Annotated in this window: 54 protein-coding genes (1 of these 54 running past the window's edge); 33 read left to right on the plus strand and 21 right to left on the minus strand. The window is 59.6% G+C overall.

Going from position 1 to position 56,452, the window contains the following annotated elements; all coding sequences use genetic code 11:
* From mazG to eno, 3 genes are all read left to right on the plus strand, one after another.
* Positions 1-324, plus strand: partial view of a nucleoside triphosphate pyrophosphohydrolase gene (gene mazG, locus BSP75_RS05420; RefSeq protein ID WP_075112484.1) — the 3' end only. It extends 474 nt beyond the left edge of the window; only the last 324 of its 798 coding nucleotides appear in the window; its start codon lies off the left edge, out of view; the stop codon is at positions 322-324.
* Positions 325-465: 141 nt separating this feature from the next.
* Entirely contained in the window at positions 466-2,103 is a 1,638-nt protein-coding gene (pyrG, locus tag BSP75_RS05425) for a glutamine hydrolyzing CTP synthase (protein ID WP_042656787.1), read from the plus strand.
* 88 nt (positions 2,104-2,191) lie between these two features.
* A complete protein-coding gene (gene eno / locus BSP75_RS05430) occupies positions 2,192-3,493 on the plus strand; it encodes a phosphopyruvate hydratase (RefSeq protein ID WP_042063085.1) in 1,302 nt (433 codons plus the stop codon).
* Positions 3,494-3,616: 123 nt separating this feature from the next.
* On the opposite strand, the gene BSP75_RS05435 is transcribed toward eno, so the two are convergent.
* From BSP75_RS05435 to BSP75_RS05455, 5 genes are all read right to left on the minus strand, one after another.
* A complete protein-coding gene (locus tag BSP75_RS05435; RefSeq protein WP_075112485.1) occupies positions 3,617-4,102 on the minus strand; it encodes a GNAT family N-acetyltransferase in 486 nt (161 codons plus the stop codon).
* Positions 4,103-4,504: 402 nt separating this feature from the next.
* On the minus strand, positions 4,505-4,987 hold the full coding sequence (locus BSP75_RS05440) for a lecithin retinol acyltransferase family protein (protein WP_075112486.1): 483 nt from the start codon (positions 4,985-4,987) through the stop codon (positions 4,505-4,507).
* Between the two features lie 147 nt (positions 4,988-5,134).
* Positions 5,135-6,121, minus strand: a complete 987-nt coding sequence (locus BSP75_RS05445; protein WP_075112487.1) for an ATP-binding protein — start codon at positions 6,119-6,121, stop codon at positions 5,135-5,137.
* 686 nt (positions 6,122-6,807) lie between these two features.
* Complete coding sequence (locus BSP75_RS05450; protein WP_075112488.1) at positions 6,808-7,404, minus strand: MliC family protein; 597 nt, start codon at positions 7,402-7,404, stop codon at positions 6,808-6,810.
* 187 nt (positions 7,405-7,591) lie between these two features.
* Positions 7,592-7,957, minus strand: a complete 366-nt coding sequence (locus BSP75_RS05455) for a DUF2061 domain-containing protein (RefSeq protein WP_042059134.1) — start codon at positions 7,955-7,957, stop codon at positions 7,592-7,594.
* 191 nt (positions 7,958-8,148) lie between these two features.
* Here BSP75_RS05455 and BSP75_RS05460 point away from each other — a divergent pair, with 191 nt between their 5' ends.
* A complete protein-coding gene (locus BSP75_RS05460; RefSeq protein WP_042059132.1) occupies positions 8,149-8,355 on the plus strand; it encodes a hypothetical protein in 207 nt (68 codons plus the stop codon).
* 112 nt (positions 8,356-8,467) lie between these two features.
* Here the strand turns inward: BSP75_RS05460 and rlmJ are convergent, their stop codons facing one another.
* Genes rlmJ through BSP75_RS05475 form a run of 3 tightly spaced genes read right to left on the minus strand, consistent with a single transcriptional unit; the run spans position 8,468 to position 11,680 of the window.
* Entirely contained in the window at positions 8,468-9,322 is an 855-nt protein-coding gene (gene rlmJ, locus BSP75_RS05465; protein ID WP_058052496.1) for a 23S rRNA (adenine(2030)-N(6))-methyltransferase RlmJ, read from the minus strand.
* The gene (locus BSP75_RS05470; protein WP_075112489.1) at positions 9,316-9,777 is read right to left on the minus strand and encodes a DUF2390 domain-containing protein; all 462 of its coding nucleotides are present in this window, start codon (positions 9,775-9,777) and stop codon (positions 9,316-9,318) included. Before BSP75_RS05470 ends, rlmJ begins: the two co-directional genes overlap by 7 nt.
* The gene (locus tag BSP75_RS05475) at positions 9,770-11,680 is read right to left on the minus strand and encodes an ABC transporter ATP-binding protein (RefSeq protein ID WP_075112490.1); all 1,911 of its coding nucleotides are present in this window, start codon (positions 11,678-11,680) and stop codon (positions 9,770-9,772) included. The genes BSP75_RS05470 and BSP75_RS05475 overlap by 8 nt, the downstream gene beginning before the upstream one ends.
* Before the next feature lie 154 nt (positions 11,681-11,834).
* On the opposite strand from BSP75_RS05475, the gene BSP75_RS05480 reads away from it, so the two are divergent.
* On the plus strand, positions 11,835-12,248 hold the full coding sequence (locus BSP75_RS05480) for a CBS domain-containing protein (RefSeq protein ID WP_005362804.1): 414 nt from the start codon (positions 11,835-11,837) through the stop codon (positions 12,246-12,248).
* Positions 12,249-12,390: 142 nt separating this feature from the next.
* Here BSP75_RS05480 and BSP75_RS05485 read toward each other — a convergent pair whose 3' ends face one another.
* The 3 genes from BSP75_RS05485 to BSP75_RS05495 form a co-directional block, all read right to left on the minus strand.
* Positions 12,391-14,055, minus strand: coding sequence for a hypothetical protein (locus BSP75_RS05485; protein WP_075112491.1), 1,665 nt, complete (start codon positions 14,053-14,055; stop codon positions 12,391-12,393).
* A gap of 127 nt (positions 14,056-14,182) precedes the next feature.
* The gene (locus BSP75_RS05490) at positions 14,183-14,650 is read right to left on the minus strand and encodes a hypothetical protein (protein ID WP_075112492.1); all 468 of its coding nucleotides are present in this window, start codon (positions 14,648-14,650) and stop codon (positions 14,183-14,185) included.
* A gap of 54 nt (positions 14,651-14,704) precedes the next feature.
* Positions 14,705-16,096 carry a PLP-dependent aminotransferase family protein gene (locus BSP75_RS05495; protein ID WP_075112493.1) on the minus strand — a complete coding sequence of 464 codons (1,392 nt, stop codon included), beginning with the start codon at positions 16,094-16,096 and terminating at the stop codon, positions 14,705-14,707.
* Positions 16,097-16,209: 113 nt separating this feature from the next.
* Here BSP75_RS05495 and BSP75_RS05500 point away from each other — a divergent pair, with 113 nt between their 5' ends.
* The 8 genes from BSP75_RS05500 (at position 16,210) to BSP75_RS05535 (ending at position 24,383) form a co-directional block, all read left to right on the plus strand.
* Positions 16,210-16,806 carry a LysE family translocator gene (locus BSP75_RS05500; protein ID WP_058052491.1) on the plus strand — a complete coding sequence of 199 codons (597 nt, stop codon included), beginning with the start codon at positions 16,210-16,212 and terminating at the stop codon, positions 16,804-16,806.
* Positions 16,807-16,930: 124 nt separating this feature from the next.
* On the plus strand, positions 16,931-17,521 hold the full coding sequence (locus BSP75_RS05505) for a LysE family translocator (protein ID WP_075112494.1): 591 nt from the start codon (positions 16,931-16,933) through the stop codon (positions 17,519-17,521).
* A gap of 130 nt (positions 17,522-17,651) precedes the next feature.
* On the plus strand, positions 17,652-18,344 hold the full coding sequence (locus BSP75_RS05510) for an aspartate/glutamate racemase family protein (protein WP_075112495.1): 693 nt from the start codon (positions 17,652-17,654) through the stop codon (positions 18,342-18,344).
* Positions 18,345-18,474: 130 nt separating this feature from the next.
* Positions 18,475-19,581, plus strand: coding sequence for a 1-acyl-sn-glycerol-3-phosphate acyltransferase (locus BSP75_RS05515; protein WP_042059115.1), 1,107 nt, complete (start codon positions 18,475-18,477; stop codon positions 19,579-19,581).
* Positions 19,582-19,895: 314 nt separating this feature from the next.
* Positions 19,896-20,366, plus strand: a complete 471-nt coding sequence (locus BSP75_RS05520) for a YhcH/YjgK/YiaL family protein (protein ID WP_075112496.1) — start codon at positions 19,896-19,898, stop codon at positions 20,364-20,366.
* Positions 20,367-20,684: 318 nt separating this feature from the next.
* Positions 20,685-21,884: an acetate kinase gene (locus tag BSP75_RS05525; protein ID WP_042059110.1), complete on the plus strand. Its 1,200-nt coding sequence runs from the start codon at positions 20,685-20,687 to the stop codon at positions 21,882-21,884.
* A 144-nt stretch (positions 21,885-22,028) separates the two neighbouring features.
* Complete coding sequence (locus tag BSP75_RS05530) at positions 22,029-23,270, plus strand: mechanosensitive ion channel domain-containing protein (RefSeq protein ID WP_042656462.1); 1,242 nt, start codon at positions 22,029-22,031, stop codon at positions 23,268-23,270.
* A gap of 186 nt (positions 23,271-23,456) precedes the next feature.
* Entirely contained in the window at positions 23,457-24,383 is a 927-nt protein-coding gene (locus BSP75_RS05535) for a L,D-transpeptidase family protein (protein WP_075112497.1), read from the plus strand.
* Between the two features lie 69 nt (positions 24,384-24,452).
* Here the strand turns inward: BSP75_RS05535 and BSP75_RS05540 are convergent, their stop codons facing one another.
* Positions 24,453-25,346 carry a DUF535 family protein gene (locus BSP75_RS05540; RefSeq protein ID WP_075112498.1) on the minus strand — a complete coding sequence of 298 codons (894 nt, stop codon included), beginning with the start codon at positions 25,344-25,346 and terminating at the stop codon, positions 24,453-24,455.
* Between the two features lie 325 nt (positions 25,347-25,671).
* Between BSP75_RS05540 and putP the strand changes: the two genes are divergently transcribed.
* From putP to rpoS, 10 genes are all read left to right on the plus strand, one after another.
* The gene (gene putP, locus BSP75_RS05545; RefSeq protein WP_075112499.1) at positions 25,672-27,189 is read left to right on the plus strand and encodes a sodium/proline symporter PutP; all 1,518 of its coding nucleotides are present in this window, start codon (positions 25,672-25,674) and stop codon (positions 27,187-27,189) included.
* A 208-nt stretch (positions 27,190-27,397) separates the two neighbouring features.
* Positions 27,398-27,715 (plus strand): cell division protein FtsB, encoded by a 318-nt coding sequence (gene ftsB / locus BSP75_RS05550; protein WP_058053304.1) that lies wholly within the window; start codon positions 27,398-27,400, stop codon positions 27,713-27,715.
* Complete coding sequence (ispD, locus tag BSP75_RS05555) at positions 27,708-28,400, plus strand: 2-C-methyl-D-erythritol 4-phosphate cytidylyltransferase (protein WP_075112500.1); 693 nt, start codon at positions 27,708-27,710, stop codon at positions 28,398-28,400. Before ftsB ends, ispD begins: the two co-directional genes overlap by 8 nt.
* A 160-nt stretch (positions 28,401-28,560) precedes the next feature.
* Positions 28,561-29,037 carry a 2-C-methyl-D-erythritol 2,4-cyclodiphosphate synthase gene (gene ispF / locus BSP75_RS05560; RefSeq protein ID WP_075112501.1) on the plus strand — a complete coding sequence of 159 codons (477 nt, stop codon included), beginning with the start codon at positions 28,561-28,563 and terminating at the stop codon, positions 29,035-29,037.
* On the plus strand, positions 29,037-30,095 hold the full coding sequence (gene truD, locus BSP75_RS05565; RefSeq protein WP_075112502.1) for a tRNA pseudouridine(13) synthase TruD: 1,059 nt from the start codon (positions 29,037-29,039) through the stop codon (positions 30,093-30,095). The genes ispF and truD overlap by 1 nt, the downstream gene beginning before the upstream one ends.
* Positions 30,076-30,822, plus strand: coding sequence for a 5'/3'-nucleotidase SurE (surE, locus tag BSP75_RS05570; protein ID WP_042656468.1), 747 nt, complete (start codon positions 30,076-30,078; stop codon positions 30,820-30,822). The genes truD and surE overlap by 20 nt, the downstream gene beginning before the upstream one ends.
* Positions 30,823-30,829: 7 nt before the next feature.
* Positions 30,830-31,447, plus strand: coding sequence for a protein-L-isoaspartate(D-aspartate) O-methyltransferase (locus BSP75_RS05575; RefSeq protein ID WP_033138377.1), 618 nt, complete (start codon positions 30,830-30,832; stop codon positions 31,445-31,447).
* Positions 31,444-32,025 (plus strand): YqaA family protein, encoded by a 582-nt coding sequence (locus BSP75_RS05580; protein ID WP_042656469.1) that lies wholly within the window; start codon positions 31,444-31,446, stop codon positions 32,023-32,025. The genes BSP75_RS05575 and BSP75_RS05580 overlap by 4 nt, the downstream gene beginning before the upstream one ends.
* 9 nt (positions 32,026-32,034) lie before the next feature.
* Positions 32,035-33,105 (plus strand): peptidoglycan DD-metalloendopeptidase family protein, encoded by a 1,071-nt coding sequence (locus tag BSP75_RS05585; RefSeq protein WP_075112503.1) that lies wholly within the window; start codon positions 32,035-32,037, stop codon positions 33,103-33,105.
* 45 nt (positions 33,106-33,150) lie between these two features.
* On the plus strand, positions 33,151-34,137 hold the full coding sequence (rpoS, locus tag BSP75_RS05590; RefSeq protein WP_042656471.1) for an RNA polymerase sigma factor RpoS: 987 nt from the start codon (positions 33,151-33,153) through the stop codon (positions 34,135-34,137).
* A 108-nt stretch (positions 34,138-34,245) separates the two neighbouring features.
* Here rpoS and BSP75_RS05595 read toward each other — a convergent pair whose 3' ends face one another.
* Complete coding sequence (locus BSP75_RS05595; RefSeq protein WP_075112504.1) at positions 34,246-35,283, minus strand: alkene reductase; 1,038 nt, start codon at positions 35,281-35,283, stop codon at positions 34,246-34,248.
* Between the two features lie 200 nt (positions 35,284-35,483).
* On the opposite strand from BSP75_RS05595, the gene BSP75_RS05600 reads away from it, so the two are divergent.
* Positions 35,484-36,050 carry a TetR/AcrR family transcriptional regulator gene (locus tag BSP75_RS05600; protein WP_075112505.1) on the plus strand — a complete coding sequence of 189 codons (567 nt, stop codon included), beginning with the start codon at positions 35,484-35,486 and terminating at the stop codon, positions 36,048-36,050.
* A 95-nt stretch (positions 36,051-36,145) separates the two neighbouring features.
* Here BSP75_RS05600 and BSP75_RS05605 read toward each other — a convergent pair whose 3' ends face one another.
* Positions 36,146-37,099 carry a LysR family transcriptional regulator gene (locus tag BSP75_RS05605; RefSeq protein WP_075112506.1) on the minus strand — a complete coding sequence of 318 codons (954 nt, stop codon included), beginning with the start codon at positions 37,097-37,099 and terminating at the stop codon, positions 36,146-36,148.
* 155 nt (positions 37,100-37,254) lie between these two features.
* On the opposite strand from BSP75_RS05605, the gene aguA reads away from it, so the two are divergent.
* The gene (gene aguA, locus BSP75_RS05610) at positions 37,255-38,352 is read left to right on the plus strand and encodes an agmatine deiminase (RefSeq protein ID WP_075112507.1); all 1,098 of its coding nucleotides are present in this window, start codon (positions 37,255-37,257) and stop codon (positions 38,350-38,352) included.
* A gap of 270 nt (positions 38,353-38,622) precedes the next feature.
* A complete protein-coding gene (locus BSP75_RS05615) occupies positions 38,623-40,326 on the plus strand; it encodes an amidase (protein WP_075112508.1) in 1,704 nt (567 codons plus the stop codon).
* Between the two features lie 296 nt (positions 40,327-40,622).
* Here BSP75_RS05615 and BSP75_RS05620 read toward each other — a convergent pair whose 3' ends face one another.
* Genes BSP75_RS05620 through BSP75_RS05625 form a run of 3 tightly spaced genes read right to left on the minus strand, consistent with a single transcriptional unit; the run spans position 40,623 to position 42,092 of the window.
* Positions 40,623-41,501 carry a serine/threonine-protein kinase gene (locus tag BSP75_RS05620; protein WP_083617064.1) on the minus strand — a complete coding sequence of 293 codons (879 nt, stop codon included), beginning with the start codon at positions 41,499-41,501 and terminating at the stop codon, positions 40,623-40,625.
* Positions 41,435-41,644, minus strand: coding sequence for a hypothetical protein (locus BSP75_RS21255; RefSeq protein WP_083617067.1), 210 nt, complete (start codon positions 41,642-41,644; stop codon positions 41,435-41,437). Before BSP75_RS21255 ends, BSP75_RS05620 begins: the two co-directional genes overlap by 67 nt.
* Position 41,645: 1 nt before the next feature.
* Positions 41,646-42,092 (minus strand): hypothetical protein, encoded by a 447-nt coding sequence (locus BSP75_RS05625; protein WP_075112509.1) that lies wholly within the window; start codon positions 42,090-42,092, stop codon positions 41,646-41,648.
* Positions 42,093-42,834: 742 nt separating this feature from the next.
* Here BSP75_RS05625 and BSP75_RS05630 point away from each other — a divergent pair.
* Both BSP75_RS05630 and BSP75_RS05635 read left to right on the plus strand, forming a co-directional pair.
* A complete protein-coding gene (locus BSP75_RS05630; RefSeq protein ID WP_253186612.1) occupies positions 42,835-43,584 on the plus strand; it encodes a CphA family subclass B2 metallo-beta-lactamase in 750 nt (249 codons plus the stop codon).
* A gap of 215 nt (positions 43,585-43,799) precedes the next feature.
* Positions 43,800-45,074 carry a hypothetical protein gene (locus tag BSP75_RS05635; RefSeq protein ID WP_075112511.1) on the plus strand — a complete coding sequence of 425 codons (1,275 nt, stop codon included), beginning with the start codon at positions 43,800-43,802 and terminating at the stop codon, positions 45,072-45,074.
* A 333-nt stretch (positions 45,075-45,407) separates the two neighbouring features.
* Here the strand turns inward: BSP75_RS05635 and BSP75_RS05640 are convergent, their stop codons facing one another.
* From BSP75_RS05640 to BSP75_RS05650, 3 genes are all read right to left on the minus strand, one after another.
* Entirely contained in the window at positions 45,408-46,655 is a 1,248-nt protein-coding gene (locus tag BSP75_RS05640; RefSeq protein WP_075112512.1) for a DEAD/DEAH box helicase, read from the minus strand.
* Between the two features lie 97 nt (positions 46,656-46,752).
* Positions 46,753-48,228: a GGDEF domain-containing protein gene (locus BSP75_RS05645; protein ID WP_075112513.1), complete on the minus strand. Its 1,476-nt coding sequence runs from the start codon at positions 48,226-48,228 to the stop codon at positions 46,753-46,755.
* A gap of 189 nt (positions 48,229-48,417) precedes the next feature.
* Positions 48,418-48,882 (minus strand): hypothetical protein, encoded by a 465-nt coding sequence (locus tag BSP75_RS05650; RefSeq protein WP_075112514.1) that lies wholly within the window; start codon positions 48,880-48,882, stop codon positions 48,418-48,420.
* Between the two features lie 198 nt (positions 48,883-49,080).
* On the opposite strand from BSP75_RS05650, the gene BSP75_RS05655 reads away from it, so the two are divergent.
* Both BSP75_RS05655 and BSP75_RS05660 read left to right on the plus strand, forming a co-directional pair.
* Positions 49,081-49,989: an S-adenosyl-l-methionine hydroxide adenosyltransferase family protein gene (locus tag BSP75_RS05655; RefSeq protein ID WP_075112515.1), complete on the plus strand. Its 909-nt coding sequence runs from the start codon at positions 49,081-49,083 to the stop codon at positions 49,987-49,989.
* Positions 49,990-50,179: 190 nt separating this feature from the next.
* Entirely contained in the window at positions 50,180-53,230 is a 3,051-nt protein-coding gene (locus BSP75_RS05660; protein WP_075112516.1) for a cytochrome c peroxidase, read from the plus strand.
* A gap of 71 nt (positions 53,231-53,301) precedes the next feature.
* Here BSP75_RS05660 and BSP75_RS05665 read toward each other — a convergent pair whose 3' ends face one another.
* Complete coding sequence (locus tag BSP75_RS05665) at positions 53,302-53,862, minus strand: carbonate dehydratase (RefSeq protein WP_005343397.1); 561 nt, start codon at positions 53,860-53,862, stop codon at positions 53,302-53,304.
* Positions 53,863-54,064: 202 nt separating this feature from the next.
* Between BSP75_RS05665 and BSP75_RS05670 the strand changes: the two genes are divergently transcribed.
* From BSP75_RS05670 to BSP75_RS05680, 3 genes are all read left to right on the plus strand, one after another.
* Positions 54,065-54,706 carry a ribonuclease gene (locus BSP75_RS05670; RefSeq protein ID WP_075112517.1) on the plus strand — a complete coding sequence of 214 codons (642 nt, stop codon included), beginning with the start codon at positions 54,065-54,067 and terminating at the stop codon, positions 54,704-54,706.
* A gap of 70 nt (positions 54,707-54,776) precedes the next feature.
* Entirely contained in the window at positions 54,777-55,055 is a 279-nt protein-coding gene (locus BSP75_RS05675) for a Pathogenicity locus (protein WP_075112518.1), read from the plus strand.
* On the plus strand, positions 55,052-56,098 hold the full coding sequence (locus BSP75_RS05680) for a nitronate monooxygenase (protein WP_075112519.1): 1,047 nt from the start codon (positions 55,052-55,054) through the stop codon (positions 56,096-56,098). Before BSP75_RS05675 ends, BSP75_RS05680 begins: the two co-directional genes overlap by 4 nt.
* Positions 56,099-56,452 lie beyond the last annotated feature (354 nt).

Here is a 56,452-nt window from a genome sequence, read left to right on the forward strand (position 1 = left end):
GGCTTTGACTGGAAGACGCTGGGGCCGGTGGTGGACAAGATCCACGAAGAGATCGACGAGGTGATGGAAGAGGCGCTAATGGCCGATGTGGACGAGGCGCGGGTGAGCGATGAGCTCGGCGATCTGCTGTTTGCCACCGTCAATCTGGTGCGTCATCTGGGCAAGGATCCGGAGCAGGTACTGCGGGGCGCCAATACCAAGTTCGAACGTCGTTTTCGTCAGGTTGAGCAGTTTATCGCCGCAGAAGGCTTGAAAATGACCGATTGCACCCTCGAAAAGCTCGATGCTGCCTGGGATCGGGCCAAGGAAACCGAGCAAAGTTGATTTGGCGCAAGATGGGGGGGCGGTGAGCCTGATAGATTTTTGCTCATTGTTTGGGAGAGGGGTTTTTGGTATACTGTTTCCCCGTCCTGCTTCATCCCCGAAGCACCCCTTAAAATTCCCTAAACTTCTTTCAGGTTCAGCATGACGACCAAATATATTTTTGTTACTGGTGGCGTTGTTTCATCCCTCGGCAAAGGCATTGCCGCAGCTTCTCTGGCAGCCATTCTGGAAGCCCGTGGTCTGGATGTGACCATCATGAAACTGGACCCGTACATCAACGTGGATCCGGGCACCATGAGCCCGACCCAGCATGGTGAAGTGTTCGTAACCGAGGACGGGGCCGAAACCGATCTGGATTTGGGCCACTACGAGCGTTTCATCCGCACCAAGATGACCCGTCGCAACAACTTTACCACCGGCCGTATCTACGCCGACGTACTGCGTAAAGAGCGTCGTGGTGACTATCTGGGCGCCACCATTCAGGTTATCCCGCACATCACCAACGCCATCAAAGAGCGGGTGATTGCCGGTGCCGAAGGCCATCAGGTTGCCATCGTCGAAGTGGGCGGTACCGTGGGTGACATCGAGTCCCTGCCGTTCCTCGAAGCCATTCGTCAGCTGGCTGCCGAAGTGGGCCGCAACAACGCCATGTTCATGCACCTGACGCTGGTTCCTTACCTGGCCGCCGCCGGTGAAGTGAAGACCAAGCCGACCCAGCACTCCGTCAAAGAGCTGCTCTCCATCGGTATCCAGCCGGATGTGCTGATCTGCCGCTCCGACCGTGCCATTCCGGCCAACGAGCGCGCCAAGATCGCCCTGTTCTGCAACGTGCCCGAGCGCGCCGTCATCTCCATGAAAGACGTCGACTCCATCTACAAGATCCCGGCACTGCTGAAATCCCAAAATCTGGACTCCTACTTCACCGAGCGTTTCGGTCTGGAGTGCAAAGAAGCCGATCTGTCCGAGTGGGAACAGGTTGTCTTCGAAGAGGCCAACCCGACTGCAGAAGTGACCATCGGTATGGTCGGTAAGTACGTATCCCTGCCGGATGCCTACAAGTCCGTCAACGAAGCACTCAAGCACGGCGGTCTGAAAACTCGTCTCTCCGTCAACATCAAGTACATCGACTCCCAGGACATCGAGACCCGTGGCTCCGAGCTGCTGGAAGGTCTGGATGCGATCCTGGTACCGGGTGGCTTCGGTGAGCGTGGCGTGGAAGGCAAAATCCTGGCTGCCCAGTATGCGCGCGAGAACAAGATCCCTTACCTGGGTATCTGCCTCGGCATGCAGGTTGCTATGATCGAATTCGCTCGCAACGTCGCGGGTATGGCAGGGGCTCACTCCTCCGAATTCAAGAAAGATTGCGCGTATCCGGTCGTCGGCCTCATCACCGAGTGGGTGGATGAAGAAGGCAACGTCGAGACCCGTACCGAGAAGTCTGATCTGGGCGGTACCATGCGTCTGGGTTCCCAGCTCTGCCACCTGGTCGAAGATTCCAAGGTGCGTCAGATGTACGGCAGCCCGACCATTTACGAGCGTCACCGTCACCGTTACGAAGTAAACAACAAGCTGTTGCCGCAGATTGAAGCGGCAGGTCTGAAAGTGACCGGTCTCTCCGCCGACAAGAAGTTGGTGGAAATCATCGAGATCCCGGATCACCCCTGGTTCGTGGCCGCGCAGTTCCACCCGGAGTTCACCTCAACTCCCCGTGATGGCCACGCTCTGTTCGCCGGTTTTGTGAAGGCGGCAGGCGAGTATCAGAAGCGTAATTTGAAGTAATTTAAAATAAATGCGGTTGGGGCCTGTGCCACAGCCGCTTTTTTTGGCATATTTTTGTTGTTTTTTTACGAAACCTGAGGAAATACACATGTCCAAGATCGTTAAAGTGATCGGTCGTGAAATCATCGACTCCCGTGGTAACCCGACCGTTGAGGCCGAAGTTCACCTGGAAGGTGGTTTTGTTGGTATGGCAGCCGCTCCGTCTGGCGCGTCTACCGGTTCCCGCGAAGCGCTGGAACTGCGTGACGGCGACAAGAGCCGTTTCCTGGGTAAAGGCGTGCTGAAAGCCCTCGAAGCCGTAAACGGCCCGATCGCTCAAGCTCTGCTGGGTAAAGATGCCAAGGACCAGGCCACTGTTGACCAGATCATGATCGACCTCGACGGTACCGAGAACAAATCCAAGTTCGGCGCCAACGCCATCCTGGCTGTTTCCCTGGCTAACGCCAAAGCTGCTGCTGCTGCCAAAGGCATGCCGCTGTACGCCCACATCGCCGAGCTGAATGGCACTGCTGGTGTTTACTCCATGCCGCTGCCGATGATGAACATCATCAACGGTGGTGAGCACGCCGACAACAACGTCGACATCCAGGAGTTCATGATCCAGCCGGTTGGCGCCAAGACCCTGAAAGAAGCTGTCCGCATGGGCGCTGAAGTGTTCCACAACCTGGCCAAAGTGCTGAAGTCCAAGGGCTACAACACTGCAGTCGGTGACGAAGGTGGTTTCGCTCCTAACCTGAAATCCAACGCCGAAGCGCTGGAAGTTATCGCTGAAGCCGTTGCTGCTGCCGGTTACAAGCTGGGCACCGACATCACTCTGGCGATGGACTGTGCTGCTTCCGAGTTCTACGACGCAGAGAAGAAAGAGTACAACCTGAAAGGCGAAGGTCGTATCTTCACCTCCAACGAGTTCTCTGACTACCTGGCTGACCTGACCACCAAGTTCCCGATCGTCTCCATCGAAGATGGCCTGGACGAATCTGACTGGGACGGTTTTGCTTACCAGACTGCTGAACTGGGCAAGAAAATCCAGATCGTGGGTGACGACCTGTTCGTAACCAACACCAAGATCCTGAAGCGTGGTATCGACAACGGCGTTGCCAACTCCATCCTGATCAAGTTCAACCAGATCGGTTCCCTGACCGAAACTCTGGCTGCCATCAAGATGGCCAAAGACGCTGGCTACACTGCTGTCATCTCCCACCGCTCCGGTGAGACTGAAGACGCGACCATCGCCGACCTGGCTGTTGGTACCGCTGCTGGCCAGATCAAGACCGGTTCCATGAGCCGTTCTGACCGTGTTGCCAAGTACAACCAGCTGATCCGTATCGAAGAAGCTCTGGGTGCCAAAGCTCCTTTCCGCGGTCTGAAAGAAGTTAAAAACCAGGCTTAATTTGCTGGTTTGCCAGCCTCGGCTGGAATGAAAAAAACCGGAACCCTTGGGTTCCGGTTTTTTTATGCCTGATCCTTGCCATAACGGCCTGAGATGCGAGGGGGTTGTGGCTCTGGTCTCGGGTCAGACAAAGGGCAGCATGCGCTGATAGCGCCCTGCATGCGCCTGGAAGCCCAGCTTTTCAAACAGGGCGATAGAGCGGACGTTATCGGCATCGATATCTGCGGTAAGGCGGGTGACTCCTAGTGTGCTGGCGTGGGCGAACAGCAATCCCAGCGCTTCCGACATAAACCCTCTGCGCCAATAGGCCGCATTGAGCAGGCAACCTACCTCGCAGCAGCGGCCCGCCTCGCTGAAACTGTGCAGGCCGCAGGTGCCGATCACCTTGTTGCCCTCCCGCTCGACAATCGCCCACTCCAGCGACTCACCCGTTTGCTCCAGCCGCACCACGCTCGCCATCATCTGCGCCACCATGGCGGGAGAGGTAAAGCAGGGATCAGAGGCAAACTCCATGGTCAGTGGATTGCCATAAATCTCGAACAGATCGGCCGCATCCTGCGGGCCAATGGTGCGCAGCACAATCCGAGTGCCGGTTAAGTCAGGCTTCATTTATCTCCTTTGGATGTGTTACGCCAGCAAAGCCACAGGTGAATAAAGAGGCCATCTGAAAGTCGGTATCTAAAGGCAACTGGCACTATCACAAAATATTTGTATCGCGAGCGTCCGAATACGCTTCGCTATTCGAACCTACGAGCTTTGATTTCTTTGCATCGCCTGATGCCATGGCAGGAGCTGGCTGAAAAACCGCTTTTTAAGCCAAAATCGCAAGCGTTCCTCCTCTCTGAACCGAAGCCCTCAATGATGGTGCTATCACGGCAGCCACAGCCAGCCACACCAAGAATTGCTCAAAATGGTGGGTGTCCCAATAGTTACAGCAGCAAAAAGCAGAGCGACGAAGGCGCGGCGCTTTTTGCTGTCCGAGTAAATTGGCCTTGTTAGGTTTAAAGAGGGCTAATCAAATAGCTCTATATCCCAAAATCGCCAATTATCCGATCCGATTCTCTTTGCAGATTCATCTTTCAACATCCAGAGGAAATTGCAGGAATTATCAAAATCACCAGTAAGGCAACCTGCACTAAACTGATGACAATTGTCGAATAGAAAATTATAGCCTCTTGTTCTTCCAATCATTGATTTAGCTCGTTCAGCCACTTCCTCAGAACCAACAGACCAAGTTTCTTGGCAAGACACGTAAATACTGCAAGCACTTCCACCATCTATAAATTGCTTAGGGCTAACAACTTCAATATTGCCTTTGCCCGATAAGTGAACAATTTCATTATTCCCGATATAGACCCCCGAGTGGTCCATGTAGCCAAATGCTAAATCACAATATAAGATGCTACCAATTTCGGGCTCAACTTGGTCACGACAGGCATCCATTATACCTTCGACCATGTTGTAAGCAGGCATTATTAATAATCGCCACCACATCGCGCTCTCCTGAAACCTAACGCCCGCCTAAGGGGCTGGCAACGCATTACCACTAAACTCAAACACAACACCTGCAACCACCGCGGCTCATTGAGACTGGAAACGCCACGCGTTGACAGTCCCTCTTGAGGCGTTTGTTAACCAGATTTATGTCAGCTTTGACATTCCTGATGCTTTAGCTCTAATACCATATATTTCTGCCTCTTGTTCTCCTGTATAAATAATATCGTCAAGGAGTCCAGAGAATTGATTAGGCGCTCTATTTAGTCTTAAACCAATATAGGTTCCATCAAAGTTTAACTTTTGTTCATTTATTATGTTGCTTTGAGAAACTAATTTTGCAGTTCCGCTACCAATCATAAACCAACCAAATGATGATGCTAATTGTTCCAACACGTAAAGCCCAAAACCAGAGTTGCCATAAGTATTATCTGTTTCGACGATGTGTGTTGTGCTTGAAATACCCGGTTTAATAGCCATTCGAAGAGCAGCAATTTCAGATTCTATATGAAATGAACGTTTTAATGACGTGGAAATACCAACACCTTCATCAACTACTGCAACTTCAACTCTTCCATCAGCCCATCGTTGTCCGCATAAATAACACTCATCAACCGTTGAATGCTCAAACACATTTCGAATAATTTCTCGTAAAGCATAATGGTAGAGCTTATTTTCCTCATTGTAATCCAATGTGCCTGAGAGCAGGTTTGCGAAGCGTCTGGTTTGTGAAATTATTTCATCATACCAGTCTTGTATATCTTGGGTTGCCGCATCAAAAGCTGGCTTTTCAATTCTTGTGATAGGTAAATAAGTCATAGATCCAGATGCTTGCCCAACATCATTACCTTCACCCATCCCAATAAATTGAAAGAAACCTAAGTGACGCAAATAACCATGTACATTTTTTGTCGAATCATGCCCTTTCTTTTTAGTCACAAGTCCTTCGTCTCGACGATGTTTTATCCAAGCTCGCATCTTCGAGCCAGCAACCAACATTCCACTAGGATAAGAAAAATTCAGTGTAGAACAATCAACACAAATCTCAGGCTCATTTTTAGATAGTTCTAAATCTAGGAAAAAATCGTGCAATGTGTCGCGTCCAAGCTGAGTGGGGAAAAATATCGTCTTCATTAGTTTTTCTCAAATCTCACTTAATCTGGCTAACAGTGATTCGATGGAAGGCGGCATTAATCCGTTAGCAGAGAATTCCATATAACCCCGTAACATTTTCACCGCCGAAAAGTAAAAATCATCATTAAATCATAATGTTATCATCTTTCTTCTCGTGTTGGGCGTATTCGCTTGACTTCCTCTTTTTGCGCCACCGTTACTACTGTGTGAAAAATCAGTGCTCAGCGCAGTCTTGGAAAGCGCCGCCAAAGCACGCTTGCGTGAACAGCTCAGAAATGAACATAAGGTTGCCACCATGTTGAGTCGGTCGTGGTGGGCAACGTTCGCTTATCCATTCCATCCGGCATGGCTACCGCCCCTGAATTTCAGCCTCCAGTCCGCTGCGTTTCACCAACGGGATGCGGTTGGCATGGCTCATGGGGAGACTCCGACGAGGCGAGTGTTGCCAATTGGCTATATTAGCGGCGGGTGTGCTGAGGGAAAGGGGCAGATGGCCGATTCCTGAGCAAGCTCAACAAATTGATTGATAAAGCGGTCGAGTCGGCAGCTGGCGGGATGGTGCAAGCCTTGAGTGGGAGGGCTAAGGTGGGCGGGGAGTGGCGTAGAAGGAGCGGCTTGTGTTGCTCACCGCTGGTTGGTTTTCCGATTTCAAAGAAGCGGAGCGGCCGTGCCGCTCCGTATCAGGCTCAACCCTTGGTCGGGGTCTCTGTGCAGGTGAGGGTTGGCTGGCCGTAACGTTCCAGCGTGGCTTCGTCCCCCTTGGTGAAGAAGGTGAGGTTTTGCCCTTCATAACGGGCGCCGCTGGCGCTGGGGGCTTCATAGGCGAGCACTTGTTGCTGCTTGTCGCCCTCGCTCAGGTTGATCACCGCGGCGGGCAGCTTGGCATCGTTATAGAAGTAGGTAGAGAGAGTAATGCTCTTGCCACACAGGTAGTTGACCGGGGCCGGTACCAGCAGCTGGCCGCCGCTTATCTGCAACTCGGTGATCCGCAGCAGGTAGTTATCCTCCACACACTGGCGCAGATCCTGCCCCTTCCAGCAGTCGTTACGCCCCTTGATCCAGCCGCGCTGCATGGCTCGCTCGGTCTTGAGCTGCTCGGGAGAGAGCGCAGCAATCGCCTTGGGGTAGAGGGCCGCCAGTTCGTTATCAAGGGCGGCCAGTCCGGCATCCTTGCAGATCAGGGTTTCGACCGACCCGGAGGCTTTGGTGCAGTCAAAGGAGGGGGTCGCGGCGCTGGCCAGCAGAGGGGCAAACAGCAGGGGGGCAAGCAAGGTCTTGTTCATCAATAGATTCCAGCAATGAGGAGAGCATTTCTGCCTACTACAGCACACTCTACAGGGCAATGCAGCAGGGGCTCCGAGCGCATTTTGCGCTGCTGAATGGCTGCCAGGCAGAAAAACCCGACACTCCTGGCCGGAATGTCGGGTTTTTTGTGGCCGCGATAAAGGGAGAGGCGGGTTGTCCGGTTGCTCAGGCCAGCGCCAGTTGCTGACTGCGGGCGCGCCACAGCCGCTCGTGGAAGAAGAACACCACGGTATTGATGGCCGGTTCGATCATCGCCATCACACCGCCGGTGAGCAGCTCGCCGCTCAGCAGGAAGGCAACCCCGAAGGCGACGCTGAAATGCACCAGCGCGAAGCTGCTGGTCTTGGCCTGCAGGCTGTGATTTGGCTTGAGCTTGTGCCAGCCAAGGTCATGAAAGTAGAAGGCGACCGTGTTGACGGCGGGCTCGATCAGGGCGATCAGGCTGGCGGTCAGCAGCTCACCGGTCAGCAGGTAGGCCACGGTAAAGGCGACACCGAAGTGCAGGATGGCAAAGCTGATGGTCTTTTTCATGATGGCGGCTCCCTCTGTTGATGATGAGAGTATCCGCCGAAATGAGATTAAATGAAAACCATTCTCATCTATTGCCGGAATAGAGAGAACCTATCAACGGGCGAGTTGCTGGTGCGCTTCAGCGGTTGCCAATCGCAACCAAGGCGATAAAGTACAGGTTCTTCACACTTGCCCATGAAAAAGGATCTTTCATGAATATCAATGCCACCCTGCTTGGCCAGTTCATTGCGTTGCTGATGATCATCGTCGGCGTCATCGCCTGGCGGCTGGCGCGCCGCAAGAGCGAGCATCCGGCGCTGGTCACCCTTATCTGCTCCCTGCTCTGCCTGTTTCCGCCCTTTGGCCTGCTGGCCCTGTTGCTGGTTGCGCTGAAACAGGATCTGCCTGCCCGCTCATAGGGCGCGCTGCGGGTTTCGGGCTGACACACAAGCAGAGGTGCCGCACCAATAGAAAAAGCCCCGTGATGGGGCTTTTGCGTTTCAACTTTATGGTCGCCGTAGGGGCGGGGGATTAATCCTCGGCCTTGTTGAGCCATTCCACCTTGTACTGGGCACCGGCACCTTGTGCCAGCTTGGCACAAAGCGGTTTCAAGAACGCTTCGATCTGCTCGTCCAGCATCCAGGGGGGGCTGATGATCAGCATGCCTGAGCCATTCATGCCCCAATCGGCAGTCTGACCAGCCACTTCCAGCTCGGCCACCAAGACGTTGCCGAAGTTCTCGCGCTTGATGGCGCGCAGCATGTCGCGGGATTTGTCCGCCTCTTGCCCGAGGATCGGATACCAGAGGGCGTAGATGCCGGTCGCCCAGCGTTTCTGCGCCTTTTTCAGGGTATCGACCACGGCGAAGTAATCTTCCTTCAGCTCATAGGGCGGATCGATCAGCACCAGTCCGCGGCGCGGGGTCGGCGGCAGCAGGGCGATCAGCCCTTCGAAGCCGTCACGGTGGTGTACGGCGACGCGGGGGTCATAGCCCATGTTGGCACGCAGATCGTCCACTTCGTTGTTGTGCAGCTCCATCAGCGCCAGCTTGTCCTGTTCGCGGGAGAGGCGGCGGGAGAGCTCCGGCGAGCCGGGGTAGTAGTGCAGCTCGCCGTTCTGGTTCATCTCCTCGATGACGCCCAGATAGGGGGCCATGGCAGACCACTGGGCCCGCTCGTCCCACAGGCGGCCGATGCCGTCGGCATACTCGGCCTTCTTCTGGGACCAGTCGCCGCGCAGGTCGTAGAGACCGCCACCGGCATGGGTGTCCAGCACGATGAAGGGTTTCTCCTTCTTCTTGAGGGACTCGATGATCAGGGCCTGAACGGCGTGTTTCAGCACGTCGGCATGGTTGCCGGCGTGAAAGGCGTGGCGGTAGCTCAGCATATTAGATCTCTGAGGGGGCCCTGCTGGGCACCCAGTAACGATAGATAGTTCAACAAATTGCGGCTGTTGCCGCGAAACAGGGAGAGACTGCGCAGGGTCTGCAACAGGACACCCTGTTGCAGCCGTTCCAGCTCCAGCTCGTGGGCCAGCATCGACTGATACTCCTGCTCGTCGAGCCGCGCCTTGGCGCTCTGGCGCAGGGCGCGCCACGGGGTCAGCACCGTTTCGGTCTGCACCAGCGCCGGTTGCAGGTCGGTGAGATCGACCACGATGCCGAGTTGATCGAGCCGGTGCAGCAGCAGCGCCAGATTGACGTTGCCCCCCAGCTCCTGCACGGTGAGCCAATCCTGGCTGCGCTCACCATAGACCTTGCCGCTCCAGTGCCAGAAGCCGATCGGCGTCGGCAATTCGTGGACAGCGACCCGCTCGCTGGCCATCAGCTGTTCGTCACGCAAAGAAGGCTTGCTCCATGGTTTCCAGCTCTTCGGAGAGGCTCATCCACTCCAGCTCCACCTCTTCCAGCTGCTCCTTGAGAGGGCCCTGGGATTTGAGCAGTTCGGAGAGCTTGTTCTTGGCGCTCTCTTCGTAGATGGCGGGGTCGGCCAGCTGGCTCTCGATGTCGCCAAGCTTGCCCTGCAGCTTATCCATGCTCGCTTCGAGCTTTTCCAGCTTCTGGCGCAGCGGACGGGTTTGCTGGCGGAACTCCGCCTCGCGCCGTTTCTGATCCTTGCGCGCCACCGCCGAGTTGGCAGAGATCGGGCCATCCGCCGGTTTGGCATTGGCCTCTTTCTCCTGCTCGCCGAGCCACTTGTGGTAGTCGTCCAGATCGCCATCGAACGGCTCGACCCGGCCACCGTGGACCAGATAGAAGTCATCTGTGGTGGTGCGCAGCAGGTGACGGTCGTGCGATACCACCACCATGGCCCCTTCGAAGCCTTGCAGCGCCATGGTCAGAGCGTGGCGCATCTCCAGATCCAGGTGGTTGGTCGGTTCATCCAGCAGCAGGAGGTTCGGTTTTTGCCAGGTGATCAGCGCCAGCACCAGCCGCGCTTTTTCGCCGCCGGAGAAGGGGGCGACCTTGTCGAGCGCCTTGTCACCGTGAAAGCCGAAGCTGCCCAGATAGTTGCGCAGCTCCTGCTCCGATTTATCCGGCGCGAGGCGGGCCAGATGATCGAGCGGGGTATCGTCGAGACGCAGGGTCTCCAGCTGATGCTGGGCGAAGTAGCCGATGCTGACCCCGGCGCTCACCTCCAGCTTGCCCGACAGCGGCGGGTTGGAGCCCGACAGCATCTTGATGAAGGTGGACTTGCCGGCGCCGTTGCGACCGAGCAGACCGATGCGCGAACCCGGTACCAGATTGAGTTTGATCTTCTCCAGGATCACCTTGTCGCCGTAACCGGCAGAGAGGTTCTCCATGGCGATCAGCGGGGTCGGCAGGGCCGACGGCTCGCGAAACTCGAAGCTGAATTCGGAGTCGGCGTGGGCGGGCAGGATCTTCTCCATCCGCTCCATCGCCTTGAGGCGGCTCTGGGCCTGACGGGCCTTGGAGGCCTTGTAGCGGAAGCGGTCCACATACGCCTGCATGTGGGACATCTCGCGCTGCTGCTTCTCGTACATCGACTGCTGCTGGGCCAGCTGCTCGGCGCGCTGCAGCTCGAAGTCGGAGTAGCCGCCGGTGTATTCGTTGAGCTTGCCGTTCTCGATATGGATGATGCGGCTGATGACCGAATCGAGGAAATCGCGGTCGTGAGAGATGAGCACCAGCGTGCCCTGATAGCCCTTGAGCCACTTCTCCAGCCAGATGACGGCATCGAGATCCAGGTGGTTGGTCGGTTCATCGAGCAGCAGCAGATCGGAGCGGCAGAGCAGCGCCTGGGCGAGGTTCAGACGCATGCGCCAGCCACCGGAGAAGCTGCGCACCGGCGAGCTCAGTTGCTCGTCGCTGAAACCGAGGCCGTGCAACAGCTCGGCGGCGCGGGCGCGAATGCTGTAGGCGCCGATGGTATCGAGGCGACCATGCAGCTCGGCCACCAGCAGGCCATTGTCATCCTGCTCGGCTTGCACCAGCTGGGCTTCCAGCGAGCGGAACTCCTTGTCGCCGTCGATCACGTACTCGAGCGCCGAGCAGTCGAGCGCCGGGGTCTCCTGCGCGACACCTGCGATCTGCCAGCCAGCGGGCAGGCTGAAGGTGCCGCTGTCGATGGCCAGCTCGCCCCGTACCAGTGCAAAAAAGGTGGACTTGCCACAGCCGTTCTTGCCCACCAGACCCACTTTGTGGCTGGGGTGAATGGTGGCGGAGGCGTTGTCCAGCAGCTTGCGGCCGCCGCGGATCAGTTCGATTTGACTGGCAACTATCATGGGTGGGATCTGCTTGCTCAAAATGGAGGAGAAAAACTGGCGCGGATCTTACGTGAAATGACGCAGATTTGCACTGTAGCGAAGGGCTGGCCACTGGCTGGCGCTGCAAAAACATGCCATAACAGTGAAACCAGTTCGGATACCGGAGGTTAGCATGCATATCAGGGATATTATGACGACCCGAGTCGCCACCGTTTCAATGGATGATCGACTCAGTGTCATCAAGGATATCTTCGAGCAGGCTCACTTTCGCCACCTGCTGGTGCTGGAGGAGGGCGAGTTGGTGGGGGTGATCTCGGATCGGGATCTGTTTCGCGCCATCAGCCCTTACCTCGACTCCGAGGCCGAGATGAGCCGTGACACCGAAACCCTCAACAAGCGGGCCCACCAGATCATGAGTCGTCAGCTCATCACCATCGCGTCTCATCTCACGGTGCGCGACGGCGTCAAACTGATGCTGGAGAAGGGGGTCTCCTGCCTGCCGGTACTGGAGAATGGCGCCCTGGTCGGCATCATCAGCTGGAAAGATTTTCTCAAGGTGGCGCTGGAGAGTGACGCGCTGGATTGATCCCGCCGTTCATCGCCACCAGCTGACACAGAGCAAACATAGAGAGAGGGGAGCCAAGGCTCCCCTCTCTCTATTTGAACGCAACGGATTGAACACAACTGATAGCGCGTCGCTGAGGGCACCGCTCTGTGTGCTGCCCGGATCACGACGACTCGGGTCGCCCCTCGATAAGGCAGGAGGGGCCACTGGCGGAGAGGTGCGGTTGCAGGTGGCTGCGGATCTCGTGCAGGGTGCGGTGGTACTGCTGGGCATGTTGATCGAGAAACGCGGGGCTGTGTTTGAGGCGCCGCTCCAGCGTGTCGACCAGTAGTGCCACTTTGGGGGCGGCCATGCCCGCTGGCCAGCAGTGTTGCAGCAGCTCCAGCAGTTGCCAGGCATCGCCGGGCAGGGCGGGAAACTCCTCCAACAGCTGCAAGCTAGCTTGCAGGGCGGTCTGATACTGGCTGGCCTGCATCGCCTTGTGGCGCAGCTGGCGCAGTTCGCTCAGGCGCTGCTCTCTCATCGTCAGGCGTTGGCCCAGCTCGGTGACCAGATGGTGGAACAACTGATGGGTGAGCGGGTGGGGCGCCACTCTGGCTCGGTAGTGGGTCAGTTGGGTCAGGTAGCGCCGGGCGTGGTGCGGCAACCCGCAGAATTGGCTGACCGCAAAGCCGAGCAGCAGGGCGAGGTGGTTGTCGTTTCCCTCGTCCGGTTGGTGGTGGGCAATCAGGATCAGCGCCTCGTCGAAGCGGTAATCCAGCCCCAGCATCAACGCCTGCAGCAGCTCATATTCGTGGGGTGCCAGCGTGGCGGTGCGTTTGAGGTGCTCCCACTCCTGTTGCAGGGAGCGGATCCGGTTGCTGGAGGGGGCGTGCCACAACACCGCCAGACTGGCATTGAGCATAAAGCTGTCGATGGCGAGCCGGGTACGCTGCTCGCTGAAGTGGCGCAGAGTCAGACTGTTGGCCTGCTCCAGTACCTTCTCCTCATCTTGCAGCACCAGCCCGAGCAGCATCGCCAGCTGATGCCAGCGTGGCTGATGGGGGCGAAGCTGTTGCAGCTCCCCCATGGTTTCCCACGCCGCCAACCAATGCTGCTGGTGCAGTTGGCTGGCGAGTCGCAGCTCCAGCCGGGTGGCAGAGGGCAGCCTGGCCTGATGGCGCTGCAGGTCGGTCTGGGCGCTCTGTAACTTGCCGAGCCCCAGCATGGCGTAGAAGAACCCGGCCCTTGGCCAGCTCGCCTGATACTCGTTGGCACAGAGGGCGTAGTGCTGGGCGGTGGTGACCCGCTCGGCCGATTGCAGCAGCAGGTAGCCCTTGAGCCGATCCAGCCAGGGGGTCAGCTCGCGATGCTCCCGCTGAAACAGCAGGTCTTCGCACAGGGCGGTGGCCAGTTGCCACTCCCGCAACAGAATGGGGGCGGCCAGCGTGCGGGTCAGGCTGCTTAATTTCACCAGCGGGCCGAGTACGGTGGCGAGCTGCCGGGTCATGAAGGGGAGCTGCAGATAGAGGGAGAAGTAGAGATCCGAGGGGAGAAACTCCTGTTCGCTCTGATCGGCATCGAGCAGCAGCAAAACGCAACCGGGTTGCAGCAGGCCGAGAAAGTGTGCCTCATGCAGCAGCCGGGCCCCTTCAAGGCCCTGTTGTTTGTCCTGCTGACAGATGATGGCGTCGAAGGGTTGCTGTTGCAGCAGCGCCAGCAGGCCACTGCGCTCCTGATTCGGATGGCTGTGGTAGTGGATCCGGTCGGCGGGCACACCCTGCTCGGTCAGTTCCCGGGTGATGGCGCTACGGAGCAGGGCATCCTCTTCGAGCAGCAGTATCGTCATGCACGCACTTCCTTTGAGCAGACCATTGAATGGATCATGGTAGAGCCAAGGCGCACATAGGCCCAGTTTTGGGCGAGTGAAAAGTTGACAGTAGTCAGCAGGGTAATAGATGGCGCATGATGGACAGTTATTGTACTGGTGCGCCGCTGGCCGGGAAGCTGCATTCGGTCTGCCGGATCAGGCGAGATCCATCTCCCCTCGTTCCCTGCCAGTTCAGATCGAGCTGTCCGAGGCGGCCCAGATGGCGCAGTTCAAATTCGTAGCGCTGGCAGAGGTTGTCCTGAGGCAGGGTCGCCATGCTCGCTGGCAGTCGGTATTGATAGTGAAGGATCGGCCCATCCTCCAGCTTGCTGCTGACCGGCACCAGCCCCTCGGCTGTGGGCTGCAGGGCACCCAGATAGCGGCGCAAACTGAGCGGTGCATCGATCGCCTTCTGATAGTGCAGGCCGTTCATCGCCGCCAGCTCCTCTTCCAGCCGTTGCAACTCCCCTTCCAGCCCATTGAGCGCCGCCCCCAACTGCTGGTGGGTCGTTGACGAGGCGCAGCCACCCAGCAGCAGGGGGGCAAGCAGCAGGGCGACTCTCATGAGGGGCATGGCTTCTCCTTGGCAATGACGATAAAACGTGACGGTCAACTCGGCTGGCCCTGACTATAGCAGGGGGTTGCTGGGGGGCGTCCCCTGTAGCAGTTGCGCCAGTCGGGCCAGCCCTTCGCCGACCCGGGCGTCGGTGGCGGGTTGGCTCAGGCTCAGGCGCACCCCTTGCGGGGCGGCAAACTGGCCGGCGGCGAAGTGTTCCCCGCTCGCCACGCCGACGTCAAGGGCATCGGCGGCAGCGGCAAACTGCTGGCTGCGCCAGGGCTCCGGCAGCGGCAGCCAGGCGTGCATGCTGCCCGGCTGCCAGCGAGCGGTCGGCAGCAGGTGGCGCAGCAGTTCGCCACGGCGTTTGAGGATCTCCCGCTGCTGCGCGATGAGCGGCATGATCTGGCGCTGAGAGACCATTTTGCAGGCCAGCTCGATCAATAGCGGGCTCACCATCCAGCTCGACAGCCGCATGGTCTGGGCGAAGGCGCCGCGCAGGGCGGGGGGCGTCAGCACGAAGCCGACCCGCAAGCCACCGCAGGCGATCTTGGCCAGGCTGCCCAGATAGATGACCCGCTCCGGCGCCAGATTGACCAGCGGCTGCGGGTGGGGCTCCGGCAGCAGGCCGTTGACGTCATCTTCGATGATCAGCAGATCGTGGCGACGGGCGATGGCGACGATGGCCTCCCGCCGCGCCAGACTCATGATGGCGGTAGTGGGGTTTTGCAGGGTCGGGGTGAGGTAGAGCAGCTTGGCCCGGCGGGTGCGGCAGGCGGCGTCCAGCGCCTCGGGCAGCAGCCCCTCCTCATCCATCGCCAGCCCCACCACCTGATTTTTCAGCTGGCGGGCGTTGCCCAGCATGCCGGGGTAGCTCAGCCCCTCGCACAGGATGGTCTCCCCCACGCAACCGGTCGCCAGCAGCGCCAGCATGATGCCGTGCTGGGCGCCGTGGCTGAACAGCAGGCGATCCTCACTGCAGGCCACCCCTTGCTCCGTCAGCCAGTCGACAAACTGCTGGCGCTGATCCGGCCGTCCCGCCTCCTTGTCGTAGCCGAGCAGGGCGTTGAGATCCCCGTCCGCCACTTCCCCCAGCATGGGGCGGATGATCGCCGCCCGATCCAGCTGCACCGGCAGGTTTTGCCACAACTCGATGCGGTGCCCCTCCTCCTGGCGGATCACCCACTCACTGGCGGGATCCGTGTTCGCCCCGTTGACCCCGCGCGCCTTGACCCAGGTGCCGTGCCCCACCCGGGCGGCCAGCAGGCCGCGCCGCTCCGCCTCGCCGTAGGCGCGGGTGATGGTGCCGACGGTGACACCCAGGCGATCCGCCAGGGCGCGGTGGGTGGGCAATCGGGTCTGCGGGGGCAGCTCGCCGCTCGCGATCCCCTGTTCGATCGCCTTGACCAGCTTGAGGTAGAGGGGGCCATCGAAGGCCGCCAGGTCGGGAGCCCAGATTGTCATGGTGACAATAAATCCATTGATCCAACTTTGTTCCCAATATAGCGTGAATTTCAGCCTGTTCACAATCAAATAGCACGCATTGTATCGATACAATGTGGGTAAGGAGTCACAATATGACGATGGAGTGGTATGTCACCCTGTTCGGGTTTGCCGTGCTCACCTGCGGTACACCGGGGCCCAACAACCTGATGCTGACGGCCTCCGGCGCCAACTTCGGGGTGCGCAGAACCCTGCCACATCTGCTCGGGGTGGGGGTGGGGCAGCCGGTGTTGCAATTGGTGCTGGCGCTGGGGCTCTATCCCCTGTTCGAACGCTGGCCCTTGCTGCGGCTCGGTTTGCAGATCTTCGGCAGCCTCTATCTGCTGTGGCTGGCCTGGCGCATCGCGGTGGCCGGTGCCCCCGGGGATCCGGCCCGCCGCGCCCGTCCGCTGACCATGTTGGAGGGACTGGGCTTTCAATTCCTCAATCCCAAGGCGTGGATGATGGGGATCTCCGCCATCAGTCTGTTCAGCCTGTCCGGTGCCAGTTACTGGCCGAGTCAGCTGGCGGTGATGACAGTGTTTGTGCTGGTGGCGCTGCCGGTCTGCTTTGTCTGGGTGCTGTTCGGCCATCAGCTGAGCAACTGGATCAGCTCGGATCGGGGCTGGCGGCGGCTCAATGGCTCTCTCGGTCTGCTGACGGCGCTCTGTGTGGTGATGCTCTGGTATTGAGCCGCGTTGCGCCGATGGGCGAGGAGCCGAGAAAGAGGCATTTCTGACTTGTCGCCACGGGGTTGGCTCTGCATATTAGAAGGCTTTCCCCATAACGGGGGCGTTGTATCGACAAGAGGTTGAGATGGATCTGAACTGGTTACTGCCCCTGGCGGGGTTTGCCCTGGTTACCTGCGGTACGCCGGGGCCCAACAATATGCTGCTCACCAGTGCCGGGGCGGCGCAGGGTTTTCGCCGCACTCTTCCCCTGCTGGTGGGGGTGGTGGGGGGGATCAATCTGATGATCCTCGCCACCGCGCTGGGGCTCGGTGTGGTGTTCGAGAAGGTGCCGTTGCTGCACGATGGCCTCAAGTTGATCGGCTCGGCTTATCTGCTCTGGCTGGCGTGGAAGGTGGCGACCGCCAGCGGCCCGGCCGAGGGCAACCGGCCGCTTATTCCCGCCCATCAGGGAGCCATGCTGCAACTGCTCAACCCCAAGGCGTGGATGATGGCGCTCTCCGCCATCAGCGGTTTCACCCTGGCGGGGGAGGCCTACTGGCCCTCCGCGCTCTGGGTGCTGGTGATCTTCTTTATTACCGGCCTCTACACCGGGGCGTTCTGGGTGCTTTTTGGTGCCCAGGTGCGGCAAATCATCCGCACCGCCCGGGGCTGGCGGCGTTTCAACCTTGGCATGGGGCTGGCGACGGCCGCCTGTGTCGGGATGATCTGGATTTAGCCCGGGTTGACCCGGGCCTTTACCGGCTGTCTTGTTGGCCCTGCGGGGCCTTTTTTATCTCGCCTGCGTGACCTTGCCTGCAAGGTGGCGTGGTACGGCTCTCTCTTGGGATGAAAGGAGTTCCTATGAAATGTATCGTCTGCTGGGTGGCATGAGCTGGGAGTCCACCGTCAGTTACTATCAGGCGCTCAACCGCGGGGTGCGGGCCAAGCTCGGCGGTTTGCACTCGGCGCGGGTGCTGCTCAATAGCGTCGACTTTGCCGCTATCGAGCGGCTGCAGCATGCCGGTGACTGGCCTGCCACCGCCCGCCTGCTGGCGGCGGAGGCGCGCAAGCTGCAGGATGGCGGCGCCGATTTCTTGCTGATCGGCACCAACACCATGCACAAGGTCGCCCCCGAGATTGAGGCGGCCATCGATATCCCGCTGCTCCATATCGCCGATGCAACAGCTGCCAAATTGCAAGCAGACGGGATCACCCGAGTCGGCCTGCTCGGCACCCGTTTCACCATGGATCAGGATTTCTACAAGGGGCGCTTGCAGGAGAAGTTCGGGCTGGAGGTACTGGTGCCCGGCGAGGCGCAGCGGGAGCGGGTGCACCGCATCATCTATGACGAGCTGTGCCTTGGCGACATTCGCGATGCATCGCGGGCCGAGTATCTGGCCATTATCGCGGAACTGGCGGCCGCTGGCGCCGAGGCGGTGATCCTCGGCTGTACCGAGATTGCCCTGCTGGTGGGCGATGCCCGCGCGGCGGTGCCGCTCTACGACACCACCGCCATCCATGCGGAGGCGGCAGTCGCGCTGGCATTGGCATCCGATTAATAAACTGGTCAGATCTCACTATTCTTGCTTGCCACATACCCCTTGCCATAAAAGCGTGTAAAATTGCGCCCTGAATTTTCCCCAGCCAACGCGGGTTGGCTGCGGTTCCCTAGCATGCAAGGCTGACATTGTGACTGAAGTAGATAGATTCGCGGACATTCGCCCCTACCGCGATGAAGAAGTGCCGGCAGCCATCGAACGGCTGATCCAGGATGATGAATTTATCGGCGCCATCGCCAAGTATCGTTTCGGTTCCCTGATGAACTGGTTTGGCTGGGCCATTCGCCCGCTGATCCGCCTGTTCCTGCGTCGCAAGTGGTCAAAGGTGACCACAGTGCATCAGGTCCAGATGGGGGTCACCCGGTATATGTCCCGCATGATCGCCACTTCCACCAAGGGGGTGACCTTCTCCGGGATCGAGCATCTCAAGAAAGAGCAGGGCTATCTGTTTGTCTCCAACCACAGGGACATCGCCATGGATCCGGCGTTCGTCAACTGGGGGCTGCACAGCCATGGCTTCGATACCGTGCGCATCGCCATCGGTGACAACCTGCTGCGCAAGCCCTGTGCCACCGAGCTGATGAAACTCAACAAGAGCTTTATCGTCAAACGCTCCGCCAAGGGGCCGCGGGAGATGATGAAGGTGCTGGGCGAACTGTCGGCCTATATCGGCAATTCGGTTCATGAAGGGCACTCCATCTGGATCGCCCAGAAGGAAGGGCGCGCCAAGAATGGCGATGACAAGACCGATCCCGCGATCCTCAAGATGTTCTACGTCGACGGCAAGAAGCAGAAGATCGACTTCGTCGACTACATGCGCAGCCTCAACATCGTGCCGGTCAGCATCAGCTATGAGCTGGATCCGACCGACAAGGCCAAGGCGCGCGAGCTCTACGAGAAGTCGGTCAACGGCTGCTACGAGAAGGGCGAGTTCGAGGATATCGAGAGTATCGTCGCCGGTATCGTCGGCCAGAAGGGGCGGGTACATGTCTCCTTCGGCGCCCCCATCACCGAAGGGTTCAGCGATCCGGACGAACTGGCCGCGCTGATCGACAAGGCGATCTGGAGCAGCTATCGCCTCTTCCCCAGCAACTATCTGGCAGCAGATGTCTCCGGCAAGGCCAATACCATCGAACAGGCCGCCTTCCTGACCCGTCAGTCAGAGGTCCCGGAAGAGCACAAGGCGATCTGGCGTGCGATGTACGCCAAACCGGTGGAAAACGCCGAAAAGGCTTGAATGAAGCCGGTTGTTAAACGGTTTTGCGAAAAAAACGGGCGCTGATGCGCCCGTTTTTGCGTCTGGTCAAAGTCGAGGATGAAAGGGTGGTGAATAATATGGTTTCAGCTGGTACGATCACCATGAAAATGGGATTATGCCTCTTGGCAAGGTGCGTACCAGTGTGTAACAGTGCCCCCATAGCAGAACATGAGCAAACGCTCTAAACCGCTTTGCACGGATTGCAGACGGCATTATTGAAGGACCTGTCACAGGTCCTTTTTCATTGGCTGGCAAAGATGCCGCCCAGATATACCTAACAGGAAACAGACGCCATGATCACCGGTAGCCTGAACACCCTGCAGCGGACGCCGCTGCCCGCCCCGCTGGCCCGTATCATGGCCGAGGTGGTGAAGAGCGTGGCTCACTGGGGTGACGCACCGCTCGGCAAGACCGAGATCGATGGCCTGAACCTGTTCTGTCTGGTGAGTGAGGAGCTGACCGAGCCAGCCGTGGATCGCCGTGGCGAGTTTCATCAGCACTATCTCGATATCCAGCTGCTGCTACGCGGTGAAGAGTGGATAGGTGTGGGCCCCCACGACTACGTGAGCGACGGCGCCGACCATCCCCATCCCGATCTCTGGTTTGTCGATGACGAGCAGACCAGCTATCTGGCGCTGCAACCGGGCGATTTCGCCATCTTCTGGCCGGGCGAACTGCACCGCCCGCTCTGTACCTTCAACCAGCCCGCCAGGGTGAAGAAGCTGGTGGTCAAGGTACACAAGGATCTGCTGGCCAGCTGCTAAGCGCTATCCTTGGGTGTCAGAGACCCGATCACGGCAGGGCCGCTTGCCCTGTCATGCATTGAAACGAGTGCCACGCACCCTTGAATGCGTTGAGACTCGCAAGAATTGAAACCAGTGATGCGCACCTTGGATGCGTGTTTACTGTGAAAACCAAGAATTGAAACGAGTGCTACGCACCAGTGATGCGTTGAAACTCGCAAGAATTGAAAAATTGGGCGCACCCTCCTGCGACCATAAGCCCCCGGCAGGGGAATCCCATCCTCTTTTGGATGACACGACACTGTCGGCATAAAGCCGAAGCACAGGAAGATGTAGAACATGAGCAAGTTGGTATTGATCCTTAACTGCGGTAGCTCTTCCCTGAAATTTGCCGTAATGGACGCCGAAACAGGTGAGGACATGCTGTCCGGCCTGGCCGAATGCTTCAATCTGGATGATGCACGTATCAAATGGAAACTCCACGGGGTCAAGGGCGAAGCCATGCTGGGAGCGGGTGCCGCTCACCAGGAGGCCCTCGACCATATCGTGGGTCACATCCTGCCGCAGGATCCGACTCTTGCAGAGCAACTGGTGGCCATCGGTCACCGTATCGTACACGGTGGCGAGCAGTTCTCCCGCTCCGTGCGCATTGATGACGGCGTGATCGCCGGTATCGAAGCCGCCATTCCGTTCGCTCCGCTGCACAACCCGGCGCACCTGATCGGTATTCGTGCCGCGCTGAAAGTGTTCCCGCAGCTGTCCGAGAAGAACGTGGCCGTGTTCGACACCGCCTTCCACCAGACCCTGCCGCAAGAGGCCTACCTCTATGCGCTGCCGCACAAGCTCTACCGCGAACACGGTATCCGTCGTTACGGTGCCCACGGTACTTCTCACCGCTACATCGCGGAAGAAGCGGCAAAAGAGCTGGGCAAGCCGTTGAATGAACTGAACATCATCAACTGCCACCTGGGTAACGGTGCCTCTGTCTGCGCCATCAAGAACGGCGAATCCGTTGACACCTCCATGGGTCTGACTCCGCTGGAAGGTCTGGCGATGGGTACCCGCTCCGGTGATATCGATCCGGCCGTGGTGTTCTTCATGCACGACCAGCTCGGTTACAGCGTGGAGCAGATCAACCACACCCTGACCCGTGAGTCCGGCCTGCTGGGGCTGACCGAAGCGAGCAGCGACTGCCGCTACGTCACCACCAACTACGCCACTGACGCCGGTGCCAAGCGTGCGCTGGATGTCTTCACCTACCGTGTAGCCAAGTATGTCGGTGCCTATGCCGCTGCGATGGACGGTCGTCTGGACGCCATTGTCTTCACCGGCGGTATCGGTGAGAACGCCGCCATGGTGCGCGAGATGGTGCTGGCACGTCTGGCCCTGTTCGGCTTCAAGGTGGACAAAGAGGCCAACAACGCCGCGGTACTGGGTGGCGAAGGCCGCATCACCACCGCCGACAGCCGTTGCGCCATGGTGATCCCGACCAACGAAGAGCTGGTCATCGCCCGCGATGCCCTGAGCCTGGTCTGCTAAGTCAGCCTCGCTGTGAAACAACGCCCGGCCTGTGCCGGGCGTTGTCGTTTCTGGCGCTCGCCGATTTGACATGGGGGAGGGGGGCGGTACCCTGACCACCACTGTTTTTTGCAGCCAGCGGGCTGCCCGGTTCGGGAGAGAGCAATGAAAGAGGCGTTTTTTAACTGGTTGTCGGGCCTTGGGGTGGAAGTGACCAACCTGATGGCGCTGGTGATCGCGCTGGGCTTTATCGTCATCACCTCGTTGCTGCTGCACATGGCGCTGCACCGGGTGCTGCTGGTCCGGCTGGTAGGGATCCTCGGCAAGGCCAAGCAGGTGTGGCTGCCGCCCCAGCTGCAACAGCGCCTCTTCAACCGGCTGGCCTTCGTGCTGCAGGGGGCCGTGCTGCTCGGGCAGGCGGAGATCTGGCTGCCCCGTCAATCTGATAGCCTCAAGCTTATCGAGATGGTGGCCCAGCTCTGGATTTTGCTGTTCCTGCTGCTGGCCTTCTTTGCCCTGCTCGACTGCCTGTTGTCGGTGAGTCGTTACACCCGGCTTGGCCGGGATTTGCCCCTGCGCGGCATCTTCCAGGGGGCCAAGCTGGTAGGCAGCATTCTGGTGGGCATCCTGATGATCGCCCTGCTGCTCGGCAAGTCGCCGCTGTTCCTGTTCAGCGGTCTGGGTGCCATGACCGCAGTGCTGATGCTGGTGTTCAAGGACCCCATCCTCGGGCTGGTGGCGGGGATCCAGCTCTCCGCCAACCGGATGCTGAGCGTCGGCGACTGGCTGCAGATGGACAAGTACGGCGCCGATGGCGAGGTGACCGACATCGGCCTCACCACGGTCAAGGTGTCGAACTGGGACAAGACCATCACCACCATTCCCACCTACGCCCTGATCTCCGATTCTTTCAAGAACTGGCAGGGGATGACCGAGTCGGGCGGCCGCCGCATCAAGCGCAGCGTCAATATCGACATGACCAGCGTGCGCTTTCTGACGGCCGATGAGCAGTTGCAGCTCAAGCAGGCGCAGCTGCTGGCACCCTATCTCAGCCGCAAGGAGCAGGAGCTGAGTGCCTACAACCAGCAGCTGAGCGACGCCCTGAGCTGCCCCATCAACGGTCGTCACCTCACCAACCTCGGCACCCTGCGCGCCTATCTGGATGCTTATCTTCGTGCCCACTCCGGCATTCGCAAGGACATGACCCTGATGGTGCGCCAGCTGGCGCCCACGTCAGATGGGCTGCCGCTGGAAATTTACTGCTTTACCGCGACCACCGCATGGGCCGATTACGAAGGGATCCAGGCCGATATTTTCGACCATATCTTTGCCATCATTGAGCAATTTCATCTGCGGTTGCATCAATCTCCCACAGGTTACGACATGCGTGGCTGGCAACGGGGATAAACAGGGAAACCAGGCGGGTCGGGGACGCGGAAAAATCCGCATATTAATCATCGACCCGTCGCCACTTGTCAGTTGAAATTTGCCGTGTAGAGGAGAAAAATGGCGGCCTTCTCTTCGCGCCCCTGATCCCGCTTGATCAGCTGCCAGCCCAGAGACGTCACTTCAAGTCATCATCATGGGAAAGTTATGAAGCTCCTTCGCAATAGTGTGGCAACACTCTGCTACAGCCTGCTGCTGACCGCTGCGCCGGTTTTCGCTGTTGAATATGCTCTGCCTGCGGCCAACAGCCGTCTGGTAGGGGAAAATCTGGAATACGTGGTCCCGGCCGAAGAGAACGGCCAGCCGCTGGAGGCCATTGCGGCGAAATTCCAGCTGGGGCTCACCAACATGACTGAAGCCAACCCCGATGCGGATCCCCTGCTGGTGCAGACCGGCGAGAAGCTGGTGATCCCCCAGCAACTGCTCCTGCCGGATGCACCGCGGGAAGGGGTGGTGCTCAACGTGGCCGAGATGCGCCTCTACTACTACCCCAAGGGTAAAAAAGTGGTGGAAGTGCTGCCCATCGGCATCGGCCAGCTCGGCACCGACACCCCGGAAAACTGGGTGACCAGCGTGCAGCGCAAGAAAGCGGGCCCGACCTGGACCCCGACTGCCAAGATGCATGCCGAATATGCCGCCCGTGGCGAGAGCCTGCCTGCGGTATGGCCGGCCGGTCCGGACAACCCCATGGGTCTGTTCGCCCTCTACATCGGCAAGATGTACGCCATCCACGGTACCAACGCCAATTTCGGTATCGGCCTGCGGGTGAGCCACGGCTGTGTGCGTCTGCGTAACGAAGATATCGAGTACCTGTTCAAGCAGGTACCGGTCGGTACCCGCGTCCAGTTCGTCAACCAGCCGATCAAGGCCTCTCTCGAACCCAACGGCGTCCGCTATCTGGAAGTACACCAGCCGCTGTCGCGCAGCGAAGAGGAGTTCAACTCCAAGCTGCCGGCACCGCTGCCGATGACCCCGGCGGTGACCCGCTTCATCGCTCACGCCGACAGCGACTCCCAGTTGGTGAAGCAGGCGCTGGAGCAGCGCAACGGCCTGCCGATGGCGATCAACCGTTAAGGACCGATCCCCGTCATGACAAAGGGCGAACAGCATGCTGTTCGCCCTTTTTGTTTCTGCTGCGCTGACTCAGCGTCGCAGCAGATTTGCCTGCAGCTCGCTGCCGAGCCGATCGAGCAGCTGGTAGCGCGCCTTGTAGCTGGCCCGCTTGCGGGAGGGGATCTCCTCCAGCGTCTTGCGGGGCACCTCCAGCGGCAGGCTCATCCAGAGTTCATCCTGCACGTTGCCCTGATGCTCCTGCCACAAGCCGTCGAGGTCGAACCTGACCCGATCGGCGGTGCGTTTGCTGCTCTGATAGACGTGGCTTTGGGTGCGGATCCCTAGCAGGGTGTTGCACGCCAGCCCCGAGGCCAGCTCGGCGGCCATATAGACCAGCAGGGACATGGGGCGCAATCCGCCACATGCCTTGGTGACCTGCTTGATCTCCTCGCTAAGCCCCTTGCCGCCCTGCAGCGAGCAGATCTCGAGGGTCGGGCTGGGTGCAGGGCGCAGATTGAGGGCCATGTAATAGAGCGCCACGTCACCCAGCTTGAGGGTCAGGCTCATCTCCCCCTCTTTGCCCATGTGAGTTTGGTAATCCAGTTGCAGGGTCAGCGGTGCCGTCAGCTTGTCGCTCTGCCACTGGGCCAGCAACAGGCCGCGCCCGCTGTAGATCGCCAGTTGCTGCGCTTTCGGCAGCTGACTGGCCAGCTGCTGGTAGTGGCCGCTGATAAGCCCGGCTCGCAGGCGCTTGCGGAGCCCCTTGTGGCGATAGGGGTGGATCGGCTTTTCCAGAATATCGGGGAAGCGGCTGATCGCCTGTGCCAGCAGCGGTTGCTCCTGCTGCTGGCGATAGAGGGCGCGGGCGCCGGGATTGAGCCAGAGACGCCCCACATACTTGGCCCGTCTGATGAGATGACCCGACTCTTCCACCGGGTGAAGGTGGCGGGCGAGGGTGCGCAGGTGTGACAGATGAGATGACATGGTGCCGACCTCTGACTGGTGTGATGAGACAGGGCGGGGAGTGTAGGAGCGGGGCGCGGGCTTGTAAAAAATGGATAGTAACAAAATGTGAAAACAGAACGCTCAGTAGCGGCTGGCACGGCGATATGGCCGCCACGGTCACGGCAGGAAATCTGGCGCCATCCTCTTGATGCGGCAGATGATTTGATGCGCAAAGGTTTTTATTGTGTTTTGTATTTGTTAAAAGTGGTTGAGCTGGCGCGAACGGCTGATTAAGCTAGGCCGGTTTTTTAGGGATGAGCCCGTCACCAGAGCGGGCAGAAAATGACACAAAACGGAGTTTTGCATGACAGCTAGCACACCCATGTTAATCACCTTCCTGGTGTATATCCTCGGAATGGTGTTGATCGGCTTCGTCGCCTATCGCGCCACCCGCAACTTTGATGACTACATTCTGGGCGGTCGCCGGATGGGGAGCTGGGTTACCGCCCTCTCTGCCGGTGCCTCCGATATGAGCGGCTGGCTGCTGATGGGCCTGCCCGGCGCCGTCTTCGTCAGCGGCATCTCCGAGAGCTGGATCGCCATCGGTCTGATCATCGGCGCCTACCTCAACTGGCGCTGGGTAGCGGGCCGCCTGCGGGTACATACCGAGAAGAACCGCAACGCCCTGACCCTGCCGGACTACTTCACCTACCGCTTTGAAGATCACAGCAAGGTGCTGCGGATCCTCTCTGCGCTGGTGATCCTGCTGTTCTTCACCATCTATTGCGCCTCCGGCGTGGTGGCCGGTGCCCGTCTGTTCGAGAGCACCTTCGGCATGGATTACAACACCGCCCTCTGGGTCGGTGCCGCCGCCACCATCACCTACACCTTCTTCGGCGGCTTCCTCGCGGTGAGCTGGACCGATACGGTGCAGGCGACCCTGATGATCTTCGCCCTGATCCTGACCCCGATCTTCGTCATCATCGCCGTCGGCGGGGTGGACAGCGCCATGATCGAAGTGGCCGCCAAGAGCGCCACCAACCTCGACATGTTCAAGAATCTGGATCTGATCGCCATTGTCTCGCTGATGGCCTGGGGCCTGGGCTATTTCGGTCAGCCCCACATTCTGGCCCGCTTCATGGCGGCCGACTCCCACCACTCCATGGCCAATGCCCGTCGCATCAGCATGACCTGGATGGTGTTCTGCCTTGCTGGCGCGGTGGCCATCGGCTTCTTCGGACTGGCCTACTTTGCCCGCTTCCCGGAAGTGGCGGCTGGGGTGACCGGCAACCCGGAGCGGGTCTTTATCGAGCTCTCCAAGATCCTGTTCAACCCCTGGATCGCTGGTGTGCTGCTCTCCGCCATTCTGGCGGCGGTGATGAGCACTCTAAGTTGCCAACTGCTGGTCTGCTCCAGCGCCATCACCGAGGATCTCTACAAGCCCTTCCTGCGCAAGAACGCCTCCCAGCGTGAGCTGGTGTGGGTGGGTCGCCTGATGGTGCTGCTGATCGCGGTGATTGCCATCGCCGTCGCCATGAATCCGGAGAACCGGGTGCTGGGGCTGGTGAGTTACGCCTGGGCCGGTTTCGGTGCTGCCTTCGGCCCTGTGGTGCTGCTCTCCGTGCTGTGGCCGCGGATGACCCGCAACGGCGCGCTGGCGGGCATGCTGGTCGGTGCCATCACCGTCATCGTCTGGAAGCAGTTCGGCTGGCTGGGGCTGTATGAAATCATTCCGGGCTTCCTGTTCGCGCTGCTGGCCATCGTGGCGGGCAGCCTGCTGGGTGAAGCGCCATCAAAAGCGATGCTGGAGCGTTTCCGCGATGCCGAGGAGGAGTACAACACCCCGGCCGAGAGCGCGGGAGAGCCGGTCGCGGTGAACTGATCCCCCTTACCGCTTTCTGATTGAGAGCCCCGCCCCCGGATAAGGAGCGCCCTGGTTGGCCATCCTTGCACCGGTTTGGCGGGGCTTTGTGCTATCTGATTCACTCTTGGGCACTTTTTTATGTTCGGCCGGGGGCTCGACGGTGCTCGCTTTCTTTTGTCTTGGCACCGAATATGGGACACTAGGCCGCCTGAAGGAGACCCAGTGCATGCGCCTATTCACCCTGATCCTGATCCTCCTGCTGGGGGGACTGCAATATGACCTCTGGCTGGGGAAGAACGGGCTATCCGATTATCAGAACCTGTCGGAGGCCATCTCGCAGCAACAGCGGGACAACCAGACTCTCAAGGATCGTAACGACCTCATCTACCGCGAGATAGATGATCTCACCTCTGGCCTCGAGGCCATCGAGGAGCTGTCGCGCAACGATCTGGGTTACATCAAGCAGGGGGAGACCTTCTACCGGATCATCCCCAAAGAGAAAGACAAAGAGACAGTGCCGGACGATGCGCCCTACGATGACTGATGCCAGCCGGGTATCCGGCCTGACGGCGATCGTCCCTGCCGCCGGTATCGGCAGCCGGATGGGGGCCGATTGCCCCAAGCAGTACCTGCAACTGGCGGGTAAAACCATTCTCGAACATACCCTGGAGCGGTTGCTCTCTCACCCGGCCATCGCGCAGGTGATCGTGGCGCTGGCGCCCCATGACCGCTGGTTCGAGGCCCTGCCCGTGGCGGCCGACCCGCGTATTGTGCGGGTCGAGGGAGGCGCCGAGCGCGCCTTTTCCGTCCTCAATGGCCTTCATGTGGCGCAAGGGGAGTGGGTGCTGGTGCACGATGCGGCTCGACCCTGTCTGACCCACGGCGATCTCGATGCGCTGATTGCTGCGGCCATGGGCTGCGGCGGCGCCATTCTCGGCAGCCGGGTGCGCGATACAATGAAACGCTCCGATGGCGAGGGCAATATCATCGCCACCGTCGAGCGCGAGCAGCTCTGGCATGCCCTGACGCCGCAGATGTTCCCGACCCGTACCCTGAAAAGGGCGCTGGAAGAGGGGCTGCTGCTGGGCGCCACCATCACCGACGAGGCCTCCGCCATGGAGCGGGCCGGATTCACGGTGCGCATGGTGGAAGGGCGTGCCGACAATATCAAGGTGACCCGGCCGGAAGACTTGTCGCTGGCGGGGCTGTTTTTAAGCCAGCAGGCATAAGCCCCCCAGTCAGCACAAACAGTTCAGAACAAGGTGTTCAGAGCAGGCTGTCTCGAATAAACAGGCCCGAACAAGGAGTTAGCATGATCCTGATTGGACATGGTGTGGACGTACACAAAATTGATGGGGTTGGTTTCAGCATGTTGGGAGGTTGCCGCTGATGATGCGCATTGGTCATGGTTTTGATGTCCATAAATTTGGTGGTGTTGGCCCCTGCATGCTGGGCGGCGTGGCGGTGCCCTACGAGCAGGGGCTGGTTGCCCACTCCGACGGCGACGTGGTGCTGCACGCGGTGAGCGATGCCCTGCTGGGGGCCATCGGCGCCGGTGATATCGGCCGCCACTTCCCCGATACCGCTGCCGAGTTCAAGGGCATCGACAGTCGCATCTTGCTGCGGGACGTGTTTGCCCGGGTACAGCAAGCGGGTTATGCCATCGGCAACCTGGATGTGACCATCATTGCCCAGGCCCCTAAAATGGCCCCCCATATCGACGCCATGTGCGCCGTGCTGGCCGCCGATCTGCAATGTGATTTGAACCGGGTGAACGTCAAGGCGACCACCACCGAACAGCTTGGGTTTACGGGGCGCAAGGAAGGGATCGCCACCGAAGCCGTCGTCCTACTGGTGAAACAATAATGCTGGAACAACTTGCCTATCTGCACGGGGCGCCCACCGCCCGCGGTATCCTCAAGGCCGAGGCCGCCGACTTCGTGGTCAATGAAGATCTCGGGTTTGAGCCTTGCGGTGAGGGTGAGCACATCTTCGTCCGGGTGCGCAAAACCGGCGAGAACACCGCCTGGGTGGCGGGTCTGCTGGCCGATGCGGCCGGGGTCAACCGCAATGCGGTGACCTGGGCTGGCCTGAAGGATCGCCACGCGGTGACCGAGCAGTGGTTCGGCATTCACCTGCCGGGCAAGGCGGAGCCGGACTTGTCGGTCATCGAGAGCGACAGCATCCAGATCCTGCAAGCCAAGCGTCACAACCGCAAATTGCGGGTCGGCTACCTCAAGGGCAACCACTTCACCCTGCGCCTCACCGGTCTGGAACAGGCCGACGGGCTGGAAGCGCGCCTGCAGGCTATCGCCGGGCAGGGCGTACCCAATTACTATGGTGAGCAGCGCTTTGGCCGCGATGGCAACAACCTGGAAGCGGCCAAGGCGATGTTCGCCGGTAAGCGGATCAAGGATCGCAACAAGCGCTCCCTCTACCTTTCTGCCGCCCGCAGCATGCTGTTCAACGCCATTGTCAGCGCCCGTATCGAGCGGGGGCTGGCTCACCAGCTGCTGGCCGGTGATTGCGTGATGCTCAAGGGCAGCCACTCCATCTTCAGTGAAGAGGTGCTGACCCCCGAACTGGAAGCGCGTCTTGCTTCCGGCGACGTGCAACTCACCGCGCCCCAGTGGGGCCGTGGCCGTCTGGCCAGCCAAGGTGCTGCTGCCGAGTTTGAACAGGGCGTGTTGGCCCCTTACGCCGAATGGTGTGACGGGCTGGAGAAAGCCGGACTGGATCAGGATCGCCGCCCGCTGCTGCTCAAGCCGGAGCAGATGAGCTGGCAGCTGGATGGCGGGGTACTGACCCTCTCCTTCTTCCTGCCGGCGGGCGCGTTTGCCACCAGCGTGGTGCGCGAGTTAATGCAGGCCGAAGAGGCCGATCATGGTTTCAGGAATCAGACCGATGCGAATTCTGGTCAGTAATGATGATGGTGTGCATGCCGAGGGCATTCGTGCACTCAGCGAGGCGCTGCGCGCCTGCGGCGAGGTCATTGTGGTGGCGCCGGATCGCAATCGCAGCGGCGCGAGTCACTCCCTGACGCTGGAAGTACCGCTGCGGGTCACCCGTATCAGCGAAACCGGTTACTATGCGGTGAAGGGCACGCCGACCGACTGCGTGCATCTGGCGGTCAACGAGCTGGTGCGCCCGGAGCCGGACATGGTCGTGGCCGGTATTAACCACGGTGCCAACCTGGGGGATGATGTCATCTACTCGGGCACGGTCGCCGCGGCCACCGAGGGGCGCCATCTTGGCTACCCCTCCATCGCCATTTCGCTGGTGGGCAAGACCCACTTCGCCACGGCGGCCCACTATGCGGCCCTGCTGGTGAAGGGGCTGATGAAACACCCCCTGCCTGCCGATCAGATCCTCAACGTCAACGTGCCGGACTTGCCCCTCGAGCAGATCAAGGGGATCAAGACCACCCGCCTTGGCAATCGCCACCGGGCGGAGTCGGTGATCTGCACCGAGGATCCCCGTGGCCAGCCCATCTACTGGATTGGCCCCCCCGGCAGCCAGCAGGATGCCGGTGACGGTACCGACTTTGCTGCCATCGAGCAGGGCTATGTCTCGATTACCCCCCTGACCATCGATATGACTGCCTATGACAGTCTCGCCGGTCTGGGGGCCTGGTTAGATCTGCAGGGATGAGGGTGGTGTGATAGTACAGCGCCTGTTAAATCAGCTCATTGCGCAGGATATTCGCGATTTTCGCGTGCTGGCGACCATCGCGAAAGTGCCGCGCCAGCTGTTCGTGGACGAGGCTATGGCGCACAAGGCGTGGGACAACACCGCCCTGCCCATTGGCCACGGCCAGACCATTTCGCAGCCCTATATGGTGGCGCGAATGACCGAGTTGCTGATGCAAAATGATCCGGCCCACGTGCTGGAGATTGGCACTGGCTCCGGTTACCAGACGGCGATCCTCGCCCATCTGGTGGAGCATGTTTATACCGTTGAGCGGATCAAGTCGTTGCAGTTCCAGGCCCGGCGCCGACTGCGCCAGCTCGATCTGCACAATGTCTCGGCCAAGCACGGCAACGGCTGGCTGGGGTGGCCCAACAAGGGGCCTTATGACGCCATTCTGGTGACGGCCGCGGCGAGCGAGATCCCGACGGCACTGACCGATCAGCTGGCCGAAGGGGGGCGACTGGTGTTGCCCGTGGGTGACAGCCAGCAGACCCTGCAGCTGATCGAACGATCCGGCTCCCAGCTGACCAGCCGTATTCTGGAGCCGGTACGTTTTGTTCCCCTGATTGACGGAGATGTTGAGTGAAGTTGTTTTCCCGTTTGTACGTACTGGTGATGCAGTGGGCCCGCCACAAGCATGCCCCCTGGTATCTCTCCATCACCGCTTTTATCGAGTCGGTGTTCTGGCCGATCCCGGTGGACGTGATGCTGGCGCCAATGGCGCTCGCCAAGCCGCACAAGGCGTGGCACTACGCCGGGTTGGCAACCCTCTTCTCGGTGCTGGGCGCCCTGTTCGGTTACGCCCTTGGCTATGCCCTGTGGGATCCGGTGGTGCTGCCACTGGTGGAGTCTGTGGGCTATCAGGACAAGATCGGGATCGCCCGCCACTGGTTTGAGCAGTGGGGGATCTGGGTCATTTTCATTGCCAGCTTCACCCCCATCCCCTACAAGGTGTTTACCGTGACGGCAGGGTTGTTGCAAATGGCTCTGCTGCCCTTCATCATCACCTCCCTCATCGGTCGTGGCATGCGCTTTTTCCTGGTTGCGGGCCTGATGCGCTGGGGTGGCGAGAAAATGGAACGCAAACTGATGCACTACGTGGATGTGCTCGGTTGGCTCTGTATTGGTCTGGCCGTTGTGGCCTATTTCTGGTTTAGTCGTTAAGGATCCATTATGCGTTCGCGTATTTGGCAAGGAAGCAGTGTCGTGGTGTTGTCATGGCTGCTGCTTGCCTGCTCCTCCAGTAAAAATGCAGCTCCGGTGGATGGGGTAGGTGATGACCAGTTCGTCTCGACCATTCCGGCTCGCCAGAGCGGCACTCAGCTCAGCGCCCCCATTCAGGGTGGCAGCTATGTGGTGAAGCGGGGCGATACCCTCTACTCCATCGCCTTCAACTCCGGCAACGACGTGCCGTCGCTGGCCAGTCTCAACAACATCAGTCCGCCCTACAATATCTACCCGGGGCAGCGGCTGCGTCTCGACGCGTCGGGCTCTGCGGTGACCAGCAGCAGAAGTGCCGGTACCTATGAGGTACGCCGTGGCGATACCCTGAGCAGCATCGGCCGCCAGTTCGGCATGACGCCGCAGGTGCTGGCCCAGAGCAACAATCTGAGCGCCCCCTATGCGCTGCAGCCGGGTCAGGTACTCAACGTCCAGACTGCAGGCGGTGGTTCGACCCAGATGGTGGCTGCGACTCGTCCGGCAACTGTAACGCCGGTGACAGTGAGCCGTCCGAGCAGCGGACCGCGTCCGTTGGCCGAGCCGAGCGGATCTGGTCAGACCACGCCATTCATCGCTCAGAAATCCGTTGCTCCGGCGGCACCGAAGGAATACGCTCAGACCAAAGAACAAAAAACAAACAACTCCCAGTCGAGACTTGCTTGGCACTGGCCCGCAAAAGGCCGGATCGTCGAGGGGTTCTCTGTTGCAGAACAGGGTAACAAGGGTATCGACATAGCCGGCCAGAAGGGGCAACCCGTCTACGCCGCCAGCGGTGGTAAAGTGGTATACGCTGGCAGTGCTTTAAGGGGGTACGGCAAGCTGATCATCCTCAAGCATGATGATGACTATCTCTCCGCTTACGCACACAACGACGAGTTGCGGGTGAAGGAAGGGGACAGCGTCAAGGGGGGCTCGGTCATTGCCAACATGGGTAGCACGGACGCGCCGGATGTGCGATTGCATTTCGAGATCCGGTACCGAGGCAAATCGATCAATCCGATGAGCTATTTGCCAAAGCGTTAACCCCAGAGAGACCGTCTTACTCTGGTAACGTCAGGGAGACACACCATGAGCCAAGAACAACTGGTAATGCAGGATGCAGAGTTAGAGTTTGACGCTGAACCCGAATCGAGCGAAGAAGAAGTAGAAGAGTTGCATGAGGTAGTCGCCGAGGCGGAAGAGACTATTTCCGATGAGTTGCTGGCACCGGAACTGAACAAGGTGATGGATGCCACGCAACTCTATCTGGGGGAGATTGGTTTTTCCCCGCTGCTCACTGCCGAAGAGGAAGTCTACTACGCCCGTCGTGCCTTGCGGGGTGACAAAGCAGCCCGCAAGCGCATGATCGAGTCCAACCTTCGACTGGTGGTGAAAATCGCCCGTCGCTACAACAACCGCGGCCTGGTGCTGCTGGATCTCATCGAAGAGGGCAACCTCGGTCTTATCCGCGCGGTCGAGAAGTTCGACCCCGAGCGCGGCTTCCGTTTCTCCACCTACGCCACCTGGTGGATCCGTCAGACCATTGAGCGGGCCATCATGAACCAGACCCGCACCATCCGTCTGCCCATTCATGTGGTCAAGGAGTTAAACGTTTACCTGCGCACCGCGCGTGAACTCTCTCACCGTCTCGATCACGAGCCGACCGCCGAGGATATCGCCTTTGCGCTGGATTGTTCGGTGGACAGTGTGAACCGCATGCTCAAGCTCAACGAGAAGATCACCTCGGTAGATACCCCCATCGGTGGCGATCGCGACAAGGCGCTGCTGGATGTGCTCTCCGACGAGCGCGGCATGGGGCCCGAGCTGGAATCTCAGGATGACGACATGCGCGCCAGCATTGTGCACTGGCTGGAAGAGCTCAATCCCAAGCAGCGGGAAGTGCTGGCACGCCGTTTCGGCCTGCTGGGTTACGAGCCTGCCACGCTGGAAGATGTGGGGGCCGAGATTGGTCTGACCCGCGAGCGGGTGCGTCAGATCCAGGTAGAGGGGCTGCGCCGCCTGCGGGAGATCCTGCTGAGCCAGGGGCTCTCCATCGAGGCGCTGTTTCGCACCTGATCACGATGGCTGCCGGCTGACAACAAACGGCTGAACAAGTGAATAGCACGAGGGGAGCAATCGCTCCCCTCGTTTTTTATTGCCTGTCGTCTGGCGATGGCGGTGCGGTTATACCAGCTCGGCCAGCATGGTGTCGGCGTAGGGCACCAGCGCTTCACCCTTCTTCACCTTGTCGAGATAGTCCGGGTTGGCGATGAGCGGACGACCGATGGCCACCAGATCGAAGCGGTTGGCCTCGATGGCCACGGCGGCGCGCTCGGCGTCGTAGTTGCCCACCCCGACCAGATTGCCCTTGTAGTTGGCACGCAGATAGTCGGAGGCGCGGCCACCCAGATAATCGAAGGTGAGGTTGTCATCGAAGATGCCGAGGTGGATATAAGCCAGCGGGCGATCGTTGAGCTCGGCCAGCAAATAGTCGAACACGGCGCGATCTTCCGGGCTGCCCTCCAGATGAACATAGGCACCGGGGGAGAGGCGAATGCCAACCCGATCACCGCCGATACGGGCGCTGATGGCATCGACCACTTCCAGCGCGAAACGGCTCATCTTCTCCGGGCTGCCACCGTAGTTGTCGCTGCGCAGGTTGGTGGAGTGGTGCAGGAACTGATCGATCAGGTAGCCGTTAGCACCGTGGATCTCCACTCCGTCGAAGCCCGCTTCGATGGCGTTGGCAGCGGCCTGGGCGTAATCCTGCACCAGCTGGGCGATGTCGGCTTCGGTCAGGGCACGCGGCACCTGATAGGTCAGCTCGCGCATGCGGGGTACAGTGCCGTCAAAGGCCACGGCAGAGGGGGCCAGCACTTCAGCCTGATGGAAGAAGGGGTGGGAGAGGCGGCCGACGTGCCACAGCTGGGCGAAGATCTTGCCGCCCTTGGCGTGCACGGCGTTGGTCACTTTCTTCCAGCCATCGATCTGCGCCTGGGTAAAGAGGCCCGGGGTATTGGGGTAGCCCTGCCCGTCGGGGCGGATGATGACGGCCTCGGAAACAATCAGACCGATGTCGGCGCGGCGGCCGTAATAGGCAGCCATCTGCTCGGTCGGCACCAGACCGGGGCCTGCCATGCAGCGGGTGAGCGGGGCCATCATGAAGCGGTTGGCCAGGGTCAGAGTGTCATTGAGTCGATACGGCTGAAACAGGGTATTCATGATAGTTTGTCCTGAACGGGTTATTCTTGAATGTGCATTCAAGACGTTTTTTGCGTCGGGCGCAAGCTTTTTTTTGAATGCACGTTCAAGAAGGTTGGCCCGAGCGGGCGGCTGGGGTAAACTTGCCGCCCTTTCCAGCCACTCTTTACCGGCGGGCCTTGTTGCCCCTTGCCGGTGAACCATTTCCCACGGGAGGAACCATGCGCATAGCCGAGTTTGATCGGGACGAGGTGCTGCGAAATGCCATGGAAGCGTTTCGCGCCAAGGGATACGCCAAGACCACCATGCAGGAGCTGGTGGCCGCCACCGGCCTGCATCCGGGCAGCATTTACGGCGCCTTCGGCAACAAGCGTGGCCTGCTGCTGGCGGCGGTGGATCACTATGTCGAGGGCAAACGCACCCTGCGCCGCGTCCTGCTCGACAACCCGAGCCCGCTGGCTGGCCTTGCTGCCTATCTCGACCGGATTGTAGGGGAGGCGCTCTGCGGCTCCTGTCTGGTGACCCGCACCATGATGGAGCTGAGCGAACAGGATGAGGAGCTGACCCAGCGGGTCAAGGTCATCTATGGCGAGCTGGAGCAGGATCTGGCCGAGTTGCTGACACAGGCGCAGGCCAAGGGCGAACTGGCCCCGGATCGCAATATCCGCACCCTCACCGCCTTGCTGCTGATCAACCTGCAAGGTCTGGTCACCTTCGCCCAGTGCCGCCCCGATCGCCCCCTGCTCGACGACGTGGTCGCCCAGCTGATGCGTGCCCTGCGGGCGTAACGCGATACCGCAGAAACAACAGTGGCTCCCTCGGGAGCCACTGTTGTTTCTGGTCTCAGCCCTTGCATCAACCTTTGTTGCCAGACGCAGCGGCCTTACCTCGGCCCCACCAGCTCCTTCATCAAATCTTTCAGCCACACCAGTGCCGGTTGCTGCGCGTGAACGGGATGCCAGACGCAGTTGAGGTGGTAGTCAGGCACGTCTTCGGGCAGAGGCAGGCTTTTCAGCGGCCAGTGGGTGGCGAGCAGCTCGGCCACCATGCTGGGCAGCACCAGCAGGTGATCGCTCTGGCTGACGATGGCGGCGGCGGACATATAACTCTGGCTGTTGACCGAGATGGTGCGGCTAAAGCCCAGACTCTTCAGATAGCGGTCGAGGCTCGCCTCAGAGGTGCCCAGCGGCGAGTGGAACACATGGGGCATGGCGATGAGTTGTGGCAAGGTGATGCGTTCCTGCCACTGGGAGGGGTCATCCTCGGCACCGGCGGGGGCCGATTTGGCAATCGGCAGATCGGCGCGTACCAGCCCGGCCAGCGGCTCGGTGAGCCAGGTCTCCTTGCCCAGATACCCCGGCACCTGCATGTACTCGTCAAACCCCAGCACCAGATCGATCTCGCCGCTCGCCAGCTCGGCTTCGGGCAGGGTGTCGCGCAGGATGCGGATCTCGATGGTGACCCCCGGCGCCAGCCGTCTGAGCCGCTGAATAAGCGGCGGGATCAGCACGCACTCCACGTAATCTGTGGTGCAGAGCACGAAACGGCGCCTGGAATGGATCGGCTCAAACTCTTCTTCCTCGGTGAGCTGCTGCTCCAGCAGCCGCAGCGCCTGCTGCACACCAAGATGCAGCCGCTGGGCGCGCGGGGTCGGCAGCATTCCCTGCGGGGTGCGCACCAGCAGCGGGTCGCCGAGAAAGGTGCGCAGCCGGTTGAGTGAGTGGCTCATGGCGGGCTGACTGATAAAGAGCGCTTCGGCGGCGCGAGTGACGCTGCCCTGCGTCATCAGGGCGTCAAAGGCGAGCAGCAGATTGAGGTCGAGCTGGTGCAGTTTCATGGGGGGATTATTCGCCGTGTTTATGGGACAATCCATCCTATTCATTTGATGGATAGGGGCGCAACGTCTTACTCTGCGACCCACTGTTATTTTTTCAGGATTCCCACGCCGTGTTGGCGTAAATGGGGGCCTCAATCCATGCAAGGAGCCTTGCGATGAGCATCAAGACCATTCATTCCACGCCGGCCGCCGACGGCTTCACCATGCCCGCCGAGTGGGCGCATCAGCAGGCCGTCTGGATGATCTGGCCGTATCGCCCTGACAACTGGCGTGAAGCCGGTCGCTTCGCCCAGCCTGTCTTTGCCAAGGTAGCGGATGCCATCGGCGGCGCCACCCCGGTCTTTATGGGGGTGCCTGCCCAGTTTATGGAGCAGGCCCGCGCCATCATGCCCGCCCATGTCACCCTGGTCGAAATGAACAGCGATGATTGCTGGGCCCGCGATACCGGCCCCACCATTGTTACCAACGCTGCCGGCGAGTGCCGTGGGGTGGATTGGGGCTTCAACGCCTGGGGCGGCCACAAGGGCGGTCTCTACTACCCGTGGAATCAGGATGAAGAGGTCGCAGCCCAGATGCTGGCCCAGCACGGCATGGCTCGCTACGACGCGCCGCTTATTCTGGAAGGGGGCTCCATCCACGTCGATGGCGAAGGCACCTGCCTGACCAGCGCCGAGTGCCTGCTCAACGAAAACCGCAACCCGCACCTGAGCAAAGAGCAGATCGAAGCTCACTTGCGCGACTATCTGGGCGTCACCAGCTTTATCTGGCTGGACGAAGGCGTTTATATGGACGAAACCGACGGCCACATCGACAACATGTGCTGCTTCGTGCGTCCGGGTGAAGTGGCCTTGCACTGGACTGACGACCAGAACGATCCCCAGTACGCCCGCTCCGTGGCCGCCCTCAAGGTGCTGGAAGCGGCGGTCGACGCCAAGGGTCGCAAGCTCAAAATCTGGAAGCTGCCCCAGCCGGGCCCGCTGTTCTGCACTGAAGAGGAGTCTGCCGGTGTCGAGAGCGGTAGTGGTGTGCCGCGCGAGGCAGAAGGGCGTCTGGCCGGTTCCTATGTGAATTTCCTCATCACCAACGATCGCATCGTCTACCCGCTGCTGGATGCTGCCACCGATGGCGAAGCCCAGCGCATTCTGGAAGAGATCTTCCCGGAGCACACCGTGATCGGCGTACCGGCCCGCGAGATCCTGCTGGGCGGTGGCAATATCCACTGTATTACTCAGCAGATCCCTTCCGGCCAGTAAGAACCGGATGACGATCCTGCTGCGAGGCCGTGATCAAGGCTTATGTGCTGTTCGCTTATGTGAAACCGAGGGCTCACGTATGTTCATACGCTCCGGTTCCTGTGCAGCTCTTCACCTTACTGACGGCCTCTCGCGACGGGTCGCAAACCGGTTCCGGTGAGTATTCAAAACCCCATGCCGTGGGGTTTTATCTCTTGATGGTGTGATGGTCGCAGGCGCTGATGCGGCGATCATCATGACAAACAGTCACCCTTTTACAGGAGATCCTAAATGATCGAAGTGACCGAGGTTTCCATTGCCGAGCTGCGTGCCGCGCTCGAATCAGGCCGCACCACAGCGGTCGAACTGGTCAAGGCCTATTTGGCCCGGATCGAGGCCTACAACGGCCCCGAGACTGCCACCAAGCTCAACGCCCTTGTGGTGCCCAATCCCGATGCGCTGAAAGAGGCGCAAGCGTCTGATGAGCGCCGCGCCCGTGGTGAAACTCTGGGGCCGCTCGACGGCATCCCCTACACCGCCAAAGACAGCTATCTGGTCAAGGGGCTGACCGCCGCCTCCGGCAGCCCGGCCTTCAAGGATCTGGTTGCCCAGCGCGATGCCTTCACCGTGGAGCGCCTGCGCGCCGCCGGTGCCATCTGCCTTGGCAAAACCAATATGCCGCCGATGGCCAATGGCGGCATGCAGCGCGGCGTCTATGGCCGTGCCGAGAGCCCCTACAACGCCGACTACCTGACCGCGCCGTTTGCCTCCGGCTCCTCCAACGGCGCCGGTACTGCCACCGCCGCCAGCTTCTCTGCCTTTGGTCTGGCCGAAGAGACCTGGTCGAGCGGCCGTGGCCCGGCCTCCAACAACGGTCTGTGTGCCTACACCCCGTCCCGTGGCGTCATCTCGGTGCGCGGCAACTGGCCGCTGACCCCGACCATGGATGTGGTGGTGCCCTATGCCCGCACCATGAACGATCTCTTGGAAGTGCTCGACGTAGTGGTCGCCGACGATGCCGACACTCGTGGCGATCTGTGGCGCATGCAGCCTTGGGTGAAGCTGCCCAAGGTCTCTGAAGTGCGTCCGGCCTCCTATCTGGATCTGGCTGCCAAGCCCGATGCCCTCAAGGGCAAGCGCCTCGGCGTGCCGCGCATGTTTATCAACAAGGATGAACTGGCCGGCACTAGCGAAAATCCCGGCATCGGCGGCCCGACCGGTCAGCGCATCTATACCCGTCCGACCGTGATCGCGCTGTGGGAGCAGGCCCGTCAGGCGCTGGAAGCCGCGGGCGCCGAGGTCATCGAAGTGAACTTCCCGCTGGTCTCCAATTGCGAAGGGGACCGACCCGGCGCGCCGACCGTGTTCAATCGCGGTATCGTGAGCCCTGAGTTTCTCAACGACGAGCTGTGGGAACTCTCCGGCTGGGCGTTCGACGACTTCCTGCGCGCCAACGGCGATCCCAAGCTTAAGCAATTGGCCGATGTCGATGGGCCGAAGATCTTCCCCCACGATCCGGGCACCCTGCCGAACCGCGAGGGCGATTTGGCGGCGGGCATGGACGAGTACGTCAAGATGGCCAAGCGCGGCATCAAGCGCTTTGACGAGATCCCCACAGTGCCGGATGGCCTGCGCGGTCTGGAAAAGACTCGCAAGCTGGACTTGGAAGATTGGATGGACGGGCTCAAGCTCGACGCCGTGCTGTTCCCGACCGTCGCTGACGTCGCCCCGGCTGACGCTGATGTGAATCCGGCCTCCGCCGATATCGCCTGGAGCAACGGCATCTGGGTTGCCAACGGCAACCTCGCTATCCGCCACCTCGGCGTGCCGACTGTCACCGTCCCCATGGGCGTGATGGCCGATATCGGTATGCCGGTGGGGCTGACCTTCGCCGGTCGCGCCTATGACGACAACAACCTGCTGCGTTTCGCCTCGGCCTTCGAGTCCACCGGCAGCAAGCGTATGGTGCCGCCGCGCACTCCGCCGTTGGGGTGATTGATGTTGTGAGTTAAATCTCCGTGGTTCGTCCGAAGATAATGAAAAAACCACCCGTTATGCGGGTGGTTTTTTACTTTAGTTGTGGGGAGCCGATTATTCCCATCATGCATTGAATAACTAATAACCTATTGATACCTAAACTTAGTCAGATTTCACGCGGCGCTTGACGTAATGTCCACAAAGTTCAAATTCAAATTCAAATTTTTGCTTTACCTCCGAATCTTGATTTTTAGGAGGAGATGACAGTGACTCTCTGGTTTTATAGGTTTTCCTGTCATTACGTATAACACGCATCAGAATTTCCTTAGAAATTTCTTAATGTTGGCTGTGGTTAACTTACCACACGACTCCTTTATCTTAGACCATTTACCTGCTGAGGTCTTCTTTTGAGCAATTGATGTGCCAGTATCATCAACTTGCAGCAGGTACTCGTGGGTTGGTGTTACCTTATGCCAACTCCGCACACCATTACTGCTTTCATACACCCAGTCGAGAGTGTTGTCATCTATCAGTGATAATTCATTTGCTACGTCAAGTGCCGATTGATACCTTTTTGAAAGATCAACCTTCAGACAAGTTTCTACAACTGATTTTAAGCGTGAGGGGATGTGTTCAAGGAATAGTCGCTTCGGGAAGGTCTTTTCTAAAATAGCACTTTTGAACTCATCAAACGATTTGAAGGTTGCTATCTGAGCGTTGAAGTCGGGCTCACCTACGATCAGTCTATAGATGGTAAGCCCTAATTGGTAAATATCATACTGGCTCGTAAACTCTTGGTCAGTAAAAAATTCAGGAGCTATATGCTTTTGATACATCTGCTCAGGTTTAGCCATGTAATTCAATCCCATAGCTTTAGCAAGCCCAAAATCTGATATCAAGGCCTCCATTCTATTTGAAAGTAGAATATTGTCTGGCTTTATATCAAAGTGGATCAGATTTTTTGAGTGAATATTATGCAGGCCAGAGCAGATGTGAATAGAAAATCTAATGATATCTCGCATAGAAAGAGACTTGTTTTTTGCAAGCTCTTTCAATGACCCATTTTTATAATATGGCATTGCAAGATATATATTATTATCACATGCACAGGCATACTGAATTTGAACTACATGAGCATGAGCCGCTTTGTATAACAGTCTGGATTCAGAAAAAAAGCATCGCTGTCTTTGAATTTATCCTGCCTCATTTCTTTAATAACTAGCTGAGCATCTAAATATTTGTCATGAGCAATGTATGCTTTAGAATTTCTACCATCTTGACCAATTTCTTTTATATATTCAAATTCGACTTGAGCGCGACTATAAACACCGTACATATCAAGCTCCTATCGCGCACAAAGTCGCTTCGCGTTCAGTTTTAGACAATTCACCCCAGTTTTCTATTCCCTCTGGGAATATATCCCCTTCAACTAATGGTTTAAAATGGCTTCGTTCAATATTAATTCTAGATGCGATATTTGAGATCTGACCAATGTAATATGTTTTTACGTTGCTGCTTGCGAATGCTTCTTGAATGACGCCTTCGATCTGAACTCGCTCAATGGATATACTCTGTGCTGTAGGCTCGAGAACTCGGATTCCTGCCTCTGAAATCTTATATTCTAGAAGCACATCAAGTAGATTAAGTCTGATATGTTTGAGTTGCTCAGGAACTCCTAGTGATTTTGGAATGATAATTTTCCCAATAGTTATCACTTCGCTTTTATCTGAATCGAACACACAATAAATCACTTCTGTTGGTGACGCCCGCACTCCGATTTTCATAATGGAAATTCCTTTGAGATATTGAAAAGTATTTTATTTTTAATGTAATTGAAGTTGAGTTCTATTATTTTCCATCCATTGCATCATAACCTAGTTTATTTTTTTATAAAGATAATCGATGAGAAAACTAGACGCAGTTCAATAAATTAGATATGTAGCGTTGATTAATGGAATTATGGGGTGTCAAACATCCAAGGCAGTAGGTTCGAATCGCAGGCCGAGAAACCGCTGATATCCCGAGTTCTCAGCCGGTCTTGCCATAACTCGGTGTGCGGCGGTAAACGGACGATTACGCTACGCTAATCGACCCTACATTATGTGGCTTATTGTTACCTTCCCCTTATCTCCAGCCCTTCTCCCCTTGTTTGTGATCAAGAGTGGGAGAAGGGGGCGAAATTGATTCCGCTGGCTGTGTTTTGGCTCTGTGGTGCGGGTGAATATGTGTGGCTTGGAATTGGCACGGACCATCCCCTCTCCCTTGGGAGAGGGTTAGGGTGAGGGGTCGCTATCTGTGTTGCAGGTTCGAATAGCGAAGCGTATTCGGACGTTCGCGAACAGGAGGTCACTGCCGATTTTTCCGGACTTACCCCTGACTTCCCCCAGACTTCACCTTCTCTTCACAGAACCTCATTTTCCCCTCACAAATCCCCCGTATCTTCTGCTCACTGCGTAAAAGGCCCGGCTTGCCACAGGGGTGGCGAGGGGGCGGTTGGTTCGAGGGAGCAAGATGATGAAAGGTTGGATGAAGTGCACATTGGCCGGGGCCGTGGTGCTGATGGCGAGTTTCTGGGGTGGCAGCGTGCGGGCGGCGGGGATCGAACTCAAGCAGGTGAGCGGCCCTGTCTATGTGGTGGAGGACAACTACTACGTCAAAGAGAACTCCATGGTCTATTTCGGGGCCAAGGGGGTGACGGTGGTGGGGGCGACCTGGACGCCGGATACCGCCCGCGAGCTGCACAAGCTGATCAAACGGGTCAGCAGCAAGCCGGTGCTGGAGGTGATCAACACCAACTACCACACCGATCGGGCGGGCGGTAACGCCTACTGGAAGTCCATCGGGGCCAAGGTGGTGGCGACGCGCCAGACCCGGGATCTGATGAAGAGCGACTGGGCCGAGATTGTCGCCTTTACCCGCAAGGGGCTGCCGGAGTACCCGGATCTGCCGCTGGTGCTGCCCAACGTGGTGCACGATGGCGACTTCACCCTGCAAGAGGGCAAGGTGCGGGCCTTCTACGCGGGCCCGGCCCATACGATGGACGGCATCTTTGTCTACTTCCCCGACGAGCAGGTGCTCTATGGCAACTGCATCCTCAAGGAGAAGCTGGGCAACCTGAGCTTTGCCAATGTGAAGGCCTATCCGCAGACCATCGAGCGGCTCAAGGCGATGAAGTTGCCGATCAAGACGGTGATCGGCGGTCACGACTCACCGCTGCACGGCCCTGAGCTGATTGAGCACTACGAGGCGCTTATCAAGGCGGCGCAGCAGTCATAACCGCTGCGTGGCAGAGAGCCTGCAAGCCGTGCCATCGCTGCAATCAGCAGCCATAACGGCACACCACAAAACGCCCGCTTTCAGGAAATAAGCGGGCATTTTGCGTTTGCGGTTTTTTTGGTGGCTGTGAGTGCGTGGCATTAACGCTGTTCAAGGGGGGTTAGCTTTCATAAGATGGCCTTCTCTCTTTTCCCTGAAAGTTATCCATTTTCGTTATGCAATACGCCTCTCTCGCGCGCCTCAAACAGGCCTTTATCACCGGGATGTGGGCCTCGCTGGTCAGCATCGTTATCGGCTTCGCCTTCAAGGTGTGGCTGGCGCAGTGGGTCGCCAAGGGGGAGCTGGCGCTGTTCAACAGTGTGGTGGATTTGATCTCCCTCTCCTTTATCCTGATGACAGGTTTTCGCTCCTCCATGGTGGTGAGCTACTCCCAGACCAAAAACGATCGGGACATCATCAATATCTTTCGCTACTTCCTGATTGGCATCGTGCTGCTCACCTGGGGGGCGGTGATCCCCTATATCAAGCACGGGCTCCATATCCGGGTGGAGTATTTGCAACTGGTGGGGGTCATCTTCGGGCTGGGGCTCAAGGTCTACTTCACCAATCTGGTGGCCATGTACCGGATGTATACGCTCTCCAACCGGGTCACCTGGCTGGAGCCGCTGGCCAACGGCCTGCTGTTTATGGCCTGCTACTTTGGGCTCGGGATGGATGCGCTTGCCTCGCTCTTCTACGGGCTGACCTTCTCCTCGCTCGCTATCGCCGGTTATATGTATCTTTCGCGGCGCCGAGCCATCGCCACCAGGCCGCTCGCCAAGGTGGCGCTCGGCCCCGAGATGGTGAGCTATGTGAAGAAGAGCTTTACCGCCTCTCTGGAGGCGGGGGCCAGCATCCTGATGATCTACATCACTGTGCTGCTCACCATCCGCCACTTCAGCCTCGACGAGCTGGGGGATTTTCAGGTGGTGGTGCGCCCCATCTTCACCTATATGACCACCTTGTTCGTCTTCCCCATCTACCGCTTTGTGCTGCCTGAGCTGGCGGTCAATCTGCGCAACGGCGATCACCGCCAGATCAGGATGATCCGCCGCTGGATATTCCGCCTCTCCGCCATCGTCAGTCTGGCGTTCTTTGGTTTGATGCTGCTGGCGGGCAAGCCGCTGGTGCTGTTGTTCTTCCCCGCCGATTACGTGGGGGCGGTGCCGGTGCTGTTCCACTTCTCTATCTTCTTCATCTTTATGATGCTCAACGGCTATCAGCTCGCCTATATCAAGGCTCACGGCCACTTTACCCAGAGCCTGCTGATCCGGCTGGCAGGCATAGTGGCACTGGTTGCCGCCTACTATCTGGTGGCCGAATTCACCGCCAACGTGGTGGCGATTATCGTGGCGCTGGGCCTTGGCTATATGGTGATGTTTATCCTCTCGACCCTGGCGGAGCGGCAGATCTTGCGTACCCTGCCACCCGAGCTGGCGACGGCGCCCTAGCTGTCGCCGCGAGTGTGCGCGGTATCTGTGGGCTGAAGGGGTTTGCAGGAGAGGATGGGTTGAAGCGACCAAGCAAAGAGAACGCCCGGGATCGGGCGTTCTCTTTTTATGGGGCTCGCAGCCCCGCTGTTGCCCCTTTATGGCATACGGGGCTTGGCGGTGGCCGGTATAAGCTGGAGTTGGGTCATTTCAGGAAAATCCATAAATCCTGCTTATAGTGAGCCGGTTTGCCGCTGCGCCCCCGCACGGCGGCAAAACCGGCCGCACAGGGGCTTGTTCCTGTTTGCAGGGATGGGTTTGCAGGGATTGGTTGGAAGGGATTGGCGCGGGCCGTTAGCGCCGCCCCTTGCCACCCTTGTGGCCAGCGAGGGCCTGCTTTCTGGCACGCTGTTTCTGGGCCGCCTTGCTGTTGCGGCGCGGCTCGGGCTCGAAGCGGGTGAGATCCGGCTCAAAGCCGGGGAACCACTGCTGGGGCAAACGGGTGTCGAGCACCGCTTCCACCTTCTCCAGCAGCGGTGCATCTTCCGGGCTGAACAGGGTGATGGCGAGCCCCTTGTTGCCAGCGCGACCGGTGCGACCGATACGGTGGACGTAATCCTCTGCCACAAACGGGAATTCGAGGTTAATCACGTAGTTGAGATCCGTGATATCGAGGCCGCGGGCCGCCACGTCGGTGGCAACCAGCGCCTGCAGGGTGCCGGCGCGAAACTCCAGCAGCACCTTCTCCCGCGCGCTCTGCGACAGGTCGCCGTGGAAGGCCAGCGCATTGATGCCCGCCTTGCCAAGCTGCTGGGCCAGTTTGTCGGCCCCTTGGCGGGTGCGGCTGAAGATGAGGGCCGGTGCCCACCCCTTCACTTTCAGCATATGTTCGACCAGCGCCAGCTTGCGATCGCTATCGACGGTATAAACCCGCTGCTCTACTTCGGCTGCCGTGGTGTTGCGCGGTGCTACTTCAATCAGTTCGGGGTCGCGTAGCAGCACTTTGCTCAAGGCAAACAGGTTGTCGTCGCAGGTGGCGGAGAAAAGCAGGGTCTGGCGATCCGCCGGGATCTGTTTGAGCAGCGCCTTGATCTCGTCCATAAAGCCCATGTCGAGCATGCGGTCCGCCTCGTCAAACACCAGATGGCGCAGCGCCGCCAGACTCAACGCCCCCTGTCGCAAATGGTCGAGCAGGCGGCCCGGGGTGGCGATCAGGATATCCACTCCGGTTTGAAGCGCCGCTACCTGCGCCGCGATACTCACCCCGCCGTAGACCTGGGTGCTGGTGAGACCGGTGCCCTGACCGTAGCACGCCACACTCTCGGCAACCTGTACCGCCAGCTCGCGGGTCGGCACCAGCACCAGCGCGCGGATCGGACGGGGCTCTGCCTGTGGCTGTTGCAGCAGCTGTTCCAGCAGCGGCAGCACAAAGGCGGCGGTCTTGCCGGTGCCGGTCTGGGCACCCGCCATCAGATCGCGCCCCGCCAGAATGACGGGGATAGCGCTGGCCTGCACCGGAGTCGGCGCGGCATAGCCCAGTTCGGTCAGGGTCTGCTGCAAGCGGGGGGAGAGGGCCAGTTCGGCAAAGGAGGCTGTGGACATAGGGGCACCAGTCGGGGTTATCGCGGCCTGCGGCCACGATGCTGTGAGTGATCGTGGCCGCGATGGTAACAGAAGCGGGGGGATCGGCAGAAGGCGGCTATGCCTCTGCGTCGTCCGGCAACGGGCGGATCAGCCGGATCGTCTTGCCCTCGTAGCAGGCGATGTTGTGCTTGCCGTGCTGTTTGACGTGGTAGAGCAGCTCGTCGGCCAGATGCACCGCCTCGGTGACGGTGAGGTAGTCGCGAATGCGGATCACCCCGGCGGAGAAGGTGATGGGGGTGGGCAGCTCGGGGATCTGCAAGGGGGCGTTTAACAGCCGTTCGGCCGAATGGATCATCATCTCGTCATCCTCCATCCCCTGAAACAGCACGATAAACTCCTCGCCGCCCCAGCGGATGGCGGTATCGATCTTGCGAATGCTGCCCTTGAGGTGGCGGGCAAAGGCGATGAGCGCGGCATCGCCGATGCTATGACCATGCAGATCGTTGATCGACTTGAAGTTGTCGATATCGAGGATCATCAGGTAGTCGTGCTCGTGCAGCAGCCTCTGGGTGAGAATGTCCCGCCGTGGCAAGCGGGTCAGGTGATCGGTATGGGCCAGGGTGCGCAGCCGCTGATAGATCTGCTTCCATGCCACCATCACCAGCAAAATGATGATGAGATAGATCTTGAACGCGGGGCCGTGAAAGGCCAGCTGGATGAAATCGAGCCAGGAGTAGGACCACCTCAGATAGAGATCTTCCCCTGCCTTGGTGCGCATAAAGGGTTTGCTCAGGCAGATCTGCCAGGGGAGGCAGGGCTCGGCAGCCTCAAACGAGATGTCGGTACGAGTCGGGTTGACGGCATCGAAGGGGTGCAGCACATCCCGAAACGCCTCATCGACAGCGATGTCGATGCTAAGCAGCCCGTACTTGTAGCCGCTGCGCCCCGACTGATGAATGAAGGGGAAGCTCATCACTATGGTTTTGCGCATGCTGAAGCTGTCGATACCGATATCGGAGACAAAGGCCTCATCGGCGCTGCAGAAGGGGCGGCCGGGTGCAAAGCTGGCGCAACCGAAGTAGTGATACCAGGCGGGCAGTGTCATCAGATCCACCTTGATCGGCGCCAGTCTGGCGGGCAGCAGCTTGTTGTCGGCCACCATGCCGATCAGCCGGTAGTCGTTCCAGATGGTGTAGATGTTGATCACCTCCGGATAGGAGAGGGCATAGCGGAAGGTATTGAGGATATTGGCGGCCGGGTATTGCAGCGGCACATCGGCAAAGCGGTGCTTGCTTCTCAGGTCGTAGCCATAGAGGTAGTTGGTGTTCGACTCGTTGCGAACGAGGTGGGCGGGAGTTTCCAGCGACCGCTGGTAGGCGAGATAGCTGGTGATGTTTTCCACCTCGAGGATCTTGGCCCGCTGGTAGAACACGTCGAACACGTTCTTCTGCTTGGCGGTGATGAGGTGCATGTCGTGGCGCAGGCTCTGATAGGTGTAATAGAACACGCAGCCCAATCCGGTCAGTATTAGCAGGGTTACCCCCAGCAGCGTCAGTTTGGGGTGTTCGATTCTAACCTTATGCCAAGCCATGGCGAGGGGCGCCTCCAGAGTGAAAAGGGTGTGATATTGCTGGCTGGTCGCCAGATTAGCTGGAGTATACGTCAAAGCAAGTCCGGAAGAGTCCGCCGCTGCTGTTCATCGCCGACTGCGGGTCGCCAGCGGCAATGGGCGGATAGTTGCTCCCGAGGGGGATACGCTGGTGAGCGGCGGCGCAGTCAGCTATTCGACGATCAGCACGTTTTCGCTGGCCAGATGGTGCAGCCACTCCCTGACGATCAGCAATACGGCGGCAACGTGCTCGTCGCGGGGCAGCAAGCTGGCGGCGAGGGGATCCCCTTCCGCCATGGCGGCCAGCTGGCCAAAGGCCTGCTCCACCAGATCCCGGTCGAGCTGGTTATCCCCCAGCACTTCGGCCAGTGACGGCTGGCTGCGCAGGGTCAGCTGCAAGCCGGGCGGGATCTGCGGGGCGATGCGCATCAGCTCATCTTCCACCACCATGATGGCCCGCTCCAGTTCGAGCGGGGTGGGCGGCGCATGGCGAAACGGCCCGGGCTGGATGGCGTGGGTGCCAAAGGCCAGCGGATAGTGTGACGGGGCCCCATCTGGCTGGCTCAGCCAGACCTGACTGCTCTGTTCACCAATCTCCAGCAGCAGGGTCATCATCTCGGGTACGGGTTGTGTCATGGTGCCGGGCTCCTGTATTGTAAACGTTTTCCCATTCTGCCTTTGATACCCCCGCTGTCGCCGTTTGGCGAGCACAATTTCTGCGAGTCGCCCCTCACTTTGGTGCAAACTCCTTGCAAAAAAATTTATCGATGGCAGTCTGGATGTCTAAATGGCTGTTGCCGTTTCGTTATCCTCAGATGATTCAGGAGTTCAGATATGGATATTCGCACCGCTCCCCGCGCCATCGCGCTCGCTCTCATGCTGGCCAGCGGCATCGCCGCCGCCAACGAAGCGCTGGTGATCCAGACCGATTTCGGCCTCAAAGATGGCGCCGTTTCGGCCATGAAAGGGGTCGCTTTCGGGGTGGATCGCACCCTGCCGCTCTATGATCTGACCCACGAGATCCCGGCCTACAACATCTGGGAAGCCTCCTACCGCCTCTATCAGACCCTGCAGTATTGGCCCAAGGGCACCGTGTTTGTCAGCGTGGTAGATCCCGGCGTGGGCACCGATCGCCACTCGGTGGTGCTCAAGACCAAGAGCGGCCACTACATCGTCACCCCGGATAACGGCACCCTGACTCTGGTGGCCGAGCACTTTGGCATCGAAGCGGTGCGCCAGATCGACGAGAAGCGCAATCGCCTCAAGGGCTCCGAGAAGTCCTACACCTTCCACGGCCGCGATGTGTACGCCTACACCGGCGCACGGCTCGCTTCCGGCGCTATCAGTTATGAGCAGGTCGGCCCGCTACTGCCCGCCGAGGTGGTGAAGATCCCCTATCAGCCTGCGGTCGCCGAGAAAGATGGCACCCTCAAGGGCACCATCCCGATCCTCGATGTGCAGTACGGCAACGTCTGGACCAATATCGACGATGCGCTGCTGACCCAGGCAGGGATCAACAAGGGGGATAGCGCCTGCATCAAGATCAGCGAAGGGGATGCGGTCAAATATGACGGCAAGGCACCTTACGTCAGCAGCTTCGGCGATGTGCCGGAAGGCCAGCCGCTGGTCTACCTCAACAGCCTGCTGCAGGTGTCGGTGGCGCTGAACATGGACAGCTTCGCCGCCAAGCATCAGGTGCAATCCGGCGCCAACTGGCATATTAGCCTGAAGAAGTGCTCCTGAAGATTGTCGGGCTTTCGACCAGCGGGTTTGAAGCAAGCGAGGGCAGCCAAAGAGGCTGCCCTCTCTCATTGGCTGATAGGAGTTGCGGATAAGGAGTTGTTGTCAAAATGCATATTAATTGAATGCAATTGATAATGATTGGTATTTGGATGGATAATCGCGCACTTGTCTGACCACCTAACCATAACGAATGAAAACCAGCCTTTTACTGCTCAGCCTGCTGGCCCTGACCGCATGCAATGACAATCACAGCAATACGTCGGTGGCCCCCTCACCCGAGGTGACCCCGCCGGTCGTCAAGCCGACCGAACCTCCCGTCACGCCACCCATAGTGCCACCAACAGTGCAGCCAGAAACCCATACCTGGGTGCCCCTGACCATAGAGGTCAATGTGGCCGATCGGCTGGGGGCGGGTGCACAGCTCGAGGTGAGACAGGTCGCCACCGGGATCCGCGTGCAGCAGGTCATCGTACCGGGCCAGCTCACCCGCATCACCTTGCCAGCAGGTCTGCAACTGGATCAGCCGCTGGAGCTGCTTGGTAGCGACGAGGGCTATCTGCTGCGTGCGGTATCGGTGCGGGTGGCGGATCTCTCGGCCGGGATCACTCTGGCGCGCCGCAACAGCGTGCCGCGGCTGGGATTGAACGAGGAGGAGACTGCGCTCTTCCTGCTGGCGGATCAGAGCGGGGATGGTTCCCTCAGTCAGGCCGAGTGGGGCAGGGCAGAGGAGATCCGTGTGCAGCAACAGGCGGCCATTGAGGATTACGCTGCCTTCCTGCTGGCCCAGCGCCAGCCGGGCGCCGTGCTCGACTATGCCGACAGCTGGCAGATGCTGCTGGCCCTGCGCGATGACAAGCAGGCGCGCAGCTGGTATCAGCGCAACAACAGCGCCCAGATCCAGTCCGCCCGCACCCAGCTCTATCCCGCCAATCCCAGCCAGCCGGACGAGCCGGAGACGGCGGATCTGCTGCGCCTCGATGAGCAGGGGCAGCTGGTGGTGCGCGGCCCCTGGCAGTGCCTGCACGATGTGCGTACGGTCAGCGGGGTCAAGGGCAGCCAGTACTGGCTTTATGGCAGTGACTCCAGTGTGTTGACGGTTGCCAACCGGACACAACTGGCCGCGGTGCCGAGCGGTTGCGGCCGTAGCGACTGGCGCCTGCCGACCCTGACCGAGTTCGAACGGCTGCTGAGTGGTGACAAGTCGGCATGGCGCTACCCCAATACCTTTGCGGTAGCCCTGCCCACCCAGCTCTGGCTGCAGGATGGTGCGGGTCAGCCCCGTCTCTATCAGCTGGCGACCCGAACCTGGCTGGATGAGGGGGAGGGCAGTCTGCTCTGGTATGCGCTGGCTCCGTACCCGGTGCGCCCCTCTGTGGTGCGCGACAGCAGCAAGCCTGACATGGCGACTCTGCGCGCCCAGTACAGCGGCGCGTCAGCCCAATGGCCTGCCGCCCGGGTGGATGACGGGGTGGAATGGCAGGAGCTGGGGCCGCTGCCGGCGGTACCTTTCCCGGCCGACAACCCCTATAGCCGGGCCAAGGTGGTGTTGGGTCAGCAGCTCTTTTTCGACAAGCAGCTCTCCAGGGGGCGGGACATCAGCTGTGCCAGTTGCCACGATCCGCAAAAGGGGTGGAGCGATGGCCTGAGCGTATCGGTCGGTCATCTGGGTCAGAAGGGCAATCGCAACGCCCCCTCCATCCTCAACAGCGCCTTCAGCTCGACTCAGTTCTGGGACGGGCGGGTCGCCACGCTGGAGGAGCAGTCGCTTCACCCGATCCAGAACCCCATCGAAATGGCGCTGAGCCATGACGAGCTGCTGGCCCGCTTGCAGGCCAGCCCCGACTATCAGGCAGCCTTTGCCACCGCCTTTGGCGATCAGGGGATCACGCTGGAGCGGATCGCCAAGGCGATCGCCACCTTCGAGCGCACCATCATCAGCCGCGACAGCGATTTTGAGCGCTTCGTTCAAGGGGATAGTCAGGCGCTCAGTGACAAGGCGCTGTGGGGGATGCACCTCTACCGCACCGATGGCCGCTGCATGAACTGCCACTCGGGCCCGTTGCTGAGTCAACACGGGTTCGAGAGTGTGGGGCTTACCTATTACGGTCGCGGCAAGCTGGAAGATCGCGGCCGCTTCCTACAGACCCGCAACAAGGCAGACATCGGCCGCTTCAAGACCCCCAGTCTGCGGGACGTCGCCTTTACCGGCCCCTATATGCACAACGGTATCTTCCCGATCCTGGCCCAGCGTATCGGCGGCTCGGTGCAGGGGGTGGTGGCCATGTACAACTTTGGCGTGACCAAGTGGAGCAGCGGGGTCGGCTTCCCGACCGGTGCGGATCAATACGATCCCTTCTTCCCCAAGGCCTCCGATCACCTGCATGCTCTTGGCCTCAGCAATGACGAGCTCGATGCCATCGGCGAGTTTTTGCGCAGTGCCTCGGCCGAGCCGCGTCGTACACCGGCCACGGTTGCTGAGCTGGGGGTGAGTGAGGTGGATGACCCTACTCCGGTGGGAGCCGTGATCACCCGATTGGCGGTGCTGCCTGCCCAGCCTCAACTGGAAGCGGGGCGGACGCTTCCTCTGCAACTGCAGTGGCAACTGAGCGATGGCTCTCTCAGCCCGCTTGATGCGCCAGTGGCGTGGCGCAGCGAACAGCCGGAGTTCGTCACCGTGAGCCCGGAGGGTGAGGTGCGCGGTGTGGCGGTCGGTACGGCCCGCCTGGTGGCGACCACGGCTCGTCACACGTTGACCGTGACGGTGCAGGTGGTGGATGCCCAGCCCGATTTTGCCCGGGGCTGCCGTCAACCCGAGCTGGTGGCAGGCAAGCTGGCCTTTGTCTGCCAGCTGACCAAGGATGAGGCGGAGCGTCTGTCCATTTCCTATGAGGGTTTGAGCAGTGACAGCGATGGCGACTACAATCCCTTCCCGCTGGAGTATGTGACCATGGGGCAGGCGAGGGCGCGGGATTACTGCCAGCAGCTGGTGGCGCGCGGCCACGATGACTGGCGTCTGCCGACCCGAGCCGAGCTGGAGGCGCTGTTTGCTGCTTACAACAAAAATGGAGCGACGGATCAGTTGCTCCAGCAGCAGGGGTGGCCGCTCTACAACCGCTACTGGAGCAGCGATGCGACTGCCAATGACGATGGTGAGTTGCCGCTGCTCGACCTGAGCACCGGCGACCCGCTATGGGATCTGGTGGACGAGGCTCATGCCGCCACCTGCGTCAGGGCCATCTAGCCTTCATAGATAGTCAGATGAAAAACGGGCGCCTCGGCGCCCGTTTTGTTCTCTGGTAATAAAGAAAGGGATCAGAACTCGTTGGAGAGCGCCTTGTACCCTTTGACCAGATCGATATTGGTGTGAGCCACGTCCTCGGAGAACTCGGCAGCATCGACCGAAACCCGCGGAATATGGGTCAGATCGCTCTGCTGGTTGATGCGGGTGGTGGAGGGGACATAGAACTCCGGCGGCAAGTCGCAGCCGTCGATCACCGAGTTGTGACGCACCACGGCGCCATCGCCGATATGGCAGTTGAACAGTACGCTGTTGAAGCCGATAAAGACACGGTTTCCCACTTCGCACGGCCCGTGGACGATGGAGCGGTGGGCGATGGATGTGTACTCGCCGATAGTGACGGCAGCGCCGGATTTGGAGTGGATCACCACGCCATCCTGGATGTTGGAGTTGGCGCCGATGACGATGGGTTCCATCTCGCCGTTGGCATCCACTTCGTCGGCGCGGATCACCGCATAGGGGCCGACGAAGACATTCTCTTTGATGATTACCTTGCCGCAGATGATGGCGGTCTTGTCGATATAGGCGGATTCATCGATGACAGGCAGATGGCCGGAGGGATTCTTGCGGATCATGTTACATCCTGTGGTTGCCAAGAGGATTATCTGGTGGTGGGCGAGGAGCCTACCGGTCGGTCAGCTTACCCCTGCTCGCCCTCTGGTGAAACCCCTGACTGGTCTGACCCTTGTCGCGCACCGTCTCGGCATGGCTGTTTCCCGCCGCCAGAATATGGGAGCATAACTGTCATCCCGAGTCGCGTTAGATGGACATATATAGATGAAGAAGATGATTGCCCTGTTGGCGGGTGGTTTGTTGCTCTCCTCGGCCGTGCAGGCCAAAGGGGAGGCGGGGGAGTTTGACTATTACGCCATGGCGCTCTCCTGGTCGCCCGAGCATTGCGCCGTCAAACCGGCAGATCGGGACCAGTGTTCCCGCAAACTGGGGTTTGTGCTGCACGGCCTCTGGCCCCAGTACGAGCGTGGTTACCCCAGCAACTGCACCCGCGAGCGGCTCGATCCCGATATGGAGGGCGAGTTTACCGACCTCTACCCCAGTCGTTTCCTCTATCGCCATGAGTGGGAGAAGCACGGCACCTGCTCCGGGTTGAGCCAGCAGGCCTTCCATCAGCTGGCGAGCGATTTGCGCCAGAAGGTGAAGATCCCGGCGGCCTATCAATCCCCGGAAGAGCCGCTGCGCAAGAGCACTTTCCAGCTCAAGGCCGATCTGGCGAGCGCCAACGAGTGGCTGGCCCCCGATAACATCACGGTGGCTTGCGCCGATGGTGGCCGCTTCCTGCGGGAGATCTATATCTGCGTCAATAAAGAGGGGACGGATGCGGTCACCTGTTCCGCCGAGATGCAAAAGCGCGAGCGCCGCTCCTGCGGTCAGCCGGACTTCCTGCTGCGCAGCGTGCGTTAAGTCTTCACTCACCATCGGGCCCCTTGCGGGCCTGATGTACAACCACGGCTATCGGAAAGGAGTCTGACAGATGGATGGCAACAACCGGTTTGGCCCGACAGAGCGGGCCCTGCTGCTCGGTGTGAAAGGGGTGGGGCCGACCGTTATCGGACGGCTCGAACAGCTTGGCTACCATACCCTGGCCGGATTGGCCGAGGCCGACACCACCCATATCGTCCAGCTGGTGGCCAGCATGCTGGGCTCGACCTGTTGGCAGAACAGCCCCCAGGCGCGCAGTGCCATCGACGGCGCCATTGCGCTGGCCCGTGCACATCTGTCTGCGGACGCGACAAACGGGGTGAATGGATGAGCCTCTTTACCGAGCTGGGAATGCGTTATCCCATCATTCAGGCGCCGATGGCCGGTGTGCAGGGCAGCGAGCTGGCGCTGGCCGTGACCGGAGCCGGCGGTTTGGGTTCCTTGCCTGCCGCCATGCTCACGCCAGCGGAACTGCGCAGCGAACTGGAGCGTCTTGCCAAAAGTGGCCTTGGGCCATTTAACATCAACTTCTTCTGCCATCAGCAACGGGAGCCGGATCCCGTTGCATTGGCCCGCTGGCAGCAGCGCCTTGCTCCCTACTACGCCGAGTTCGGCGTACCTCCCCCAGCTATTACGACGGCGCCAAGCCGAGCCCCCTTCAATGAGGAACATGCTGCCATGGTGGCCGAGTTCAGACCGGCGGTGGTCAGCTTTCACTTCGGCTTGCCCGCGCCCGAGCTGCTTGCTCAGGTGAAAGCAGCGGGGGCCAGAGTTTTTGCCAGTGCCACCACGGTGGCGGAGGCCGTATGGCTCGCTCAGCACGGCGCCGATGCCATCATCGCCCAGGGATTGGAGGCGGGTGGTCATCGCGGGCACTTCCTCTCTGATGATCTCGCCTTGCAGCAGAGCACCTTGACCCTGCTGGCGCAGATCCTCGCGGCGACCGACCTGCCGGTGATTGCCGCAGGCGGTATTGTCGATGGCAAAGGGATCACCAACGCGTTGGCGCTGGGTGCCAGCGCCGTGCAGATGGGCACCGCCTTTCTCTGCTGCGATGAAGCGACCACCTCGGCGCTGCATCGCGCCGTCCTCCACTCACCCCAAGGCCAGCAGACGGCACTGACCAATCTGTTCAGTGGCCGCCTGGCACGGGGTATCGTCAACCGTCTGATGCGTGAGCTGGGCCCGCTCTCGGAGTTTGCCCCTCACTTCCCCTATGCCAGGGGCGCACTGGCACCGCTGCGTGCTGCCGCCGAAAAAACAGGTGACAGCGGCTTCTCTCCGCTCTGGGCTGGCCAGAATGTAGCGGGTTGCCGGGATCTTCCCGCCAGCGAGCTGATGGCGAGCTGGATCAAAGAGGCTGGATTGGGATAGGCACACCTATATATGCCTCTTTATATAGAAGCGGTCGTTGGTGCTGTGTGTCAGACGCGGCGGTGCAGCGATGATGGATGGGGGCTTGTACCGTTTTGAGGCGCATATCCGGAGACCAAACCCCGCATTTCACCCCCATCTGTGGATAAGTCTGTATAAAGGCTGTGTGTTGATATGAATAACTAATAAATTGCACTTTTTTGCAATTTTATTGCGGTAAAGCCTTGCCAATGTGAGCTGGATCTCTATAATGCGCCACATCGACAGGGCAAGCGGCAACGCAAACAACCTCGTCGATAACCTCGAAAAGCCTTTGAAAATAAGGCTTGACTCGAGAAGGCGGTTGAGTAGAAT

This window comes from Aeromonas sp. YN13HZO-058, from assembly GCF_001921245.1.
Taxonomy (GTDB): domain Bacteria; phylum Pseudomonadota; class Gammaproteobacteria; order Enterobacterales; family Aeromonadaceae; genus Aeromonas; species Aeromonas allosaccharophila.

Bases quoted from the DNA above. Each gene is read 5' to 3' on its own strand.
- eno (WP_042063085.1), top strand. From the start codon at position 2,192: ATGTCCAAGATCGTTAAAGTGATCGGTCGTGAAATCATCGACTCCCGT.
- BSP75_RS05435 (WP_075112485.1), bottom strand. From the start codon at position 4,102: ATGAAGCCTGACTTAACCGGCACTCGGATTGTGCTGCGCACCATTGGC.
- BSP75_RS05455 (WP_042059134.1), bottom strand. From the start codon at position 7,957: ATGAAAAAGACCATCAGCTTTGCCATCCTGCACTTCGGTGTCGCCTTT.
- rlmJ (WP_058052496.1), bottom strand. From the start codon at position 9,322: ATGCTGAGCTACCGCCACGCCTTTCACGCCGGCAACCATGCCGACGTG.
- BSP75_RS05640 (WP_075112512.1), bottom strand. From the start codon at position 46,655: ATGTCCACAGCCTCCTTTGCCGAACTGGCCCTCTCCCCCCGCTTGCAG.
- BSP75_RS05505 (WP_075112494.1), top strand. From the start codon at position 16,931: ATGGATCTGAACTGGTTACTGCCCCTGGCGGGGTTTGCCCTGGTTACC.
- BSP75_RS05440 (WP_075112486.1), bottom strand. From the start codon at position 4,987: ATGTGGTGGCGATTATTAATAATGCCTGCTTACAACATGGTCGAAGGT.
- BSP75_RS05680 (WP_075112519.1), top strand. From the start codon at position 55,052: ATGAGCCTCTTTACCGAGCTGGGAATGCGTTATCCCATCATTCAGGCG.
- aguA (WP_075112507.1), top strand. From the start codon at position 37,255: ATGAGCATCAAGACCATTCATTCCACGCCGGCCGCCGACGGCTTCACC.
- putP (WP_075112499.1), top strand. From the start codon at position 25,672: ATGACAGCTAGCACACCCATGTTAATCACCTTCCTGGTGTATATCCTC.
- BSP75_RS05495 (WP_075112493.1), bottom strand. From the start codon at position 16,096: ATGACAATCTGGGCTCCCGACCTGGCGGCCTTCGATGGCCCCCTCTAC.
- pyrG (WP_042656787.1), top strand. From the start codon at position 466: ATGACGACCAAATATATTTTTGTTACTGGTGGCGTTGTTTCATCCCTC.
- BSP75_RS05485 (WP_075112491.1), bottom strand. From the start codon at position 14,055: ATGACGATACTGCTGCTCGAAGAGGATGCCCTGCTCCGTAGCGCCATC.
- BSP75_RS21255 (WP_083617067.1), bottom strand. From the start codon at position 41,644: ATGTACGGTGTTTATAGTCGCGCTCAAGTCGAATTTGAATATATAAAA.
- BSP75_RS05525 (WP_042059110.1), top strand. From the start codon at position 20,685: ATGAGCAAGTTGGTATTGATCCTTAACTGCGGTAGCTCTTCCCTGAAA.
- ftsB (WP_058053304.1), top strand. From the start codon at position 27,398: ATGCGCCTATTCACCCTGATCCTGATCCTCCTGCTGGGGGGACTGCAA.
- BSP75_RS05500 (WP_058052491.1), top strand. From the start codon at position 16,210: ATGACGATGGAGTGGTATGTCACCCTGTTCGGGTTTGCCGTGCTCACC.
- BSP75_RS05675 (WP_075112518.1), top strand. From the start codon at position 54,777: ATGGATGGCAACAACCGGTTTGGCCCGACAGAGCGGGCCCTGCTGCTC.
- ispF (WP_075112501.1), top strand. From the start codon at position 28,561: ATGATGCGCATTGGTCATGGTTTTGATGTCCATAAATTTGGTGGTGTT.
- BSP75_RS05635 (WP_075112511.1), top strand. From the start codon at position 43,800: ATGCAATACGCCTCTCTCGCGCGCCTCAAACAGGCCTTTATCACCGGG.
- BSP75_RS05605 (WP_075112506.1), bottom strand. From the start codon at position 37,099: ATGAAACTGCACCAGCTCGACCTCAATCTGCTGCTCGCCTTTGACGCC.
- BSP75_RS05480 (WP_005362804.1), top strand. From the start codon at position 11,835: ATGCATATCAGGGATATTATGACGACCCGAGTCGCCACCGTTTCAATG.
- BSP75_RS05670 (WP_075112517.1), top strand. From the start codon at position 54,065: ATGAAGAAGATGATTGCCCTGTTGGCGGGTGGTTTGTTGCTCTCCTCG.
- BSP75_RS05595 (WP_075112504.1), bottom strand. From the start codon at position 35,283: ATGAATACCCTGTTTCAGCCGTATCGACTCAATGACACTCTGACCCTG.
- BSP75_RS05600 (WP_075112505.1), top strand. From the start codon at position 35,484: ATGCGCATAGCCGAGTTTGATCGGGACGAGGTGCTGCGAAATGCCATG.
- truD (WP_075112502.1), top strand. From the start codon at position 29,037: ATGCTGGAACAACTTGCCTATCTGCACGGGGCGCCCACCGCCCGCGGT.
- BSP75_RS05445 (WP_075112487.1), bottom strand. From the start codon at position 6,121: ATGAAGACGATATTTTTCCCCACTCAGCTTGGACGCGACACATTGCAC.
- BSP75_RS05530 (WP_042656462.1), top strand. From the start codon at position 22,029: ATGAAAGAGGCGTTTTTTAACTGGTTGTCGGGCCTTGGGGTGGAAGTG.
- BSP75_RS05540 (WP_075112498.1), bottom strand. From the start codon at position 25,346: ATGTCATCTCATCTGTCACACCTGCGCACCCTCGCCCGCCACCTTCAC.
- ispD (WP_075112500.1), top strand. From the start codon at position 27,708: ATGACTGATGCCAGCCGGGTATCCGGCCTGACGGCGATCGTCCCTGCC.
- BSP75_RS05615 (WP_075112508.1), top strand. From the start codon at position 38,623: ATGATCGAAGTGACCGAGGTTTCCATTGCCGAGCTGCGTGCCGCGCTC.
- BSP75_RS05535 (WP_075112497.1), top strand. From the start codon at position 23,457: ATGAAGCTCCTTCGCAATAGTGTGGCAACACTCTGCTACAGCCTGCTG.
- BSP75_RS05450 (WP_075112488.1), bottom strand. From the start codon at position 7,404: ATGAACAAGACCTTGCTTGCCCCCCTGCTGTTTGCCCCTCTGCTGGCC.
- BSP75_RS05585 (WP_075112503.1), top strand. From the start codon at position 32,035: ATGCGTTCGCGTATTTGGCAAGGAAGCAGTGTCGTGGTGTTGTCATGG.
- BSP75_RS05475 (WP_075112490.1), bottom strand. From the start codon at position 11,680: ATGATAGTTGCCAGTCAAATCGAACTGATCCGCGGCGGCCGCAAGCTG.
- surE (WP_042656468.1), top strand. From the start codon at position 30,076: ATGCGAATTCTGGTCAGTAATGATGATGGTGTGCATGCCGAGGGCATT.
- BSP75_RS05630 (WP_253186612.1), top strand. From the start codon at position 42,835: ATGAAGTGCACATTGGCCGGGGCCGTGGTGCTGATGGCGAGTTTCTGG.
- BSP75_RS05490 (WP_075112492.1), bottom strand. From the start codon at position 14,650: ATGCCCCTCATGAGAGTCGCCCTGCTGCTTGCCCCCCTGCTGCTGGGT.
- BSP75_RS05660 (WP_075112516.1), top strand. From the start codon at position 50,180: ATGAAAACCAGCCTTTTACTGCTCAGCCTGCTGGCCCTGACCGCATGC.
- BSP75_RS05520 (WP_075112496.1), top strand. From the start codon at position 19,896: ATGATCACCGGTAGCCTGAACACCCTGCAGCGGACGCCGCTGCCCGCC.
- rpoS (WP_042656471.1), top strand. From the start codon at position 33,151: ATGAGCCAAGAACAACTGGTAATGCAGGATGCAGAGTTAGAGTTTGAC.
- BSP75_RS05650 (WP_075112514.1), bottom strand. From the start codon at position 48,882: ATGACACAACCCGTACCCGAGATGATGACCCTGCTGCTGGAGATTGGT.
- BSP75_RS05665 (WP_005343397.1), bottom strand. From the start codon at position 53,862: ATGATCCGCAAGAATCCCTCCGGCCATCTGCCTGTCATCGATGAATCC.
- BSP75_RS05510 (WP_075112495.1), top strand. From the start codon at position 17,652: ATGTATCGTCTGCTGGGTGGCATGAGCTGGGAGTCCACCGTCAGTTAC.
- BSP75_RS05625 (WP_075112509.1), bottom strand. From the start codon at position 42,092: ATGAAAATCGGAGTGCGGGCGTCACCAACAGAAGTGATTTATTGTGTG.
- BSP75_RS05655 (WP_075112515.1), top strand. From the start codon at position 49,081: ATGGATATTCGCACCGCTCCCCGCGCCATCGCGCTCGCTCTCATGCTG.
- BSP75_RS05645 (WP_075112513.1), bottom strand. From the start codon at position 48,228: ATGGCTTGGCATAAGGTTAGAATCGAACACCCCAAACTGACGCTGCTG.
- BSP75_RS05460 (WP_042059132.1), top strand. From the start codon at position 8,149: ATGAATATCAATGCCACCCTGCTTGGCCAGTTCATTGCGTTGCTGATG.